The following is a 41,164-nucleotide window of genomic DNA, read 5'->3' as shown; positions in this document are numbered from 1 at the left end:
ATCTACTTCTCAGATCACGCGGCACCGAAGCTCGGTATCCTCTTCGGCAGTCTCAGAAGCGGTGTTTGAAGGAATTCTTTTCTCCGAAATTTGAGCGCCGTTGCGTTTTCACACAGCCAAGACCGAATGCCGCTGGCAGATCACGCCGTGGCGCCCCGGATCGCAAAACCCAGAAGATACTATTGAGGACGCGACGGTCATTCACCCGTGGTACGCCGCGCGGCTTGTTTGGCAGCATCGGCCTGATGGCAGTCCATTCCTCGTCGGAGAGTTCGTAGCGCATGGTTCGGCCCCCTTCGGTGAAGGATTTGAATCATGGCCGGCAGTTAGGCTCAATGAGCCCGTGCCGACGGGGGGGCGCGATGTGCCCGAAAGCGGACGCATTATGCTCACATTGAGTTTTGCCGAGTTTGACCCTGAGCGGTCATCGTCGGCGTGGAGCCAGCGCTTCCGAAAACCGACCCTGTCCCTCATTATCCAGTGGTTTCCAATGTGCTAGTTTGAAACTGGCGATCGGTTGTTTCTAGGCTTTGCGCGGGGGCGCGGGACATGAGACGAGGCGAGTTCATTGCGGCACTCTGCGGCGCAGTCTGGCGGGCGAAATTGTTGAGTGAAAGCAAGGTAGAAAGCGCATGAAAGACTTGGCTGGACAGACCGCATTCGTGACAGGCGCTGCCTCGGGGATCGGACTGGGGATCGCGACCGCGCTGTCACAGGCGGGGGTGAAGGTCATGCTCTGCGATATCGAGGAAGAGGCGCTGAAAAAAGCGGTCGCGGACCTGAAGACACGGACCAACGTCGATGTCGATGGCGTGAAAGCTGACGTCTCGCTCAAAGGCGAACTTCAGGCGGCAGCGGACGCGACCGTCGCGCGGTATGGCAGACTCCACATATTGGTCAACAATGCGGGCGTGGGCGGCGGCGGCACCTATGGTGAGTGGACTGATGCAGGCTGGAACTGGGTCCTCGGCGTCAACCTGATGTCGGTGATCTGGGGCTTCGAGATTTTCGGTCCGCTGATCGAAGCGCACGGCGAAGGAGGGCAGATTGTTTCCACAGCGTCCGTCGCCGGACTGATTGCGGGACCAAGTCTGGCGTACGATGTGAGCAAATATGGTGTGGTGGCGCTGTCCGAGGGGATGCGTAACGTGCTCGCGCCGAGGAAGATTGGGGTATCCGTTCTGTGTCCGGGCGTCATCCGCACGCAGATCATGAACTCTCGGCGCAACGTGCCGCAGCGATTTGCTGGGGCTGTCGGCAACCCTCCGCCGACAGAAGGACCCCGCGCCGAGTTCATCAAGGCATTGCAGGAACGGATCAACAACGGCATTGATCCGCTGTATGTGGGCGAACTGGTTCGCGAGGCCATCGAAAACGACTGGCCCTACATTTTCACCGATACAGAGCACGAGCCGTTCATCGATGAGCGCTTCGCAGCGATCAAGCAGGGCTTCGACCGTATACGCGGACGAACGCCGCGACGCTAGCTCTCGCATCTGCTCGCAGCCGCTTGTGGCCCCCTGCCGACCTGAGCGCAGAGCGCCGTGGAAGTCTGTTTCCGGAAGATGAGGCGACGAAGATCATGCCAGCTGTCGAGGTCAGCCTTTGACCCACCCGACATTGCATTGGACACACAGAGGCCACACCATATGCCAAGCTAGATGGAGCGATTGGAGGCCGGGGATGAGGTGCCTGCGTTTATATGCAACGCCTGAATCCGCGTCACCTTTCAACCCGCCAGCAATGCTGCAATCGTCGTGAATAGCATTCGTGTCAGATACGGGCCAATCTAGGCATAGACATCACCAGGCGAATACTTGCACAAGCAACGCCGACTGCGTCTGGTGTTACCGTCGACGATGCCGAGCTTCCCCGGGATCGCCATAGAGTTAGGATCCAGATCGCCGACAATTTTGGGCCGGGTCGGTGCAAAATCGCTCGAGTTCACCGTGACCTGAGGGACTTATCGCTGTCTCGGCAACGCGCTCTTCGCACGAGCGCATTCAGACGCTCGGTGCGCTCTGACCCCGATGATATGTTGCGTGCTACGACAACTATGTCTGCTCGGCTTCCGCAAAGCGTCAAAATGGGACGAACTCAGGGTGAGCAATTCTAGTCCACTAGTCCCCGCTCCTCAATCAGAGGTGTCACCACTACGCTGATGGGCTATCGCTGGAAGTCGGCAACCTTATTTCGATCACCTGGTCGGCGTAGCCGAGCAACCCCGCGGGGATATCGATGCCAGCTGGAACTGCCTTAGGATTAAACCGACGTCTCGTTGACTTATACCGATTCACTAGCCCGAGCGTACCTCAGTACGATCACTTCATACCCGCGCGCAATGGCGTCAATCAGGTGCTCAGTGCTACCTGATGAATGCAGTGAAAAGCAACGGAACCGGCCCGCGAGCAGGCAGTTGCAGGACAAGGTCGGCGGCGTAGCGCCCGCTGCCCTTCCCCCTGATCGAGCCATCCGTTGCCGCTCCGGTGTCTACCGCCATAGTTAGCTGCGGAGAGTATGCTATGAAAAACATCGTCGATCTCCTAGTGCGGTTTTGGCAAGGGAGCCAGCCCGCGTCCAACACCCAGGTTGCGGCTATGGCCGAAAATCGGGACCGGTCCAGCATGGCCGATTTTGTCCGCATCCTGCGGGCCTACGATCAAGATCAGTACGGCGGGAGTTAGTGGCGACCGCATCGGACCGCACCAAGGTCCAGTTTTTTTCTAGATCCGCGGCGTCCCTTCAGGAGCACACTCGGTCCTGGCTTGGCGAGTTGGGTCCGGTGTTCCTTCGACAGCCAACTTGAATGCCGAGCAAGCCGATCAGCAGCCTCGGGCCAAAGGCGACGCAACTCGTCCGGGTCGGCTCCGGTCAAGTGGTGGGTCGGGGGACTTGGCTTCGTGCCACCACCAGACCTGAGTGTGCTTAATCGTTACCCACGTAACGCAATTCCGTATTTCAGAACCTTTTCTGTAAACATCCTGCCCCATCTGCAAAATGGCGATGTCTTTCCCTCTCTTACTCGGTCCGGCACCCGGTCGACGCCGTGCGCCCGCCAAATCCACCGTGGGAGCGGCGTCATGGTCAAGGACGGCGGCGCGCCGGCACGCGCAACCTCGATTGGTCCAAGGGCGGCAACGGGGATCTCTGCAGCTGCGGCTGGTGGCAATCTCCGAGACGGCGTCAAGCGACGGGGCGGCAATAACGACCGTCTATCGACTCTATGGCGAGAGGCGATTTCCCTCGCCGGCGTTGCAAGGTCATTCTCCAAAGCATCGTCGTAGCGTCGCCACTTACCGGCCATCAGGTCGTTAATGCCACTGACCCTGCCGAACACATCATCACCATGCTGCGCGGGCTAAGTGGCAAGGCGATCAACGGCCAGGAGTACAAGGTCGAGATGCCGCCGTTCGCTGACTCTCTGATCAGCAGATCGCCGATATCATCGATCACGAGCGCACTTCATGGAGCAACCACGGGCCGTTGGTAACGCCTGCCGACATTGCGAAGTTCCGCGCCAAGAAATAGGAGGCGACGATGACCGACACGATGACCGCCTGGATTCTCTCGGCGCTTGGCTATCTCTGCACTGCGCCCGCGACGGCTAATGGCGCCGGCGATCATGGTCTTGCCGGACCAATACTCGGCAACGTGCTGGTGGTGAGCGGGGCTGGGCTCGTGACCCTCAGCTGCATCGTGGCGGCGCTGTGGATGCTCATCGACCCCGGTGAACGGGACCCCGATCGTCCTAAATATCGCGTCCTGGACGCCGACCGTTAGAGGAGCGCAACACGTGCCCGATCCGCGCATCCGCATCTACCTCGACGGCGCGCCCGATCCGGTCACCGATCAGCGGCCGCCGACCGAGATAGCGCTCGACACCAAGAGCCTTGCCGACGGCGAGCACGGCTTGCGCATCGAAGCCCAAGACGCCACCGGCCAGGTCGGCGTCCGACGCCTTCGATTCCGGGTCCGCAACGGCCCCGGGATCACGGTCACCGGGCTTGGTGACGGGGCCGTCGTTCACGGTACGGTGCGCTTGATGGTCAACGCGTTTGGAGCGGAAGAGCCGTTCGAGCCGCACCGGGCGGAATCGCCCTCGCCGTTCCCGGTTTGGGTGTCGGTGCTGAGCCTGCTGATCGTTGCTTGGACCGCCTGGTATGTCGCAACCCTTTGGAACGTTCCGGGGGATTCCGCGAAAACAACAACTTATTTCACGTCAATGAATCCATTCAAATAGCGCGCCCTCCTATATCGTTCCGTTATGAACACAGCTGATGGCAGCTCACGCAGTCCCAGCTCGACCCCTACGACTTGAAAGGATGCGTGGACGCATTCGGCGCACTTGTACTCGAAGGCGCAAACTCCATTCTCGTCGAACCGGCACTCTTCGTTCTCGACTTGGCCCAGCCTTGGTCCAGCCGCTTTCGAAAGTGCGACCTATTTGGCTGCTTCTCCGTTTCGGGCGAGTGTGAATTGATGAAATCCGGTCCGAGGGAAGATGCTCATGCAAAGAACACCGCACCAGAGTTCTGCTGTGCGGCTAAACGAGCAGGCGCCGATTTTATCGCTACTTACGCAGCACTAAGAAGTCGTTCAAGTACTCAAGAAGCAAGAGGCTTTATCGTGAAAATTCGGCTTGGTACCAGGCGAAGTGATTTGGCCCGCTGGCAAGCCAATCACGTCGCCGATCTTATTCGTAGCGTCGAGCCGGCCGCCGAGGTACAAATGGTCTTCGTTAGTTCCGTTGGCGATAAAGACCGACGGTCGGGGTTTCAGCAGATTGGCGGCATCGGAGCATTCACGAAGGAGAGCGAAGACACGCTTCTGCGCAACGAAGTTGACCTGGTCGTTCATTCCCTCAAAGATCTTCCGACAAAATTGCAGCCCGGCCTGGTATTGGCGGCCGTTCCCAAAAGAGAGGATCCTCGTGACGCGATTTGTGGCGCTACACTAGATCAGCTACGACCGGGGCTGCGCGTCGCCACTGGATCAATTCGTCGCATAGCTCAACTTCTCGCTCTATGCAGTGGCCTGGATATTCGACCTATCCGAGGGAACGTTTCTCCAAGGCTGCGTAAGGCAAAAACCCGAGAGGGAATAGACGCGACTCTATTGGCAGCGGCGGGGTTGTCCCGGCTAGGATTGCTACATGAGGCCTCACAGATTTTAGACCCCCATGTTTTCCCGTATGCAGTCGGCCAAGGTGCTCTCGCGGCCGAAGCTCGCGAAGAGGATACGGCACTCATTGCGCTGCTTCAAAAGATTGAAGACCGGCAATCGCGCACCGAAGTGGATGCAGAGCGCGCATTGATGAGAAGTCTCGATGCGGGCTGCAGCCTACCGGTCGGGGTCTCTGCCACATGGCTCGCCGGGACCTTAACACTTCGCGGACAGGTGACTCATCCGGATGGCCAAACGAAGATTGCCGATGAAAGCGTGGGTCTGGCCGATCAAGCCGACGCAATAGGCAGGAGTCTCGGGCATAAACTTCTTCAGCAAGGTGCAGAGGAGTTGTTGAAGGCTGCGCTCCGTGCCGTGGAAGAGCAAAGGCCAACCTGAATTCGCTACCTCGAATGACGACTTGATGTTCTTGGGAAGCCAGCATAGCTGGCAAACCGCCAGAACGCCGCATGCGACTTCAGCGAAACCAGTTGTAAAGCTCGAAACCTGCCCCAACCGGCCGAAACGCAAAAGGCTGTCGGGCGCGTTTGCTGCCCAGCGCGCGAGCACCCGCGTCGGGCGCCTCAAGCTGCATCTCGGCTTAAGCGCACGGCAAACCCCTCGCCGCGCAAAGCTGGACGGGTCAAGGCCGCACAGCGCCCGCAGGGCTTGGCCTTGATACGGTCGGGTTGGTGTGGCCTGGAATCAAAGCGCAATCCTTGAACACCCGGCCGGAGCTACCCGCGGAGGCCGGCAAGAAGTGCGCCCCGGATGGCGCGTCAGTGATAGCGATGCCGCAGGCAGAAGGCACCCTTCATACTGCAGGCGTTCGGCCTCAGTGAGCAGCTTGGGATCGATTGCTGTCGCGCCAATTGCGCTGCGATCTGGCGCATCGATTTGCGGACGGCGTCGAGGAAGGCCCGGTTGGCGTTCTTCATCAGATGCCAAAGATCTGCAAGGAGGACCAGATGACTTTGCCCATCTTTTTTCGCAGAAGCTTGTTTTCCCCTACTCTCAGGACTGCAATTTTTGTCGCGATGAATATGCCCCGGGGACCGTTCCAACCGTTGCACGCCAAAGGCATCCGCAGCGGAGGCTTTGGCGCCGTGCGGTCGATGGCGGCCTACATGCGATCGATATCCGGTAGCTCGGCCCTAGCGATCCCGGGACCTGCCGGCTTTCAAGGATTGGGGCTGCGATGGTCGGCAGATATGACCTGCCAGCCGCAATCTCGAATCGCAACCTTTTTACATAAGCGCGATGCCGAGCAAATACACGCCGACTAGCAGCGTGAGATCGCTAACAGTAATCGCGAGGTAGATCTAGCGCTCGGCTGCAAACTTCCGGTCTACCCCTCTGAACCGACATGTGGCGGCACCGCTTTAACGGCAGCGAAGGGCCACAAGCCGAAGCGAAACCGGGCCAAAGTGAAGGAAAATCAGAGCGAATGTGTAGAATGGACATCTAGAATGACGATGTACGGGCGAACGGATGGCGCGTTGTAGCGTCAGATTGCAACGACGAATGGTGTGGACTACGACCAGTGACGGTTCGATCGTCGATCAAAACGGCAAGGTCATCTTTTTCAGCACCCGACGTTTCATCGACGACATCTGCATCGGGAACTGCTGCTTATGCGGAGCAAAGCCCGAGGAAAGGCCGTTCAACGACGAGCATGTTTTCCCGGAATGGCCACTCCGGCCTGCTTGGAAACCACACTGGCTCCGATGTGCGTCATCGGCGATGACAACGATGTTCCGCCTATTAGACAGCACCGGGTAGGCAATCTCGCCGGCCGCGGGGAGAATTTCTGAATGGTAGTGAAGATCACGCCGCCGAACGAACGGATGCCGTGGCTTGGCCGTTGATCGGCAAAGTGAATTGCATGGTGATGCCTTGCCCAGCGTTGGGGGTGGCCCATATGCGTCCCCCGTGAGCTTCGACAATCGAACGGCAGATCGATAGCCCCATGCCCATGCCGTCGGGCTTGGTGGTGTAGAATGAGTCGAACAGGCGTTCAAAACTCTCCGGTTTCAGTCCCGGGCCAGAATCCTGCACGGCGACGATCACTCTGTCCGATGCATCTTTCCCAGTGCTGATCAGCAACCCGCGCGACCCTTCGCTGACACCGCTCATCGCTTGGACGGCGTTGATGATCAAGTTAAGGATCACTTGCTGCAGTTGGACTCGATCTCCTTGAATGAGCGGCAAGCCCTCCGCGAGTTGCGTCTGCACCGAGACATTGTTTTTCAACACTTCGCCACGGGTCAGGGCAATGACCTCAACGATCGCTTCGTTGACCTCCAAGGCATCCTTCCGCGGGGGCTGCTTCTTCATGAGGGTACGGATGCGGCCGATGATCTCGGCCGCACGCATTCCGTCATCGATGGCACGATCAAGTGCCTGCCGGGCCTTGTCCAGATTTGGCGGCTGGGCACCCAGCCAGCGCGAGGCCGCCCCGGCATTGTTCATTCCCGCCCCGAGCGGCTGCATGACTTCATGCGTAATCGAGGCCGCCAGCTCTCCCATGGCGGTGACCCGTTGGATGTGGGCAAGATCCGCCTGCGTCTGACGCAAGGCCTCGTCGGCGCGCTTGCGCTTGAGCGCGGAGGCGAACAGGGCGGCCAGATCGACGAGCACGAAACCGGCGATCGCCACCGCCAGGGGGGTCCGATCGAGGGTCGCGACCGCGTGGGCCTCCTCCGTCGTGGCCTGAGCGGTACAGATTGCCGCCCGCATCCCGGTGTAGTGCATGCCGGAAATGGCGACGCCCATGACGATGGCGGCGGCGAGCTTCTGCCCAGGGTCCCTGGTTCCGAACGCCAGCCACAGCGCCGCCGTCGCCGCGCCGATCGCGACGATCACGGAAAGCCCGAACCACAGGGGGTCGTAGCTCAATTCGACGGGCCCCCGCATGGCCGCCATGCCGGTGTAGTGCATGGCGAGGATGGCGAACCCCATGAAGACGCCGCTGAGGACGAGGCGGGGGCGCCATGCGCCGGGGCGACTGATGACGTAGAAGCTGCCGCTTGTGCCAATGATCGCCAGCACGAGGGAAAGGACAGTCAAGCCGACATCGTAGGACACCGGCATCGGCAGCTCGAACGCGATCATGGCGACGAAGTGCATCGACCATATGCCGGCTCCCATGGTGAGCGCGGCCGCCGCCAGCCAGATGCGGCGCGTGGGTCCTTGGGCCAGCGTAGGTCCTTGGGCCAGCGCTACGCGTCCGCCGAGATCCAGGGCCGTGTAAGACGCGAAGCCAGCGACCAGGATGGACAGGGCAACGAGATACGGATCGTATGTTGCGGTAATTACCATCGGGATCGTCTCCATTTCGGAGCAGCCCCGATGCGAGCTTATACGGTGCGCCGCGCAAGGGCAATTGTCAGTACGATGCGGCAAGGACTCGTTGCCTTAAGGGCGACGATAGTTCGGCAGCGAGGCTGTCTTAAGCCACGGCGCGCCATCTGCACGGGCGGCGGCGGCACCGGTTCGATGGGCCACCACCGGCCGCTAGAACCCCGCGCAGGTGCTCTGCTATACTTCGAGCATGATCTGGCGAACGGCAGCATCGAAGACCGGCGTGGGGATCGTCATTTGGTTCGACTCCAAGCATGGCTACGGCTTCATTAAACCAGACGACGGTGGCTCTGATGTGTTCGTGCGCCCCTTTGTTAGAGCAGCAGCTTTCGACACGGGAGAGCGTGTTGAATACACGCTCGTGACATCAGGCGAACCGGCTAAGACTGAGGCTTTTATCCGAACCAAGCGATAGATAGTGAATCCAAGCTCGCGTGATCAGGGATGGAAATCCAGGCAAACGGATCGGCAAACCTCCGAACGTTTCCCGCGCAGATGCCCGATCGAATGTCGGTTGAGGGCCCAAGAGGCGACGTCACGCGTCCGGGGCAGCGCGGATCGAGTGGCGGGTCGAGGAAGTTGGCTTCCTGCCACCACCAGACTTGAGTGTGCAAGAACAGCTTGATCGTCACCACGTAACGCGATGGTGATGTCTTTCACTCTCTTCGGTCCGGCATCCGGTCGGCGACGTGGCGCATGACAAATCCACCTAGGAGTGGCGTCATGGTCAAGGACGGCAGCAACCACGATTGGTCCGAGGGCGGCAACGGGAGTCTCTGCAGACGCGGCTGGTGGCATTCCTCGCTACGGCATCACGCGGCGCGGCGGCAATAACGATCGTCTATCGACTCTATGGCGAGAGGTGATTTCCCTCGCCTAGCGTTGCAAGGTCAACTGCGCGTGTTTTACCCACAACAACGGACATCAGCGGTGGCGGATGCGATGTCCGTTACGTGCCATGGACAGAAGTCCTCTTCATTCGATGACAAACGCGAAAACTTCGTCAGGCGCACCGGTGAAAAAGACGCTTTTGCGCCCTGAAAATTTGGCCAAACTATTTGCCGAATTTCTTGCCGTGATGTTTGCTGGAGGAATTGGCCTTGCTGCCGATACCACGGGAATATCGTTGATTCTATTTCCAGAAATTGCGGCGTTAGCGTTCGATGTATTTTCCCGTCCTAGAGGAAAATGGGCAACTCAACCTCTCAGGCTAATCATTACCCCGACCACAACCGCGGCGCTAGGTGTGATCGTCACTCGTCATTGGGAATATGGCGCAATCGCTATAACAGCTATTACTCTTCTTAGTCTTGTTACCCTCAAATTGCTGCGGTCGAATATTGGGGCAGCGATCTCTGCAGGCGTGCTCCCAATGGTTCTCGGGACGACAAGTTGGGTCTATCCCATCGCCATTTTCTCAGGACTTGTTGTGCTTGCCGCTACACTGACCCTTTGGAAGCAATTCGATCCTCATATTTACTTGTCTGAAGGAAACAAGGAGAGTCAAATTATTGACGCTGCCGAAACGCCACCCAAAGATAGATTTTGGATCTTCGCGTTGACGGGATTTGTATTGGTCTCTGGGGCGGCGGCACAAGCAACTGATTTACGATTTCTCTTGTTTCCTCCCCTTATTGTCGTGGCCTACGAATTGTTTGGCCACCCGGAACTTCCGGGCTGGATGTCGCGGCCGGTACTGTTTCCTCTCGTATGCTTCCTGACAGCCTCGGTTGGCATGTTTGCCAACTCTACACTTCACGCAGGTTTTTTGGGAGTTTCGTTCACGATGGTTTGTTCGATTGCGATTTTCAGGGCGTTTAAAGTCCATATGCCACCTGCGTTGGCAGTCGGCTTGATACCGTTTGTGATTGTCCATCCCACCTTCTGGTATCCAATATCGGTGTCTCTAGGCGCTTCCGCCTTGATCGCGTCCGCTAGCGTATACACGTCCATCAAACGCACGCAGCGGGTGAGATAAAGCCGCAAACCACGAGCGCGAAGGACGAAGAGGACCGAAAGCAAACCGTTGAGCCGCAGGGCAGCTACCAGTCCGGCTGGCGCTGAGCCCCGGTGAGGCTCACGACGTTCGACTTGCCGAAAAACTGCTGTCTCGTTTGAAATCCGGGTCAATGTTGCTTGCCGACCGTGGCTATGACGCCGACTGGATCAGAGAGCTTGCAATGAAGAAGGGTGCGTGGGCAAACACCCCGCCGAAGAGCAATCGCAGCGATCCGATTTGCTTCAGCCCGTATCTCTACCGCGCTCGCAACCAGGTCGAGCGGTTCTTCAACCGGATCAAACAATGCCGTCGGGTGGCGACGCGCTACGACAAGCTGGCAGCGAACTACCTTGCCTTCGCACCGATGGTCTCCATCGACATCAGCGAGGTTGCTCTTTCGTAATGGCTCTCCGCTCTTGCTTTGACGACTCGGTGTCTCTCTTGGGCGACAACTCTTAACTACCGAGGGGCGCACCAATCGTCAGCAGCGTTTGCTAACCCGAGCGCTTCTCTCCGACGCTGCCATGCGCTGACAACCTACTTCTCTGCACGCTCGCGATATCGTAGCGGCAGACCAAGGCGCCCCCACACTTCCTTCAGTGCTTGAGCGAGCCCATCGATCAGCGCGTCATCGTGATAGGGCGTCGGCGTGATACGCAACCGCTCGGTGCCGCACGGGACCGTCGGATAGTTGATCGGCTGGATATAGATGCTGTGCTCGGCGAGCAGGAGTTCGCTCGCTTCCCTGCATTTCTCCGGATCCCCCACAATCACCGGCACAATGTGTGTGTCGGTTGCCATCAGCGGCAGGCCGGCAGCATTCAGTACGGCCTTTACCCGCGATGCGCGGTCCTGATGGCGGTCGCGCTCCCACTGCGAGGCCTTGAGGTGTCTAATCGCCGCTGTGGCAGCCGCGCAGACTGCTGGCGGCAATGCCGTCGTGAAAATGAATCCCGGAGCGTAAGAGCGCACCGCATCGATGACGTCGGCACTCGCCGCGATGTAACCGCCGATGCAGCCAAACGCCTTTGCCAGCGTGCCCTCGATCACGTCGATGCGGTCCAAGGCCCCTTCCCGCGCCGCGATGCCCGCGCCCGCCGGTCCGTACATGCCGGCCGAATGGACCTCGTCGATATAGGTCATGGCGCCGTAGCGCTCCGCCAAGTCGCAGATGCGGTTCACAGGCGCAATGTCGCCGTCCATCGAGTATAGCGCCTCGAACACGATCAACTTCGGCCGGTCTGGCGCCTCCGCCGCCAGCAATTCCTCGAGGTGGCCAACGTCGTTGTGACGCCAGATCTTCTTTTCCACGCCGGCGCGCCGCACGCCCTCGATCATCGAATTGTGGTTCAAGGCGTCCGAGAGAATCACGCAGTTTGGAAGCAGCCCGGCGATGGTCGCGATGCCGGTCTCGTTGGAGACGTACCCCGAGGTGAAAACCAGCGCCGCTTCCTTGCCGTGCAAGTCGGCGAGCTCGCGCTCCAATTCGACCAGCGGATGGTTGGTGCCGGAAATGTTGCGAGTGCCGCCCGCCCCAGCCCCCATGCGGATGGCAGTTCCGACCATGGCGCCGATCACCCTCGGGTGTTGCCCCATGCCGAGATAATCGTTCGAGCACCAGATCACGACCGGGCGCGGACCGTCCGGCGAATGCAATGTTGCGTGCGGGAAATGCCCGGCCATGCGCTCGAGATCGGCAAATACCCGGTAGCGTCGTTCGGCGAGCAGGCGAGCAAGCGCCGCAGAAAAGAAATGATCATAGATCATAGAGAAAAATCTCCGTCCGGTTATGCTCAACGATTGCGACTTCGCCGATCCAACTAGCCCATCCGACTCAACGCCGTCGCCTACAAGACCTGCGATGGGGCGGGCGGCCTCGGGACGAAAAACACCGATCGCAAAGATACTGCGAAGAGATCGGAGTGCTAGGCGCCAGGCATTAGGAGTGTCGTCTGTCTCCGATAAGAGCAAATTGATATGCGACAAGGAGCAGAGTGCGAGCGAAGCATCCAAATCTCAGCAAAACGCGGCGAATGCTTATGCCAGTGCATCGACGACATCCGCCGCGAGAAGTGATCCGCTTTCACCTACGCTCCCTCGCGATCCTGATTGCCGATCATGCAGCGCCATGCCGCGAGACGCTCCGCAGGATGCTGCTTCATCCATTCGGCAAGTTGTGGCGCGCCGACCAAACAGGACTGCATCGAGATGTCAGCGAAGACGGAGGTGGTGACGGTCTGCTCGTGGCAATTCGCCGGAGAAGACAGACTACAGAGCACGGCAATGATCTTGATCACGAGAAAGCCTCGCTGCTTTGAGCATTCGCCCCACTGGGCCCCATGAGTTGCGGCCCCCCCGTGCCGCTGCTCGATGACGGGATCGGCCGGCGGGAACAAGCTGTCATATATATCGCGCGCGCTTCCCGAATGATTCGGATGCGCTCGCGCTCGGATTTTGAGACAAACCGGATAATCTCGTCCATAATCGCTCCTATTGAATTTGCGCTCGTCATTCCTCGCACTGACGTAGGATTGTTGACGACGAGTTTGAGCTCCCGCAGGTGGTCACGAAGGAGTAAAAGCGCGTGACGGTCCGCATGTTGGAGGGGCCCTCACCTGGGTCGGCCGAGATCTCCTGAAGAATTCTAACCTGCACCGCTGCCCAGCCGTCTCCTGTACACTGCCAACCCGGTTTCTGCCGATCAGGGTGCGCGCTTTCAGCTCAAGATAGTCTCGAGGCTCCAGCCGCGCCTGCTTTCTAGGTGGAACATGTGCGCCTTAGCCCAAAAGGATCGCCAGGAGCACGGCGATCTTCAATGCGATTTGCCAAGCACGAGAGTGAAGGGGACAACGAAGAGCTCATCGCCTTGGTCGTCGCTGACATGCAAGACCCAGTCACGCCAATCCTCGGGACTGCGCCCATGGATGAGGGATTGCACGACACGTGTCGCATGATCGCGGGCCTCAGCAAGATCGTCCACCACGGCGCCGCGGCGATCGACGAAAACCTTCTTCGTGTTCGAGCAGTGGAAATATAACTGGGTCACGTTCAACCTCCTCAAATGCGACGGTTCGCCACGATATCTCAGCGTTGCTGGTGTCCTCGCCGTCAGCGACTGCTACTGTCGTACTGGTAAGTAGGATCATCGCTAGACCTCCTCCTCACCGTCCGGCACAAACACCGGCTGGCTATGATGCTTGCATGTGCGCCCTGCGGCGCCTCTTCGAAAAGCTCCTGACGCGAAGCAGTCCAGAGTACAGCAGTCCCGACGGTGGCCGAGAGAATCGACGCGGCGAACACGGCGATCTTGGCGGCCGCGAAGTCGGTGGCGGCCAGAAAGGCCTGTCCGGCGATGAAGAGCGACATCGTGAAGCCGATGCCAGCGAGGGCTCCCACCCCGGCCAACTGCCGCCAAGTGTACGCTGTTGGCTTGACGGCCATGCCTGCGCGAACGGCTGCTGCGGCCGCGAGGAAGACGCCGACCGGCTTTCCTATGGCGAGGCCGGCGACGATTGCGGCCATGAGCCAGCCATGCCCAACGAAGGCGCCGGGGTTGATCGTCACGCCCGCATTAGCCAGTGCGAAAAGCGGAAGGACAGCGTAGCTCGACCTCGCGCCGGCGTGCCGTAGAAGCCGGTCGGCGGGCGATTCAATTCTGTCGTAGATCGCGTCGAGCGCGTGCAGTGCCGGCGTGGAGGGGCCGTGCCTGAGCACCTCACCCTCGTGCCGGGCCTCGGAGGCTATTATGATGCTCGCCTGCGTCATCAAGGCTGCCAAGTCGGCGGGCGGCCGCGTCGGAATGAACAGCGCGAGTACCACGCCGGCCAGCGTAGCATGGAGGCCGCTCGCGTAGACGAACGCCCACAACGTGACGCCCAACAGGATGTACGGCGACAGCAGGTAAACCCTCCATCGGCTTAGTAGCGCCAGCGCAACCACCACCGCCGCGGCCGCGGCAAGGTAGGCCGGATGGATCTCGCGTGAGTAGAACACAGCGACGACCGCGATCGCACCGATATCGTCGACGATGGCCGCCGCGGTGAGATAGATGCGCAGCTCCACGGGGACGCGCGGCCCCATCACCGCGATCAAGGCGATCGCGAACGCCGTGTCGGTCGCCATCGGGACGCCCCAACCAAGCAACCACGGCCCCGCAGGGATGACCAGCGCATACAGAACTGCCGGCACGATCATGCCGCCGAGCGCGGACGCAATCGGAAGCGCGGCGGAGCGGCGGCTTGCGAGGTGGCCGACTGTCATCTCGCGCTTCACTTCCAATCCCACGACAAGGAAGAACACCGTCAGCAGGCCGTCGTTGACCCAATGGAGGATGGACATCCGGAAGGCCGCCTCGCCGAAGCTCACGCCGAGCTCCTGGCGCCAGAACGCGTCGAACGCCGGTCCGATCGGAGAGTTCGTCACGACGATCGCCACCACGGTCGCCAGGACCAGCAAAATGCCGGCGGATGGGCCCCAGCTCGCGAAGTCGAGGGCTACCGTGCGGACGCGGTGGCCGAGTGTGCCAAGCATCGCGTCGACGAGAGAACTCTCGTCCCAGGGTCCGTCGTAGCGCCGGCGGTTGATATAGAAGGTCGGCGTGAACCTTACGCCACTTGCGCGGGAGCTTGTGACATCCGCCTCGACCCTCGCTCTCGCGAGGCGCGCGGCGTCGCTGTCGCCGAGCGCGAAGTCGGCGTTCACGCCGAGGTCTTTGGCCACCGCCACGAGGTCATCCTCTGTGAGCTCCATCGACCTCGTCATCAAATTGATGTGCGCGGACCAGAACGCTTCGGGCGTCTGGGCAAGCTCAGCGAGTTCGGCGGCCCGAAACGCAAGAGGGTTGTCCTTGAGCGGATTGTGCCGGAAGGCGTAGCAGACGCGGTCGCCGAGCTGGTCGCGGGCTTGTGCGATGCGCTCGTTGGCAGCCCTGCAATGCGGACACGCGTAGCTGCCGTACTCGACGAGCGTGATCTCGGCATCGGCGGGGCCGAGCACGTGGTCCGTCTCGTGGTCGACCGGACGGTCGAGGCGGCCGGATGGGATCATGAGCTCCATCGTTGAACCGGTCTCCAGGTGTTCGCGCCGGCTACGCCGTCGGCGCAGCCGCCGTTGGGCGGACGACGTGGAATAGCTCCCCGTCGTCGTCGATGATCTCGACGAATCCCCGGACCGCGGCAGAGGAAGGTTCGACGTTCCGCGCGGCGACGATGATCACGGCGCCGCCCGGCATAGCATCGTCCGAGTTTCGGCAGAGGTTCAGTAAAGCGAAGTGCAGTTCTACCGGGTCGGCATTGAAGGCCCATAAGTCAGGGGCGATCTCGGCGCGAACCGTGATGTCCGGACGCAACGCGCGGTCAAGCGTGCCCGCTATCGCTGCGAGGCAAATGCTTGCGACAAACCCGTCGATCGGCGTGGCGCGCGATCGCGCAGCGTCGAGGAGCTGCCGCCGAAGCAACGCGCCTCGCGTGTCGGACCGCGGGCTGGTGTGGCACAAAATCCCCGAGACCTCGCCGTCGGCCCCGGCGAGCGGGATCTCCAGGCACCTGGACGCGACGAGGCCGCTACCGCCATCGCGCACGCCACTCACCCTTGCCCTGAACGCACGCTGCACTCCAAGCGCGACGCCGGCGCCGTCCACGAGCACGACGACATCTTCGGGCAGCGCGCGTTCGACAGAGCCGAGGAATGAAACACCGATTGTGTCTTTGATCTGCATGTCGGACCTCCTGGCCTGTGATCATTCAACGGGACACTGGCTTCTGCCCGTACACGAGGGCGGGCGACGATGGCTCGAAGATTGAGTGCATGACGGTCAAAAGGAAAATCACCTCTCGCCATGGAGTCGATAGCCGACCGTTATCAGAACATCTGAGAGACGCTCGGCGGGCTGCGGCAGGAGTGCGGCCCTTCCCGCTGCGCCGCCTCGCCGGAGCGAACTCCCGGCTACCGCGAACAGATGTTCACGTGCCTCTCCTTCAAGCAGACGCGGATCAGTTGATTCCACAGCAATAACGCTGATGCCGCGAGCGCGGTCGTGAGGCTGACGCGCCGGCGTACACGTCGTCGCAATCAGAACTACGAGTATAGCCATGCCGCAGAAGACTGCAGGACAGCTTGCCCCTGAACTCGCGGTCCCCTGCTGGGTTGAAAGGAACGCCTCTCACTCTGAAGGAGCTTGGCGTACGGCACCGGCTTCACTCTTTCTACAAGCATTGGTGCGGTGGCTGCCGCTCGCATGGATTTCCAACTTTGCAGGCATTGCTTCAAAATCCCCGCACCCCGAATGTCGTACGCGCAACCTCGATCGGTCCAAGGGGGCAACGGGAGCCTCTACAGGTGCGACTGTTGGCGTTCCTCGCCGCGGCGTCACGCGGGCGGCGGCAATAATGATCGTCTATCGACTCTATGGCCGGAGGTGATTTCCCTCTTCGGCGTTGCAAGGTCATTCTCGCTGGGTGGTTTAAAACGAACAGGAGCTACCATGACGATTCAAGTCCGCAGCCTCGCGATTGCGCTCGCAATTGCTGTTCCTATCGCGGTGACCGCCACGGCCGAATCGTCTGCTGCGCCGATCAATGGCACGTCGATCAAGGCAGCGGTACCAGCCGTGACTACGCACGTGCGCTATCACGTGCGGCGAGGTCATCCCTACCCTTCGTACTATCCCACCTATAATTCGTACTGGGGCTATCCCGCCTATAGTTCGTATTGGGGCGATCCGACCTATAATTATGGAGCCTACGGCTACGGACATTACAGCTCAGCTTGCGCGCCCGGACCGCGTGTCGGCGCCTTTGCGACAGCGCCCTGGACCGACGCACCGACGTGTCCGCCGTATCGGTAAAATCCTCTGCGCTCCCGAAGGCTGGCGCGTGCATCTAAGGAAGTCGGCGCCGGCCTCCGGGTGATCCGCGATCAGATCACCACCTTCGACGACATCCAATGGATTGACGATGATATTGGAGCTGTCCGACCTATTACTATCCCGGCTTCTCTTATGGCCGGTGGTGACTACGGCGCGTGGTGTCGCCAAAACTTGGCAGCGTGCGGCTCCCTCAAGCCGCCGCTAACCAGCATGTATTTGAGATGTTTTAGCGTTCCTCGGCCATGCGCACGTCACTCTTGGGGCATTCTCGGCGGATTCGGCAGAAGCTGTCACCCGGTTGATGTCCGCCTATATCAAGGAGAACTATCATGACAAGACGTTCCCTTCTGATTGCAGCGGCGAGCTGCTTTCTTGTCTTTGCACCGGCAGCATACGGGCGTTCGGCGTTCGACGGCTCCTGGGACCTTGTCTTCGTGACGCAAAGAGGAGCCTGCGATTCCATTTTCACCTTTACTGTCGATGTGACCAACGGAATTGTCACGCATCCCAATCTCGTGAGATTCCGAGGTAACGTCACAAAATCCGGCGCGGTTCGCGCCTCGGTGACGGTCCAAGACAAATATGCCACGGGTGCGGGCAAACTACTCGCAACGTCCGGTCGGGGGACTTGGAGCGGCCACTCAGGAACGGCGCGATGCTCAGGTTACTGGACAGCGCAACGCAATTGAGGGACGCGACCGGGTACGACTTTGGCTCGAACTCCGGCGGCGCCAAGCCATCTTACGGAGAGGAGCGTATCGTCGGCGCTTGGAGAGCATAATAGAATGACAGTTCCCAGAATGCTGGTCGGCATTGCATTCCTGCTCGGCTTGCTCTCAACCGGCCCCGACAGGACTACGCGGTTGGAGACGCCTCGGACCATGAGCGCTCCTATCTGGTCGGATGTATCCGCACCCCTCGATACTCATCGGCTGGCTCTGGTGATTGGCAATTCAACCTACCCCGATGCCGACTCTCCTCTTTCCCAAATGACACGAGACGCGGAGGCTTTGACAAATGCTTTTCGCAAAGGCGGTTTTCTGGTCGACACCATTGACAATGCGACGCGCCCCGACATGATCCGCGCGATCGACCATTTCAGGGCGAGAGTACGTTTGGACTCAATTGTGTTGGTCTATTTCGGAGGTTACGGGGTCCAATCTGACGGGCGAAATTATTTAATCCCAGTCGATGCGAAGATCTGGAGTGAAGAAGATGTCCGTCGACAAGGCGTAAGCATCGACCTTCTCCTTTCGCAACTCAAGACTTCCGGAGCACGCGTCAGGCTCGTAGTCATTGATGCCTCACGCCGCAACCCTTATGAGCGACGCTTCAGGACGTACTCACACGGACTTGCCCCCATTCACACGAGTGAGAACGCGCTCATCCTGAGCTCAGCAGCGCCTGACCAGGTCGTCGAAGACGCGAATGAACTACATAGTCAGCTGATGACCGCCCTTCTTGCGCAGATGGATCCCTCGAAGGGGATCGAGGAGGTCTTCAACAACACCCGAAACGCAGTGATGACTGCTACCCAGGGCCAACAGATTCCAGCTGTATCATCTATGCTAACCGAGAGCGTTAATCTTTGGCCGGAACGGAGCGGCGCTCCCGTGTCCTCCGTCGGCTCTGCAGCCAGCGGGCGCCGCGAGTGATCAAACAGATTTCTGCTGACCTCCAAGATCAAAGGTCAAGGCTGACTTCAGATGGAGGGTGCCTCTCGCCATCCCCGCCTTGTTTGGAACCTCCAATGCGTCATGGCGCCGTCCCATATCGATGACCCATCACTGAAGGTCTTTTTCGCGTTTCATGATCGTCTGTTCCTGCAATGTCCTCAGCGACCACGATGTTCGTCACGCCGTGAGCACGGCGGACGACGCGCTGCGCAATGCCAAGCAGATCTATAACTGCCTTGGCTGCAGCGCCGAATGCGGCCGCTGCGCGCGCACCATCCAGACGATCATCGACGAGGCCAAGAGGGAATGTGCACTAGCCTGTCGGGCCGGCTGCCAGCATCGCCGGATCATCGATGACGCGCAGGCTGAGGCCAAATTCGCGCCCACAGCGTCTTAACTTCCCTGGATTGGCTGGATAAGTGCCTCCCGGTTTGTGCCCCGGGGATGCCTGCCTGCTTGTTCTTCCCCAGAATGGTTCTAAGCTAACTAAGGCCAAGATCCGGCCTCAAGCCTTGGAGTTCATCATGCACGGCGACCCCAAAGTCATCGAGTATCTTAACAAGGGATTGCGTCACGAGCTCACTGCCATCAACCAGTATTGGTTGCATTACCGGCTGATGGCCAATTGGGGCATCTCGGACATGGCCAAAGTCTGGCGCAAAGACTCGATCGAGGAGATGCAGCACGCCGACCGCATCACCGACCGGATAATCTTCCTCGAAGGCTTTCCTAACATGCAGATACTCGACCCCTTGCGGATCGGCCAGAACGTCAAGGAAATCGTTGATTGCGACCTTGCCGCCGAGATGAGCGCGCGTGCGCTTTATCAAGAGGCGGCGAAACATTGTCATTCCGTGAAGGACTATGTCACGCGCGACCTGTTCGAGGACCTGATGGTGGACGAGGAACACCACATCGATTTCCTCGAGACGCAGCTTGATTTGATCAACCGGATCGGACTCGAGCTTTACACCCAGAAACATGTCGGCGGGCTCGAGACAGGAGAGCACTGAACTTTCGCTCCGTCCATAGCAGCGGAGAACCGCGGCGGACGTCTTCGCAAATACGGGCCGCTGTAATGATTGGTGCCGCTCACGCTTCCAGACAGTTGTGCTCGATCGTAGGCGAGCGTGACAGCAAGCTTTGCAAGCTACCCTATCGCCGGCGTGTCAACCCGGATTCCAGACATTTTACGCGCCATCTACGAAACGGCGAAGCGGCCGTTGTTGAGCGGATGCGCGCAAACAGCTTCGCTCACTATCGTAGGCACCGCCGAGCCCCCTGCTGCTCAAGGACAACTCCGGCCAGCACGTCGCCGCGACAGCGCGGCATTCCCGGCAGTTATTGATACAATACCTTTACCCGTCTCTGGCGAAAGCTAACGCTAGCAAAACACGCATCCCCAACCGTCCGCCCCTCGCGTGCGGGAGCGAAGCGAAACACCCGAAGACGTGTAAACGGTCCCGCGTCGACATGATGGAAGGCTCCCATGGCCGAAGTACTAGTGCTCTACTACTCTTTCCACGAACACGTCGAGAAGCTCCGACACGAAAATCGCCGCGGCACGCGGGAGGCAGGGCGTCCGCCGACGTGAAGCGCGTGACTGAACTTGCATCTACCGAGGCCGCCAGGTCAGCCAACCATAAGCTCGGCCAGACCGCCCCAGGCGCGGGCATCAACGACCTCGCCGAGTACGACGCAATCGTTGCCGGCAGAGCGCGCTTTGGCAGAGTGTCGTCCCCAATCGCAAGCTTCCTCGGCCGGGCTGGCGGCCAATGGGCGAAGGGAGCCCTCCATGGCAAGGTCGGCGGCGCCTTCGCGTCGTCGGCAACGCGGCACGACGGCCATGAGACGACGCTGTTCACCATCTTCACCAACCTGGTTGGCGCTCGGTACCAGGGATGCGCCATCGCGGAGACTGCCGCGATTCTTCACAGCTAACCGCGATCAGAGCGCGGCAGGCTGGCCGTGTCGGCGTGGCAATCGAGCGGAACGCGTGCTGGCAGCGTGGAAGAGAAGGTGGGAGAGCCTGGAACCATGGAGGCGACCGAACACGACCTGCTCGTCGAACTCAGAAGAGCGCACCGCTCACTTCGGCTTCAGGACATGGATGGAGCCCTCGGCGGTTGCGCGCCTGACGCCGGGGCATAGGATAGCGGACGCGGTCGCCACCGTCATGGGATCGTGGAGCTTCATCATCGTCCAGAGCGCGATCTTGTTTGTCTGGATAACGGCCAACCTGGTGGGCACGATCAGGGGCGGGGACCCTTACCCGTTCATTTTTCTCAATCTCGCTCTTTCGTTCCAGTCGGCCTACGCCGCGCCAGTCATTAGGATGAGCCAGAACCGGCAACAAGACATTGATCGCAGGGCTGCGGAGAATGACTACCGGATCAACGTAAAGGCGGAGCTTGAGATAGAGTTGCTGCATCAGAAGATCGACCAACTGCGCGAGCGCGAAATCCTCAAGCTAACGGAGGCCGTCAGGATGCTGACCGAGCTGCTGGAGCAGTCGGCGTCGGGTGCACGCAAGTCCGATACAGAAAGCGGACGGCCGTCATAACGTAGGATTATCGACTTCATGGCATGACGTTATTTTCCATACGCCGCGCGGAATAGCATCTTTGACGGTGCCTTGCTCATCCGGCGCAGAACCGCTCAAGCATGTTGCGCGGGACGACACTCCTTTCACCCGCCGACGAAGGAATGATAGTTCTGATCCGGATTGGCGGCCTGCGAAACCGCGAGCGACCATGGCGGCACGTCGGCGTCGGGCCGGCGGCAAGCTATTACGACGACCTGAGCAAGCTTCCGATCCTGAACATCGACCCGGATCAGTACCGCATGGACATTTCCATCACTGAAATGCGCAAAAGGAAGGCCAGCGCCTGGTTTGAGTCCCTGCGCGACGACATTTGCGCGGCGTTCGAGCGGCTGGAGGACGAGGCGCCCGCCTCGCTTTACCCCGGTAGCGCTGGCCGCTTTGTGCGCACGCCCTGGCAGCGCACCGACCATGCCGGGGCCGCCGGTGGCGGCGGGGTGATGTCGATGATGCGCGGAAGGCTGTTCGAGAAGGTCGGAGTGCATTGTTCGACGGTGCATGGCGCGCTCTCGCCTGAATTCCGCGCGCAGATAGAGGGCACGGCCGAAGACCCGCGCTTCTGGATCTCCGGTAGTTCGCTGATCGCACACATGCGCAGTCCGCATGTGCCAGCGGTGCATATGAACACCCGCTTCGTCGTCACGACAAAATCCTGGTTCGGCGGCGGCTCTGATCTGACGCCGGTGCTGGATCGCCGCCGCACCCAGGTCGATCCGGATACGATCGCCTTTCACGCGGCAATGAAATCGGCCTGCGACGCGCACGCGGAGGTTGCGCCCTACGACTACTACAAGAAATGGTGCGACGACTATTTCTGCCTGCCGCACCGGAAGGAAGCACGCGGCATCGGCGGCATCTTCTACGACCATCACGATTCCGGCGATTGGGACGCCGACTTCGCCTTCACGCAGGACGTCGGCCGTGCGTTCCTGAAGATCTATCCCGAACTTGTCCGGCGCAACCTTGCGACCCCTTGGACGGCGGCGGACCGGGAGGAGCAACTGATCCGGCGCGGGCGCTATGTCGAGTTCAATCTACTGCATGACCGCGGCACACTGTTCGGGCTAAAAACCGGCGGCAATATCGATTCGATTCTATCGTCGATGCCGCCCGAGGTGAAATGGCCCTGAACCCGATGACCAGACTGCCGCACGCGACACTGATCGATCTGGATGACGCCGAGATGGCATAGGGTCGCAATCGAATTTGCGCCCGGGTTGGCACCGTTTTCGCCGCGAGAGGTCGCGACCGCAATTCTCGCGTTTGCGCGAAACTTTTGGTCGACGGCCGAGTCTGTGTGGCGGCCAAGGTTGGCGAGGCGCGCGTCTCTCCGTCAAAGGCGGCTTCGCCGCGCTCGCGGCAAGCGGCCACGCCGCACTGTCCGACGATCTCGTGATTGTGCACGGCGATGACGATACGGCTGCTGGCGTGAAGGCGGAAATTCGCGCTTTCCCACGTCGCCGTAGCCGCGTTGTACCACCATGGCGGGGATGGCGGCCGCGACTCCTTCGAGCGCTCCATCAGGCTCGAAGGAAACCTTGGCGACGAGGACCGCGCCCAAATGCAGGCCGCGAACACGTGCCCGTCGGGCCGACGCTCTTCCTCAACCGACATCCGCACGAACGATAACGTCGGCGTCGGGCCCCCGGCAAGCTATGCGATGACCTGAGCGAGCTTCCGATCCCGAACATCGAGCCCGACTAGTGAGCCGCGAGATAGTCCGCGAGCGCCAAGGCGTTGTTGCGCTCGGTGTCGTGCGCGCCGAAGAGCAGCGTGACTTTGCGCGCCGATACAAGATCCGTCAGGTGATCGACCGCGGTGTGATTGGAGCGGAGCTCCTCGAAGTATCGTTTCTGAAACTCAGGCCAGCGGTTCGGCAAATGGCCAAACCAGGTCCTGAGGCCTGCGCTCGGTGCGATGTCCTTCAGCCACACATCGACGCTGGCTTGCTCCTTCGTGAGCCCGCGTGGCCAGATGCGGTCGACAAGCACCCTCGTGCCGTCCGAGGCCTGGGGCGGCTCGTAGACGCGCTTGACACCAAGCCGCGGGGACCGTCGATTCATTGGATTCTCCAGCCGGCCCCTCACCAAAGAAAGGAGGGGACCTTGCTTTAGCGTGCCTTCGCGGGACTGACCTCGGGAAAATCGATCGGGGTCTGCACCGCATTGTTCATGAAGTTGGTCAATAGGAACTGGGCAGTCAACGCGATCATCTCGACGATGTTTGCGTCTGTCCACCCCGCATCCCTGACCGCCGCAAACTGGGCGTCGGAAACATTGCCGCGCGTCTCGATGAGCGCTTTCGCGAAGGCGACTGCAGCCTGGCGCTTGGGATCGCTCGAGCGGCCCTCTCTGTTCAGCTCGATTTCGTCCACTGAGACTTTTGCCAGGTTGACCGCGGTGAAGCTGTGCGCGGCCAGGCAGTAGTCGCAACCGTCCGCCTCCGACACCGCCAGCGCGATCCCGTCTCTCGTTTTGAGGTCCAGCGTCTTCGCAAGCGATCCCATTAGGGTGGCCCAGCCTGAGATCGCGTTCGGGCTGATCGACATGAGGCGATGCAGGTTGGGCACGAAGCCCAGCATCTTATCGACGTTGTCGAGAATCGGCTTGGACTCCGCTGGAGCGTCCTCGCGCTTTGGAATGGCAATACGGGGCACTTGATCCTCCTGCTGCTGCAGTTCGCAAATGTTTAGAGGGTCCGTGACGATGCAGGCCGTCACTGACGCCGATCATCTCAGCCAATGGTGGCCACTGGCCTGCCGCGAAGACTAGGGCGCTTCGCGCCGCGGCGATCATGTTTCTTGATCATGCAATCGATAACAGCAGGTCATCGTTTGAGTACCGACCGGCGCACCGAGGTCTCGTGTCCCGCACTTCGTCCCCAACTGCGCCCGACTTGCCCCGCTGACCGACGGGGTGACTGCGGCTCTGGCGCCCTCATCTCGCTTTCCAGATCTAAGATGCGCTACCTGTGCGGCTCGAACACTTGCTCCATCTCGGGCTCGGCGAAGCGCTGCGTGAAGTGCTGCGGGCAATTCAAGCCGGAGCAAGACAGCGCGCTCGACCTTGGCTTTGTAGCCGGGCGACGCGAGGCGCTGCGCCAGATTGGCGTCGTCCTTCAAGGCACTCAATTCTGCGACCGCGAAGAGCCTGATGATGGACTAACCGAACCGCCGGCGTCTCGGCCCCGGCAGATTGAAACCCCTCCAGCATCGATCCTCATGACATCGTTCCAAGAACAAAAGAGGAGCACGCACGAGGCGGGGCACAAGAAAGCGGTGTTCCACCGCATGCCGCACGCAAAGGTCTGAGCCGACATCGAGAGGAAAAGGCCTCCGCGTGGAAGCTGGATCAATTACACGCGATGACGGTGGTCGCCGACCCGGGCGATCTTGGCGCGGTCGCGCGTCTCAAGCCGGTCGACTGCACGACGAATCCCATGATCGCCTGAAAGCTGTCGACACTTCCGAGTACAGGGATGTTGTGGACGAAGCATTGGCATGGGGAGAGGGCAGAGCGGCGACGCTACACGCGTCGCTGCCGCGACTTCCAATCGAATCGCAGTCTCCGTTGGAGTCGAGCTGTTGCCGCTTGCGCCAGGTTACTGACCGAGGTGGACGGCGACCTGTCCTTCAACGTCGCAGCATCGGTCGCCAGGACCCACCAGTTCATCGACGCTCACAAACAGTGAGGCGTCGGGCCCGAGCGTGCTCATCAAACTTGCCTCGACCGGGAGGGAAGCGTCGGCGGCTCAGAGACCGATTGCGCCCCCCCCCCGCATGAACAGGGGAAGCGCAGTTATGCGGCCAGGAATTATTCATTGGTGAAGCCCACGACCGGACAATTCACCAGATTCCCCGTCGTCTTCACCGCCCCCCCCGCGGGGCTCACCAGTAAGCCTGAGGCACTTTTGGCTTCGAGATCGTCGCCGTCAGTGATCAGTTTCCGTTGATCCTTCGAGATAGCGTCCTTGGTCCACTCGGCCAGACGCACGTCCCACATCGGAGAGTATCCCGCGCTGATCTCCGTGAAGTGCGCGAGGACGTCGAGCGAGGGCCCCTCTCCGTTGAGAGCGCTGTCGAGCCCCTGCCGATTCGGATCTTTCGCGCCCATTTTGCCGTTCACAATCGTATAGATCACCTCAGTCGCGCCACTCTGAAGAATATCGCTTTCCGCCGGCGCAAAGGTGGAGGACTCGAGGGTCGCCGTCTCCTCGGAATTTGCGTCAAAACTAAGATAACGTAGGTGTCTGCCGTTCGCGAAGCCAAACCGGAGCTTCAAGTCAACGGTGCCCTTATCAGGACAGATGCTCGCCACGGAGTCCGTCACGACCGAGTAATCGGGACTACCGTTGCAAAACGAGATTTTCTCGGGTCCGACATTGAACGCGATGACCGGAGCATTAAAGACAATGTCCTTATTGTTAGTCACCCGAACCAAAGGGCTGTAGTGCGCATCCCCGACAGACCCGGCTCGGGCCGTTTTAGGAGGAAAAAAATTGGGCGCCTCGCCAGCCACTAACGTCTGGGGCGGTGAGAAATCGATCCGGCCCGATTTGAACGTGAAGTTACTCGAGTCGTCCATTTCCGCAACCCTTGTGCTCGTCAGGTCTTGGGCCTTAGCGAGACTCGGCGCCCATGTGAGCCCCATCTTTTTCGAAGTGGCAAAATCACTTACGTCGGTGAGCACGAACCAAACAGTTTCTCCCGAAGAAAGACGCCCGCGATGGAGCGGCAGCGTCACCACCTCTCGTACGAGGTCCACTTGGCCCGACGTAAGGAATTGCTTTGTGATCTTTTTTTCGGCAGCCGGATTGGCCGCTAGACTCCCTTGAGGTGCCGAAAACGACGCCCCAAGGATTATCATCGATCCACAAATACATCTGCTGAACGTTTTGCTAGGCTTCATGACCCTACCTTTTCTCCGCATCTGACCTGGTTTCACCCATGCAACATTCAAGCCTGGGTTGCCTACAGTCGTCATTTCTTCAAACCGGGATAGCCTTGCACATAGATCCAATCAGTCGCCTTGGCAGGGATGTGGCAGCCTAGGCAATCCGAGCGAAAGTTCGTTGAGGTCGTTTTCACCGGGTCACGCGCGTCGAACCAAGACCAACCCCAACCATTGCCCCACAACTTATTATCGGGGTGGCTGTTCTTGCTGTCCTTCACCATCATGAACCAGCCTTTGAGAGTGTCTTGATGGCTGACCGTCCCAGTCGTCATCTCCGAAGTGGCCGTGCCGTAAACCTCCTTCACCAGGATCGAACCTTCGGGGAATTTGCCCATCGCGCGATAGGCCGCCGCAGTTCCGGGCGAAGCGTAGACGACGTGAAGCTCCTTAGCACCGTTGTCACCTGCGACAGACCAGCTCCCAAGGAATTCGTAGGTGGTTCGGTAGTCCTTCGGGATATGCATGTTGCCTGCCGCATCAACGAGTTGGTCCTGCGCTGGGGCGGGCTGGCTATTTACGGGCTGCGAAACAAGGCACCCGACGGTCACGACGATGAAGGACGCGGACGCCACGGCTGTACTTCTGAGGAATTTCATCACGATTCCTCCTACTGTTTTACAGTCTGGCCGGCCGGCACAGGCACCTTGTCGAGCAACGCGTAGAACTGCGTCCATACGTCATCCCGTTTCGCACTTGCAATGTGGCAGTAGGCGCATTCCTCGATCGGCCGGACTTTGGCGCTGGCCGCCTTGGGTTCAAAGTGGTTGAAGTTGTAATAGCCCCAGCCATCGGTAGCCTTATATCTCACGGTGTCCTTGACAGTCACATCCGCCCCGTTGAAGGCGCCCGGGAAGAATCCCTTCCCCGAAGGTGCGGTTCTTGAGCCGTCCGGATGAGTGGCGGGCTGCATGAGCTGCAGTTCTTTCACGAAGATTGTTCCTTCCGGGAAGACGCCCGTATTCTTGTAGATCTCGTAAGAACCAGGCTCGATATATACGTTGTGAAATTCAGGGAAGTTTGCTTGAGGCGGATTCAAAAAATTAGGCGTCAGTGGCGAACCGACATAAACCCATTCGTGAAAGTTCTTTGGCAGAATGAGGTCGCCATCTTTCGTGTATTCAGGAAGATAGCGGCCGGTGGCGTGCCAATCGTCGGGCGGTGGAAGCTGTGGTTGCTGTGCGAAGACTGCGGTTGCCATAGCGCCAACGCCGAGGATGGCGGTAAGTGCTAATACTGTGCGTCTCATGATCTCTCTCCTCTGACCACTGTATGTCACCGAATGATGCGCAGGTGGTCTCGTTAACTACGCAGATCAGATTAAGCGTGGGTCCCTAGATGCGGAAGCAACAAAGGGGCATGCAATTGATACCCGTCGGGAATAACGTTCTCTCGAACTATCGATGTTTGGTCATAGGAAGGTTCTGGCCCCTCGCAACTATGCCCATTGACTAGGGATTGGCGGCGTCAGTTTTCCGGCCGCCGTCGTCACGGGTAGGCAACACCAATGTCGAAAGCCGCTCTCCGATCGACACTGCCTCGTGCGTGGCTTCAATAGCTGCTTCCCTTGCTGCCTTAAATGCTTCGCTTCTGTAACGACCCTCGATCTGTCATCCCTTTTTTGCGTTGTCCACTCATCGGGTATCGCTTCTGTGCGGGATCGGCGCAAAGCCGCCACCCGTTGGGATTGGAAGAGTATGAAGCTGGCCAATCTAATCCGCACGATCGTCATGTCACCGCGAAGCGTACGGCCTAGTGCGATCCATCGTCCCGGCGAAGGCACTTCGCTTCGAGAGGGCCTGATGTCGTGCCCTGCCCGAACTGTTGCACGCCCCCTGTCAAACTGCGTTGAAGAGGACTCCCTCGCAAGCTTGCGATGCATGATCATCTTCAGTCGGCGGGCGAGCCCCACCTTGGCCCTTTGTGCCGGCGCGGCTGCAGCTCTTCAGTTGTGAGCAGCCCTTGGACGGCTTGGACAGTATGATATGGGCGGCATCGTAGAGTGCCGTGCGCAACGAACCGTCGCCAATCTTACTGATCCGGCCCGTGTAGTCGATCTCGCCGGACCGATGCCTCTTCGGCCTCCAGGACAATCTCGCAACCGCGATGGCGTTTGCATCTAGGCGCCTTGCCACAATGCCAGCCTTCGAAGCCGAGGCCGTGACACAGAAGGATTCGCTCGAAACGATTTTTGAAGCGACCCACTTCGCAGCGACGGCCCGCTAAGGCTCGATCTTTCAATCTCAGGCCGCGGTTCACCTTCGCGCCTCAGGATCTGGTTATCCTCTTCGGTAGCATCGCCGAGAACATTCGCTTTGTTCGGCGGCAGGCCGCGCTCGAACAGGTACGCAGGCCGCGACCAAAGCGGCGGCTGATTGCTTCACAGCGCGCCGCCGCCAGAAAATACGACGCATTGGTCGGCGAGCGCGGAGCGACCTCTCAGTCGGCCAACGCCAGCGCCTCGCTATGCGCGCGCGATCGTGAAGAAGGCACTGGCGCTGATGTTTGGTAGAGCGACTTCCGCGCTCGACGCCGAGAGCGGACGACTGGGCTGTCGTCGCTCGATCGCATGGCGGACCGACACACCACCATCGTGATTGCTCATCGGCTCGCCACCGCGCAAAAAGTCGGACCGTATCGTTACATGGAAAACAGCCGTAGCGTCGACAGGTTTGCATTCGGACCTCACGCAAGGCACCTCTATGCCCGGTTAGCAGCCCTGCAATTCAGCCAGCGTCATGGAGAGGACGGCAAAGCCGCCTCGCGGATAGTTGCATCGGAACGGGGCTTGGTTTGCGGAAAGGGACCCAGACGCAGACAAATTTTACCTCAGGCGGCGCCCGACCATAACCGGGGGTCATGCAAATTATAGCTAAGACGAGTGCGAAGTTCTCTGCATGATGAGCTACGGTCGAGCGACGGTCAGGAGAGATTGAGATGGACGCGCAAGCAAGGCATCCGGGGCTCGGAAGCGTCGGTAATAGACATTTGTGTGTGGATGTAGTGCCGGGACAAGGTGCGTTGACATCGCCCAACCGGACGTTCGCTACGGACGATAACAATTGTAGGGCTGAAGCATACGAACGTCATTTCCAAGACTCTCTTGAGCGCCTGCACGGGGAACAGCGTTATCGCGTCTTCGCCGACATCGAGCGCATCTCCGGCAGCTTCCCAGCCGCAAAATGGCGCCGGTCTGACGGAACCGTTACGGAGATCACGGTTTGGTGCTCGAATGACTATCTCGGCATGGGACAGCATCCGGAGGTCGTGAGCGCTCTGACCGCAACGGCTCACCGCTGCGGCGCAGGAGCGGGTGGAACGCGCAACATCGCCGGAAATAATTCGCCCTTGGTTGATTTAGAGGGTGAGCTTGCTGATCTGCATGGCAAGGAAGCGAGCCTAGTCTTCACCTCCGGCTACGTATCGAACCAGGCCAGCATCTCGACGATCGGTAAGCTGATCCCGGACTGCGTGATCTTGTCTGATGCATTCAACCACAATTCGATTATCGAAGGCATCCGTCAATCAAGTTGCGCAAAGCGGATTTTCCGCCACAACGACCTCGGTCACCTTGAGGCGCTGCTGCGCGAGGCAGGAGACCGCCCCAAGCTTGTCGTGTTCGAGTCCGTGTACTCGATGGATGGCGATGTGGCGCCGATCGGCGCCATTTGCGACCTTGCGGACCGGTATGGCGCGATGACCTACCTCGATGAGGTTCACGCTGTGGGCCTCTACGGCGCTCACGGGGGCGGGATCAGCGAGCGTGATGGCGTGATGCACCGCGTGACCGTGATCGAGGGTACCCTCGCCAAGGGATTCGGCTGCATTGGCGGCTATATCTCGGCGTCGCGATCGATCTGCGACGCGGTGCGCAGCTTCGCGCCCGGATTCATCTTCACGACGGCACTCCCTCCACCAATTGCCGCCGCAGCCCGTGCGTCCGTTCGTTACCTGAAGCACTCGTCTGCCGAGCGCGAAGCACACCAACGGCAAGCCGCTGCAACGAAACAGGCGCTCCAAGCCGCCGGGCTTCCCGTCCTCCCGACCGAAACCCACATCGTGCCTGTGATTGTCGGCGATGCGGAATTGTGTAAGGCGGCCGCCGATCACCTTCTAGAGCGCCACGCCATCTATATCCAGCCGATCAACTATCCGACCGTTCCCCGCGGGACAGAGCGTCTTCGCATCACGCCGTCGCCATATCACGGGGATACCCACATAGCGGAACTCGCTGCTGCGCTCGCTGAGACCTGGGACACCCTCTCTCTTGCCTGAGAGCCGTGCTTGGGCCCCTTCGCAACCGCCTCCGCCGGATTGTGCATCGAAAGGCGCCTCGGCTACCCGGCGGGCGCAGACCAAGCCGGCAAGGCGTCGCGTGTCCCAGGTTGCGGCCGAGGCAGCCAAGTTGGGACGATGGACCATCCAACGAAGGTCGTTTGAGGGCATACCCGCCGCCCTTTTCGACACGCCTTCGGATAAAAGATGTGATGCGCCCCAATCCAGTTCTTCTATCACGCGGCTAGTTTGCATGGGTCATCGCATGGCACATCTTGCTGACGACGATCACAATCGGGCTCGCATCCTTCAAGTAGGCAATCCCGAAGAACTGAACTGCCTCATCCTCTTGGGCGGTTCTGCCCAACGGCGCCGCCTTTCGCTCGAACAGGCTGATCCAGAATCGTTCATTTCGATAAGCACTCCAACCGGGCGTTCGAAAACGATCCGAACGAGACAATGGGCAACCGAAAATGAAAATGGATATCACGCAGCGGTGCCATCTCCTGATCGAGGATCTTTCCGTCGCGCGCGGCGAGCGCGTGGTGTTCGGCGGGGTATCTTTGCGAGTGGGCTCGGGCGAAATCGCCGAAGTGACGGGTCCCAATGGCGTGGGCAAATCCACACTTTTGCGTGCGATCGCCGGTTTCTTGCCGCTTGGATCCGGCCGCATATCATGGGTGGAGTCCGAAGCCACGGATACGGCGCTCCTGGCAGAGCGCCTCCACTACGTGGGCCATCTCGACGGGCTGAAATCGGCGTTGACAGCCCGCGAAAACCTCGACATCGGCCGGGGACTTTTAGGGCGAGGTCGGCTAACCCCGTTAGAGGCGCTGGGCCGTATGGAGTTAGCCCACGTTCTCGATCTGCCTGTCGGCTATCTCTCCGCGGGACAGCGCCGCCGCGTCGCATTGGCCCGGCTCCTGATTACCGATCGCCCTCTTTGGCTGCTCGACGAGCCGCTAACCGCACTCGACCGGCATGCACGCGCCTTGCTGAAGGCTGTTGCCGCCGACCATCTCGCAAGCGGAGGATTGATGCTCGCCGCAACCCACGAACAACTCGGTCTACCCGGGACAATCCAAGTCAGGCTCGAAGCGAGGTGAAGGTCGCCTCGTTGGGGTCCGGCCCGCACCTCCGTAGCCGCCTGTCTCAAAGTCGGAAGAGAAGAGATCACGCCGCTCTTTCGATTTCCCAGGAGCTGTCGCGACGCGATGGCGACGCTGGATGGGGGCCATGACCCGTATTCTCCTCCTCGTTTTTCTTCGCGACCTCATGCTGGCGCGCCGCATCGGTGGAGGCGGGGTTCTCGGCCTGGTCTTCTTCCTCAGTCTCGTGACGGTCGTACCTTTCGCGATCGGACCTGACCTACACTTGCTGTCGCGCATCGGTCCAGCCATTCTCTGGATAGCGGCGCTCCTCGCGACTCTATTGGGCCTTGACCGTCTGTTCCAGGCGGATCACGAGGACGGTTCGTTGGACCAGATGTTGCTGTCGCCGGCGCCCCTAGAACTCATTGTTCTGTTTAAGTGCGTGGCCCACTGGTCTGTCACGGGGCTGCCGCTCGCTTTGCTCTCGCCTTTGTTTGGCCTGATGTTGGACTTGGACGGCCAGGCGCTCTGGGCCGTGCCAGCGACGTTGTTGGTTGGTACGCCGACTTTCACCTTTCTGGGAGCAATCGGTGCAGCCCTTACCGTCACGCTGCGGCGCGGCGGTCTTTTGCTGTCGATCCTCGTCGTGCCACTGGCCGTACCGGTGCTGATCTTCGGTGTCTCCGCGGCGCAGAGTGGCACAGTGCCCTTTCTGACGCCCTTCTTGATCCTCTGCGCACTCGGACTCGCATCCGTCGCCCTCGCCCCAATCGCCGCAGCCGCAGCACTTCGCGGCGCGGGAGAATGACGAGCGATGCAGAGGAAAGAGTTTGTTTTCGGGGGGCGCCGCCGTGGAACGACTCCGCACGCCTCCGAAGCTAAGACCGCTTGACCATCAGGAAATGCCTATAGCGGAGTATCGGCGTCTAACACAGCCGCGAGCCGATCCCGATCGGCTTGGCTTAAGGGCGCCGCCGGCGTGGACTGCGGGCGGCGCAAACCGAACAGGAGAGCGATCCCGCCCGCTGCGAGCATCAAAGGCGGCATTCCCCAGAGGAAGGCGGTATCCAAATCGAGCGGTGGTTTCAGCAGGATAAAATTCCCGTAACGCTTCACCAGAAAGGCGCGGACATGCTCGTCGCTCTCGCCGAGATTAAGGCGTTCGCGCACTAGCAGTCGGAGATCCCGCGCGAGCTCTGCGTTCGAATCGTCAATCGACTGATTTTGGCAGACTAGGCAGCGCAGCCCGGCGGAAATAGCGCGCGCGCGCGCCTCAAGTTTCGGGTCGGGCAGGACCTCGTCTGGCTGTACCGCCCTTGCCAAGCTGGGCGCGAAGCCTGCGAGTACGATCGAAAGCAGGAGAATGCGACGAAGCGAAGTCATTCGGCGGGCTCCGGCGCTGCGGGGTTGGCGATGGCGCGGACGCGAGCCGCGCGGCGCGTGAAGCCGATTCTGAAGCGTCTATCGGACAACGACACGATCCCCCCGAACGCCATAATGACGGCGCCGATCCAGATGGCTGTCACAAGCGGCTTCCAGAACATGCGCGCGTCGATCGAACCATCCGCGTGCTGGTCCCCGACCGAAATGTAGATCTGGCCAAAACCCAGCGTCACGATGCCTGCCTCGGTGACGGTGGTCTCTCGCGCGGGAAAGCTGCGTTTGGCGGGCTCGACGGTGGCCACGGCGGCGCCGCCCCGGCTGATGACCGTATAGGCTAGGACTTCGGAATAGTTCGGCCCCTGTCGCGATCGAAGATTCTCGATGGTGGCTTGATAGGGGCCGAGATCGATCCCCTGGCCTAGCTTGACGGTCGCGATCCGCTCCACGCCCCAACCGGTCGCCGCCAAGCCCATGAGTGTCACGCCAAAGCCGGCGTGAACGATCGCCGCCCCCCCAGGCGGAGCGCGGTAGCCCGACCGCGCGGGCTAGCATCACTCGAGCGGGCTGCCCACGTGTCCAGATACGCGCCGCCACATCGGCGAACGAACCGACGATGAGGTAGACGGCGAGACCGAGACAGACCGCTGCGAGGACAGGGCCGCCTTGGATGATAGCAACGAGCACAAGGGCGACCACAAGGCCGGCCAAGGCCGCGACCGTCACCCGTTGCGCCGCACCGAGCAGATCGCCACGCTTCCAGGCGAGCGACTGACCGAGCGGTATCAGGAGAACGATCAGCGCCACTAGCGGACCGAGCGTCAAATTAAAAAATGGTGCGCCGACCGAGATCTTGTCCCCGGTCAGAGCCTCAAGCGCGAGCGGATAGAGCGTGCCGGTCAGGACCGTAGCGCAGCAGGTGGTGAGCAGCAGGTTGTTGACGGCGAGCGCGCTCTCGCGTGACACAGGAGCGAACAGACTACGCTGGCTCAGGGAAGGCGCTCGCCAGGCATAAAGCGCGAGGGAACCGCCGATGAACACAGTCAGGATGACCAGGATGAAGACGCCGCGCGCCGGGTCGCTGGCGAAGGAATGAACGGAGGTCAGCACCCCTGAGCGCACGAGGAATGTGCCGAGCAGCGATAGCGAGAATGTAAGTATCGCCAGGAACAGCGTCCAGATCTTGAGGGCTTCGCGCTTCTCCATGACGGCAGCCGAATGCAGGAGCGCTGTACCCGCAAGCCAGGGCATGAGCGACGCGTTCTCGACTGGATCCCAGAACCAGAACCCGCCCCAGCCTAAGGTATAGTAGGCCCAGTACGAGCCCATGGCGATGCCAAGCGTCAGAAAGATCCAGGCAATCAGTACCCAAGGCCGAACGTAGCGAGCCCAAGCGGCGTCTAGTCGGCCGCTGACCAGCGCCGCCACCGCGAACGAGAACACGATCGAGAAACCGACATAACCGAGGTAGAGGAGCGGCGGGTGTATCGCGAGGCCCAGGTCTTGAAGCAGCGGATTGAGGTCCTGGCCTTCAAAAGGCGCCGGAAACCGTCGTAGGAAGGGATCGGAGGTGAACAGGATGAAGCAGAGGAACGCAAGGGAGATCCAGCCTTGGACTGCTAGCGTATTGGCTCGCAATTCGTTCGCCATGCCGCGCCCGAGAATCGCCACTGTCGCTCCGAAGGCCGCGAGGATCAGAACCCAAAGCAGCATGGATCCCTCATGATTGCCCCAGACGCCCGCGATTTTGTATACAAGTGGTTTGGTGGTGAGCGAGTTCTCGGCGACTGTCACGAGACTGAAGTCGGACACCACATGGGCGTAAGTCAGTGCCGCGAAGGCATAGCCCAACAAAAGGAACTGGGTGATTGCGGCCGGGACCGCAATGGAAGCGATTCCAGAATCACCACTGCGGGTCCCCCAGAGCGGCAGAACTGACTGAAGCAGCGCGACTGCGAGAGCCAGAGCGAGCGCGTAATGTCCGGTTTCGACGATCATCCCTTTGGTCCCATCGGCAGCGATGTTTCGTGGAGCGCGGCGCTATTCCGCTCGCGCGGATCTTTCGTTGCGCCAAGCGCCTTGTTGCTTGAGTTTGTCGGCTACGTCCTTGGGCATGTATCGCTCGTCGTGTTTGGCGAGCACGGTATCGGCGTGAAAAAGACCCGGTCCCTCCACCGTGCCCTCGGCCACGACGCCTTGTCCTTCGCGGAAGAGATCCGGCAGCAATCCAGTGTAGCTGACCTTGACGTCGTGCTTCAGGTCGGTCACCGCGAAGACGACAGTCGGCGATCCATCGCGGGTAAGTGAGCCACGTTTCACCAGGCCGCCGATACGCAGATGTGTTCCTCGCGGCGGCGCCCTTTCGGCCATCTCGGTCGGCCCGTAGAAGAAGACAATACTGTCGCGCAACGCAAACAGGATGAGCCCTATCGCGATGGCCAAAGTGAAGCCTGCTGCGTTGATGATAGCGAGCCGCCCGCCTTTTCTGGTCAAGGTCTATCCCTTCAAACCGAGCTGCCTGACGAGTTCGTCGATGCGTGCCGGCGCTTGCGCATCGCCTGCTAACTGGGCACGTGCGCTTGCGACGGCCGCCTCGGCCTTTTGGCGTTCACCCAATACGGCGTAAGACTTAATCAGTTGCAGCCATCCCTGAAGGTCATGGCCGTTCTTCGAGAGCTTCTCGGCGAGCCCTTCTACCATCCCGCGGATCGCGTCGCTCCGCTGCTCTGGAGGAAGCGCTGCGATGTCAGACCGGGTTTGGCCGGCGTGGATGTCAGGAACGGCGGCAGCGAGGGTGACGTCCCCACCCCTGCGCCTCGAGGCGATCGGCATGTCAGGCTGGCTGGGAGCGCCGACCATGAGGTACGACGCGAGCCCGACGAGTGGCAGCACTAGGACGATCGCCAAGGCTGCAACAGTGCGTCTCGGCTGCCAGCGCCACGACAAACGCGGCCGACCCTCCGACGCCGAGTTGAGCGACGCGAGCAGCCGACGCCCGATCTCGGCACGCGTCGCCACGGCATCCTCGGGTGCTACCAGTCCACAGCGGACGTCATCATCCGCCTCGGCCAGAAGGCCTCGATAGAAGGTGACATCGGAATCGTGAGCACCAAGGCCCTCGCACCGCTCAGAGAGCGACCGGGCCAGCGCCAGCACGACCGCGGACGTCATCATTGCAAAGACCGCCCAGAGCATGTTTCAAGGCCTCCGTTCGTTTTTGCCACTGCGTAACGCACCACGTCGTCGGCCATTCGCCGCCCTTGACAATCGGACTGCTTCTGAGTGTTCCGCTTCCATGGTCTGATCGCTCACTCCTGAATTATTTAAGTGGATGGAATTCCATGCCGCCGAGGCAAGAAAATGCCTTCTTGCATCCGTCGCGCGGGGATGGGGAGCTTGCAAGGCAGTCGTCATGGACGCTCTGCCTCGGCAATTGCGGCCATCAAAGCAGGTCGACTTGCTTCCGAGATGCCACCAACCAGCTTGTAGGCGATTGTGCCATCGCCCTTGATCACATAGGTCTCGGGGACGCCATAGACGCCGAAATCGATCCCCGTTCGGCCGGACCGGTCAGTGCCAACCTGTGCGAAGGGGTTCCGGTTGGCGGTGAGATAGGCTAGCGCGTTTCTGGGATCGTCCTTGTAAACGATGCCAGTAAGCTTCACCCCCCTGTCGCTGCAGCGTCCGGTCGCTCGCCAACGCCATCAGAGCCCCTTGTTCTTCCCGGCACTCAACACACCATGACGCGAACACGTTCACGATGGTCACGTGCCCCCTCCGCAGATCGGCGCTCGACAAGCCAGGTGGACCGGACGTCGAAAGCCCATCGAGGGGCTCCAGCGCAAACTGCGGTGCTGGCTTGCCGATCAGAGCCGAGGGCACGAGCGATGGGTCTCCGGAGCCGAGCCGCACCAGGAGTAATGCCGCAATTCCGAAGAAGACCAGAAGCGGGATAATCACTCGCAGGCGCGCCAGTGCGCGTCGAGGGGCCGCGACGCTCGCTGGGAGGTGAATCGAGGCTGGCATTTTGCTCATACGCATCCGCGCCGATCCGAGTGTTCAGGTAGCAGACGACGCAAGGTACGGAGCTGAGCGCGATGGTCGATGAGGACCGCCGCGATCATTCCGGTCAGAACCGCGCCCGTCACCAGAAACGCCGCCATGATGACTCCCCCATGCTGCACCATGATCTGCTCAGGACGCCGCTTCGGCAGGCGGCATGCGAGCCATCGCGGGTTCGCCCACGGCCGCCAGCGTGATTGCAAGCCGCCGGGCTCGGCGTCGCATGATCTCATTACGGACCGCCATTACGTGGAGGGTTGCGAACAAAAGCGTGTACGCGAGCGCCATAACGATTAGCGGCCACAACATCGAGCCAGCGATCGCCGAGCCTTCCATCCGGAACACCGAAGCCGGCTGGTGGAGAGTGTTCCACCAATCAACCGAGAACTTCACGATCGGAATGTTAATGAAGCCCACCAAGGTCATGATCGAGACTGCTCGTGCCGCCCTACTCGGGTCCTCGATCGTTTGCCAGAGCGCGATCAGACCGAGATAGATGAGAAACAGAACCAACACAGAGGTGAGACGAGCGTCCCAGACCCAGTATGTGCCCCACATCGGTTTGCCCCAGAGGGCGCCCGTGACGAGGCAGATGAAGGTGAAAGCTGCGCCAAGCGGCGCAGCCGCCTTTTGTGTTGCATCGGCAAGTGGATGACGCCAAACTAAGGATCCGAGCGCAGACGTAGCCATGAGCGTGTAGGCAAGCATCGCTGTCCAGGCGGCGGGGACGTGGATGTACATGATGCGCGCCGTCTCGCCTTGCTGGTAGTCGGCTGGCGCGCCGAATGTTCCAAATAGACCAAGCGCGAAGGCGAAGGCTGTCGACCCCCAAAGCCAAGGCAGCAGCTTTGCGGCGATACGCAAGAAATTACCAGGATTGCTGTAGGCGGTGAAGCTCAGCTTCAACTTTCCGATCTCCTCGAAGCCAACCCGCAGGCCGGGAATTCGCTCGCTTCCGACTGCGGCTCGCGACGAAGGACTGTGCCATTGGAGCGTCTGCAAGCCGATGAGTATTGCATCACACCGGAGACGATCTCGCAAATACCGTCGGTTATCGTTTCGATGTCCAGTAGGCGCCCAGAGTTTCGACATCTCCATCGCGTGGTGAGGCAGATGACAACACAATCATCGCGGCCGGTGCTCTCGACGACAGCTCGCCTGCAATCTCCCGGAAGGTCGTCGGCAAGGCTTTCTCTCGTTGCGTCGGGGCGAGCAGTCTAGCGTCGCCCACCCTGATCTGCAGGCTTTCTGCGTGAGCCCCCCCTTCGCACGCGATGCGTACAATCCCGTGGTCCACCGAAAGAATGCATGTCCAAAGGGAATTTCTAATTTCGTCGGCTACGTCCGATCCTGAGGTTCATTTGGCCGCCCGAGCACGCGCGGCCGCCTCGACAAGGATTGAAGCTATTGCGCCGAGCCGCCGTGCCGCGCGCGGGCAGCAGAGGAAGCACAGCAGCCTTAAACGCATACTGCGAATTAGTCGGAGGATGCCGTCGCCGCCGGATAGAGGGAAATGCCTCGTAACTATCTATCCGACGACTATCTATCATAGACCTGAATTCAGACGCGATCGCATCGCGGCGGCCTTGCCTGCTGCGGCTGCCGTCACCATGCGCCGTATCTTCAATCGGAGTTCTGTCCATCACCCTCAGATTCTGCTGGGCAGTATCCATGCACTTGGCGAAAGGCTCGGAGAAAGCTGCTGCGGCTCCTATAACCGACCCCCCGCGCAATCTGCTCAACAGAAAATGTCTTCGCGGCGAGCATATCGGCTGCACGCTTCATCCGAATTTGCCGGAGCGCGACCATTGGCGAACATCCTATCGCGCGCACAAAGCGCGCCATGAACGCGGATCGGCTCAAGCCGGCCTTCTGCGCCAAGGCCATGACGGAGTGATCGGCCGATGGTCGCGCCAACATATCGGCAAACGCAACAGCGATTTGACGGTCACTCAGGATAGAAAAGCGTTCGAGCCAAACGCTCGTCGACTTTAGACTCCGACGGACCAGCGTGACGAGCACCTGCTTCAGGATGGCGGTCGTCATCGCCTGCATTCCAACCTGCCGGCCGCTGATTTCTGCCAACGCAGCCTGCAACTTTGACCCCAGTTCATCTTCGGGTTCGAAGCGCTCGACAATCGGCGTGGAAAGGCCCGCAAAGAGGTCGATCGACGAACCGAAGGTAGCGCGAAAGTACCCGCAGATCAGCATGACCATTGGGTCGACGTCCCCGGCGACGAATCGCTGAATACGCTCGCCGAAGCGCGGATCCCATTGCGCTTCGACCACATTCACTGTCGTGGCCGCTGTGCGGTCATCGACCTCGATGTGAAACGGCTTCTTGGCCGGTGTGATGACAAGTGTGTGAGGTACCAGAGGAAATGCGGAGAAGCCCCCCACAACCATTCGTCCGGTCCCGGAAAGATTGTAGTGGATAGCAGGCGCGTCCGCGCTCCCGAATGACAGGCGCCAACCTGGACTGATCAAACACTCGATGAGCCCAATGACGTCGACATCCAAGGTTGTCATCAGCACATCGAGATCGGATCGAGGCAATGCAAGATTTGGACGATCGGACATGTGTTTCGGACCCTCGGATTGAGCTGATGTCCTAGTCTTGGGACAGGACAATTGCAAATCTTGGTACTGCTTTATGGCTAGGACCGTGGGCATCTGCTCGCCATGACTCGCGGCCTGGGCGGAAGCTGGGAATCTCTTTGACAAGCGTGAGAGTGCCGCGCTTCCCACGGGTCCAGAACCGAGACCTTAGGAGATCCCTAAATGAGCAAAAACACTTGATGAAAAGATGGCAGAGCCGATCCCGATGCGAACCCTGACATTTAACTGTCTCGCCTACGCAACCGCGACGTTAATAGCAAACACCATCGGTGAGAACACTTGCCGCAAGACGCGAGTCGACAATTCCGAGCCGAGGCACAATATCTGTTTCCGCGGAAGCTCCGCGACAAACCGCTTGGCCATCGACCCAGCCTATTATGGCAACGAACTGGAACGCGCCGAACCGCGGCAAATCTTTCGAGTATGAGTATGCAGCTCCAGCTTTATCAGGTGCGATATTTTCTAGCCCTAGCAAGGACGCTCAATTTTACGCGGGCCGCGGAGCAATGCAATGTGACCCAGCCGGCGCTGACAAAGGCGATACAAAAGCTCGAGCAAGAACTCGGTGGCGCGTTGATTCACCGTGAACGTCACCTCACCCAGCTCACCGACCTGGGCAAGATGATTTTGCCAACGCTGGAGAAAATATTTGCCGCCGCGGAGGCCGTACGGCTTCAGGCGCGAGGCTATCAAAAGAAGACAATCGCCCCGCTCAAGATCGGGCTGGTGCCGTCAGTCTCCGCCGCGCTCATTACGGAATTGCTCCTGGAGCTCGCCAGGATCATCCCCGACCTTCGGGTCGATCTGCGCGAGGCGGATGCCAACGGGCTCGTTGCGATGCTTTTGGATGGCGAGATCAACGCCGCACTCGTCGGTGACGCCGTGGAGCTACCTGAACGTATCGACCGCTGGCCGCTCTTCGAGGAGCGGTGTGTGCTCGTCCTGTCTCGGAAACATCCGATGGCAGGGCGAACCGTTATCTCGCTCCAGGACTTGCATGAGGTGGTATTTCTCGAAAGACTCGGATGCGACGTGGCAGGCCGATTCAAGCAGGCTTGTTTTGCCGACCATCCAGGCCCTAAAGTTGTGCACAGGAGCGATCAGGAAGGGCATCTTCAGC

At 60.2% G+C, this 41,164-nt stretch carries 40 protein-coding genes and 7 pseudogenes; 23 read left to right on the top strand and 24 right to left on the bottom strand.

Annotation, left to right across the window (positions count from 1 at the left end):
- Nucleotides 1-121: 121 nt before the first annotated feature.
- A pseudogene (locus tag AC630_RS06385) lies at nt 122-283 on the bottom strand (transposase); the annotation flags it as partial.
- Between the two features lie 349 nt (nt 284-632).
- Here AC630_RS06385 and AC630_RS06380 point away from each other — a divergent pair.
- Entirely contained in the window at nt 633-1,487 is an 855-nt protein-coding gene (locus AC630_RS06380; protein ID WP_074117658.1) for an SDR family NAD(P)-dependent oxidoreductase, read from the top strand.
- Nucleotides 1,488-2,522: 1,035 nt separating this feature from the next.
- Nucleotides 2,523-2,684: a hypothetical protein gene (locus AC630_RS45250; RefSeq protein WP_167561143.1), complete on the top strand. Its 162-nt coding sequence runs from the start codon at nt 2,523-2,525 to the stop codon at nt 2,682-2,684.
- Between the two features lie 619 nt (nt 2,685-3,303).
- Here the strand turns inward: AC630_RS45250 and AC630_RS45245 are convergent.
- Entirely contained in the window at nt 3,304-3,453 is a 150-nt protein-coding gene (locus tag AC630_RS45245; protein WP_167561142.1) for a hypothetical protein, read from the bottom strand.
- Nucleotides 3,454-3,537: 84 nt separating this feature from the next.
- Between AC630_RS45245 and AC630_RS06370 the strand changes: the two genes are divergently transcribed.
- From AC630_RS06370 to hemC, 4 genes and pseudogenes are all read left to right on the top strand, one after another.
- Entirely contained in the window at nt 3,538-3,780 is a 243-nt protein-coding gene (locus AC630_RS06370) for a hypothetical protein (protein WP_074117656.1), read from the top strand.
- A 13-nt stretch (nt 3,781-3,793) separates the two neighbouring features.
- On the top strand, nt 3,794-4,240 hold the full coding sequence (locus AC630_RS06365) for a cytochrome C (protein ID WP_074117655.1): 447 nt from the start codon (nt 3,794-3,796) through the stop codon (nt 4,238-4,240).
- Nucleotides 4,241-4,308: 68 nt separating this feature from the next.
- Nucleotides 4,309-4,575, top strand: a pseudogene (locus AC630_RS47745) (porphobilinogen synthase); the annotation flags it as partial.
- A 51-nt stretch (nt 4,576-4,626) separates the two neighbouring features.
- The gene (hemC, locus tag AC630_RS06355; RefSeq protein WP_074117669.1) at nt 4,627-5,562 is read left to right on the top strand and encodes a hydroxymethylbilane synthase; all 936 of its coding nucleotides are present in this window, start codon (nt 4,627-4,629) and stop codon (nt 5,560-5,562) included.
- Nucleotides 5,563-5,973: 411 nt separating this feature from the next.
- On the opposite strand, the pseudogene AC630_RS46750 reads toward hemC, so the two are convergent.
- A pseudogene (locus AC630_RS46750) lies at nt 5,974-6,128 on the bottom strand (ISL3 family transposase); the annotation flags it as partial.
- Nucleotides 6,129-6,131: 3 nt separating this feature from the next.
- On the opposite strand from AC630_RS46750, the gene AC630_RS45240 reads away from it, so the two are divergent.
- Nucleotides 6,132-6,449, top strand: coding sequence for a hypothetical protein (locus tag AC630_RS45240; RefSeq protein WP_167561140.1), 318 nt, complete (start codon nt 6,132-6,134; stop codon nt 6,447-6,449).
- Between the two features lie 541 nt (nt 6,450-6,990).
- On the opposite strand, the gene AC630_RS06345 is transcribed toward AC630_RS45240, so the two are convergent.
- Nucleotides 6,991-8,499 (bottom strand): MHYT domain-containing protein, encoded by a 1,509-nt coding sequence (locus AC630_RS06345; RefSeq protein WP_074117653.1) that lies wholly within the window; start codon nt 8,497-8,499, stop codon nt 6,991-6,993.
- A gap of 217 nt (nt 8,500-8,716) precedes the next feature.
- Here AC630_RS06345 and AC630_RS06340 point away from each other — a divergent pair, with 217 nt between their 5' ends.
- The 3 genes and pseudogenes from AC630_RS06340 to AC630_RS06330 all read left to right on the top strand — a co-directional run.
- Nucleotides 8,717-8,941 (top strand): cold-shock protein, encoded by a 225-nt coding sequence (locus tag AC630_RS06340; protein ID WP_074117652.1) that lies wholly within the window; start codon nt 8,717-8,719, stop codon nt 8,939-8,941.
- Between the two features lie 600 nt (nt 8,942-9,541).
- Nucleotides 9,542-10,504, top strand: a complete 963-nt coding sequence (locus AC630_RS43490) for a hypothetical protein (RefSeq protein ID WP_143197857.1) — start codon at nt 9,542-9,544, stop codon at nt 10,502-10,504.
- A gap of 64 nt (nt 10,505-10,568) precedes the next feature.
- Nucleotides 10,569-10,928, top strand: a pseudogene (locus AC630_RS06330) (IS5 family transposase); the annotation flags it as partial.
- Between the two features lie 134 nt (nt 10,929-11,062).
- Here the strand turns inward: AC630_RS06330 and hemA (AC630_RS06325) are convergent.
- From hemA (AC630_RS06325) to AC630_RS42780, 5 genes are all read right to left on the bottom strand, one after another.
- Nucleotides 11,063-12,292, bottom strand: a complete 1,230-nt coding sequence (gene hemA / locus AC630_RS06325) for a 5-aminolevulinate synthase (RefSeq protein WP_074117649.1) — start codon at nt 12,290-12,292, stop codon at nt 11,063-11,065.
- Between the two features lie 320 nt (nt 12,293-12,612).
- Nucleotides 12,613-12,822, bottom strand: coding sequence for a hypothetical protein (locus AC630_RS06320; RefSeq protein ID WP_074117668.1), 210 nt, complete (start codon nt 12,820-12,822; stop codon nt 12,613-12,615).
- Between the two features lie 515 nt (nt 12,823-13,337).
- Nucleotides 13,338-13,571, bottom strand: a complete 234-nt coding sequence (locus tag AC630_RS06315) for a DUF6894 family protein (RefSeq protein ID WP_074117667.1) — start codon at nt 13,569-13,571, stop codon at nt 13,338-13,340.
- 62 nt (nt 13,572-13,633) lie between these two features.
- A complete protein-coding gene (nhaA, locus tag AC630_RS06310; RefSeq protein WP_083636126.1) occupies nt 13,634-15,580 on the bottom strand; it encodes a Na+/H+ antiporter NhaA in 1,947 nt (648 codons plus the stop codon).
- A 31-nt stretch (nt 15,581-15,611) separates the two neighbouring features.
- The gene (locus AC630_RS42780) at nt 15,612-16,241 is read right to left on the bottom strand and encodes a hypothetical protein (RefSeq protein WP_245330279.1); all 630 of its coding nucleotides are present in this window, start codon (nt 16,239-16,241) and stop codon (nt 15,612-15,614) included.
- A 765-nt stretch (nt 16,242-17,006) separates the two neighbouring features.
- Between AC630_RS42780 and AC630_RS06300 the strand changes: the two genes are divergently transcribed.
- The 8 genes and pseudogenes from AC630_RS06300 to hemF all read left to right on the top strand — a co-directional run bounded on the left by AC630_RS06300 (nt 17,007) and on the right by hemF (nt 22,798).
- On the top strand, nt 17,007-17,369 hold the full coding sequence (locus tag AC630_RS06300; RefSeq protein ID WP_074117648.1) for a hypothetical protein: 363 nt from the start codon (nt 17,007-17,009) through the stop codon (nt 17,367-17,369).
- A 350-nt stretch (nt 17,370-17,719) separates the two neighbouring features.
- Nucleotides 17,720-18,079, top strand: coding sequence for a hypothetical protein (locus AC630_RS06295; protein ID WP_074117647.1), 360 nt, complete (start codon nt 17,720-17,722; stop codon nt 18,077-18,079).
- A gap of 192 nt (nt 18,080-18,271) precedes the next feature.
- Nucleotides 18,272-19,045 (top strand): caspase family protein, encoded by a 774-nt coding sequence (locus AC630_RS06290; protein ID WP_208866961.1) that lies wholly within the window; start codon nt 18,272-18,274, stop codon nt 19,043-19,045.
- Between the two features lie 154 nt (nt 19,046-19,199).
- A complete protein-coding gene (locus AC630_RS06285) occupies nt 19,200-19,463 on the top strand; it encodes a (2Fe-2S)-binding protein (protein WP_074117645.1) in 264 nt (87 codons plus the stop codon).
- Nucleotides 19,464-19,590: 127 nt separating this feature from the next.
- The gene (gene bfr / locus AC630_RS06280; RefSeq protein ID WP_074117666.1) at nt 19,591-20,079 is read left to right on the top strand and encodes a bacterioferritin; all 489 of its coding nucleotides are present in this window, start codon (nt 19,591-19,593) and stop codon (nt 20,077-20,079) included.
- 476 nt (nt 20,080-20,555) lie between these two features.
- Nucleotides 20,556-21,007: pseudogene (locus tag AC630_RS06275) on the top strand (NADPH-dependent FMN reductase family protein).
- A gap of 169 nt (nt 21,008-21,176) precedes the next feature.
- The gene (locus AC630_RS06270; protein WP_245330277.1) at nt 21,177-21,629 is read left to right on the top strand and encodes a DUF1003 domain-containing protein; all 453 of its coding nucleotides are present in this window, start codon (nt 21,177-21,179) and stop codon (nt 21,627-21,629) included.
- Between the two features lie 281 nt (nt 21,630-21,910).
- Nucleotides 21,911-22,798: an oxygen-dependent coproporphyrinogen oxidase gene (gene hemF, locus AC630_RS06265; RefSeq protein WP_074117665.1), complete on the top strand. Its 888-nt coding sequence runs from the start codon at nt 21,911-21,913 to the stop codon at nt 22,796-22,798.
- Nucleotides 22,799-23,368: 570 nt separating this feature from the next.
- On the opposite strand, the gene AC630_RS06255 is transcribed toward hemF, so the two are convergent.
- Both AC630_RS06255 and AC630_RS06250 read right to left on the bottom strand, forming a co-directional pair.
- Nucleotides 23,369-23,731 carry a DUF488 domain-containing protein gene (locus AC630_RS06255; protein WP_074117643.1) on the bottom strand — a complete coding sequence of 121 codons (363 nt, stop codon included), beginning with the start codon at nt 23,729-23,731 and terminating at the stop codon, nt 23,369-23,371.
- Nucleotides 23,732-23,778: 47 nt separating this feature from the next.
- Nucleotides 23,779-24,324 (bottom strand): carboxymuconolactone decarboxylase family protein, encoded by a 546-nt coding sequence (locus AC630_RS06250; RefSeq protein WP_074117664.1) that lies wholly within the window; start codon nt 24,322-24,324, stop codon nt 23,779-23,781.
- A 303-nt stretch (nt 24,325-24,627) separates the two neighbouring features.
- Here AC630_RS06250 and AC630_RS06245 point away from each other — a divergent pair, with 303 nt between their 5' ends.
- A complete protein-coding gene (locus tag AC630_RS06245; protein ID WP_074117642.1) occupies nt 24,628-24,978 on the top strand; it encodes a hypothetical protein in 351 nt (116 codons plus the stop codon).
- A 502-nt stretch (nt 24,979-25,480) separates the two neighbouring features.
- On the opposite strand, the gene AC630_RS06235 is transcribed toward AC630_RS06245, so the two are convergent.
- From AC630_RS06235 to AC630_RS06220, 4 genes are all read right to left on the bottom strand, one after another.
- Nucleotides 25,481-26,410: a DUF7482 domain-containing protein gene (locus AC630_RS06235; RefSeq protein WP_245330276.1), complete on the bottom strand. Its 930-nt coding sequence runs from the start codon at nt 26,408-26,410 to the stop codon at nt 25,481-25,483.
- Between the two features lie 236 nt (nt 26,411-26,646).
- Nucleotides 26,647-27,216 (bottom strand): cytochrome P460 family protein, encoded by a 570-nt coding sequence (locus tag AC630_RS06230; protein WP_074117640.1) that lies wholly within the window; start codon nt 27,214-27,216, stop codon nt 26,647-26,649.
- 11 nt (nt 27,217-27,227) lie between these two features.
- A complete protein-coding gene (locus AC630_RS06225; RefSeq protein ID WP_074117662.1) occupies nt 27,228-27,866 on the bottom strand; it encodes a cytochrome P460 family protein in 639 nt (212 codons plus the stop codon).
- A gap of 589 nt (nt 27,867-28,455) precedes the next feature.
- Entirely contained in the window at nt 28,456-28,752 is a 297-nt protein-coding gene (locus tag AC630_RS06220; protein WP_074117639.1) for a transposase, read from the bottom strand.
- Nucleotides 28,753-29,554: 802 nt separating this feature from the next.
- Here AC630_RS06220 and hemA (AC630_RS06215) point away from each other — a divergent pair.
- A complete protein-coding gene (gene hemA, locus AC630_RS06215; protein WP_245330275.1) occupies nt 29,555-30,892 on the top strand; it encodes a 5-aminolevulinate synthase in 1,338 nt (445 codons plus the stop codon).
- A 244-nt stretch (nt 30,893-31,136) separates the two neighbouring features.
- On the opposite strand, the gene AC630_RS43485 is transcribed toward hemA (AC630_RS06215), so the two are convergent.
- A complete protein-coding gene (locus AC630_RS43485) occupies nt 31,137-31,382 on the bottom strand; it encodes a hypothetical protein (RefSeq protein WP_143197856.1) in 246 nt (81 codons plus the stop codon).
- On the opposite strand from AC630_RS43485, the gene ccmA reads away from it, so the two are divergent.
- Nucleotides 31,372-31,998, top strand: coding sequence for a heme ABC exporter ATP-binding protein CcmA (gene ccmA / locus AC630_RS06210; protein ID WP_074117661.1), 627 nt, complete (start codon nt 31,372-31,374; stop codon nt 31,996-31,998). The genes AC630_RS43485 and ccmA overlap by 11 nt on opposite strands.
- Nucleotides 31,999-32,128: 130 nt before the next feature.
- Nucleotides 32,129-32,791 carry a heme exporter protein CcmB gene (gene ccmB / locus AC630_RS06205; protein ID WP_074117660.1) on the top strand — a complete coding sequence of 221 codons (663 nt, stop codon included), beginning with the start codon at nt 32,129-32,131 and terminating at the stop codon, nt 32,789-32,791.
- A gap of 98 nt (nt 32,792-32,889) precedes the next feature.
- Here ccmB and AC630_RS06200 read toward each other — a convergent pair whose 3' ends face one another.
- From AC630_RS06200 to AC630_RS06165, 8 genes and pseudogenes are all read right to left on the bottom strand, one after another.
- Nucleotides 32,890-33,366, bottom strand: a complete 477-nt coding sequence (locus AC630_RS06200) for a cytochrome c-type biogenesis protein (RefSeq protein WP_074117637.1) — start codon at nt 33,364-33,366, stop codon at nt 32,890-32,892.
- A pseudogene (locus AC630_RS06195) lies at nt 33,363-35,361 on the bottom strand (heme lyase CcmF/NrfE family subunit). The gene AC630_RS06200 and the pseudogene AC630_RS06195 overlap by 4 nt, the downstream one beginning before the upstream one ends.
- Nucleotides 35,362-35,403: 42 nt before the next feature.
- Entirely contained in the window at nt 35,404-35,856 is a 453-nt protein-coding gene (gene ccmE / locus AC630_RS06190; protein WP_074117636.1) for a cytochrome c maturation protein CcmE, read from the bottom strand.
- 3 nt (nt 35,857-35,859) lie between these two features.
- Nucleotides 35,860-36,558 (bottom strand): c-type cytochrome biogenesis protein CcmI, encoded by a 699-nt coding sequence (ccmI, locus tag AC630_RS06185; protein ID WP_074117635.1) that lies wholly within the window; start codon nt 36,556-36,558, stop codon nt 35,860-35,862.
- A 215-nt stretch (nt 36,559-36,773) separates the two neighbouring features.
- Nucleotides 36,774-37,398 (bottom strand): annotated as a pseudogene (locus AC630_RS48210) (DsbE family thiol:disulfide interchange protein).
- Complete coding sequence (ccmD, locus tag AC630_RS06175) at nt 37,395-37,550, bottom strand: heme exporter protein CcmD (RefSeq protein ID WP_074117634.1); 156 nt, start codon at nt 37,548-37,550, stop codon at nt 37,395-37,397. Before ccmD ends, AC630_RS48210 begins: the two are co-directional and overlap by 4 nt.
- 7 nt (nt 37,551-37,557) lie before the next feature.
- Nucleotides 37,558-38,331, bottom strand: coding sequence for a heme ABC transporter permease (locus tag AC630_RS06170; protein ID WP_074117659.1), 774 nt, complete (start codon nt 38,329-38,331; stop codon nt 37,558-37,560).
- Nucleotides 38,332-39,048: 717 nt separating this feature from the next.
- Entirely contained in the window at nt 39,049-40,005 is a 957-nt protein-coding gene (locus AC630_RS06165; protein ID WP_074117633.1) for a helix-turn-helix domain-containing protein, read from the bottom strand.
- 468 nt (nt 40,006-40,473) lie between these two features.
- Between AC630_RS06165 and AC630_RS06160 the strand changes: the two genes are divergently transcribed.
- Nucleotides 40,474-41,164: LysR family transcriptional regulator (locus AC630_RS06160; protein ID WP_074117632.1), on the top strand; the 691-nt coding region annotated here is incomplete at its 3' end.

It is taken from the genome of Bradyrhizobium sp. AS23.2 (genome assembly GCF_001908185.1).
Lineage (GTDB): Bacteria > Pseudomonadota > Alphaproteobacteria > Rhizobiales > Xanthobacteraceae > Bradyrhizobium.
This window is presented reverse-complemented; position numbering and strand designations above follow the sequence as displayed.

Coding starts and splice junctions, on each gene's coding strand:
- AC630_RS06380 (WP_074117658.1), top strand. CDS start 633: ATGAAAGACTTGGCTGGACAGACCGCATTCGTGACAGGCGCTGCCTCG.
- AC630_RS45250 (WP_167561143.1), top strand. CDS start 2,523: ATGAAAAACATCGTCGATCTCCTAGTGCGGTTTTGGCAAGGGAGCCAG.
- AC630_RS06370 (WP_074117656.1), top strand. CDS start 3,538: ATGACCGACACGATGACCGCCTGGATTCTCTCGGCGCTTGGCTATCTC.
- AC630_RS45240 (WP_167561140.1), top strand. CDS start 6,132: ATGACTTTGCCCATCTTTTTTCGCAGAAGCTTGTTTTCCCCTACTCTC.
- AC630_RS06345 (WP_074117653.1), bottom strand. CDS start 8,499: ATGGAGACGATCCCGATGGTAATTACCGCAACATACGATCCGTATCTC.
- AC630_RS06340 (WP_074117652.1), top strand. CDS start 8,717: ATGATCTGGCGAACGGCAGCATCGAAGACCGGCGTGGGGATCGTCATT.
- hemA (WP_074117649.1), bottom strand. CDS start 12,292: ATGATCTATGATCATTTCTTTTCTGCGGCGCTTGCTCGCCTGCTCGCC.
- nhaA (WP_083636126.1), bottom strand. CDS start 15,580: ATGGAGCTCATGATCCCATCCGGCCGCCTCGACCGTCCGGTCGACCAC.
- AC630_RS42780 (WP_245330279.1), bottom strand. CDS start 16,241: ATGCAGATCAAAGACACAATCGGTGTTTCATTCCTCGGCTCTGTCGAA.
- AC630_RS06300 (WP_074117648.1), top strand. CDS start 17,007: ATGACGATTCAAGTCCGCAGCCTCGCGATTGCGCTCGCAATTGCTGTT.
- AC630_RS06295 (WP_074117647.1), top strand. CDS start 17,720: ATGACAAGACGTTCCCTTCTGATTGCAGCGGCGAGCTGCTTTCTTGTC.
- AC630_RS06290 (WP_208866961.1), top strand. CDS start 18,272: ATGAGCGCTCCTATCTGGTCGGATGTATCCGCACCCCTCGATACTCAT.
- AC630_RS06285 (WP_074117645.1), top strand. CDS start 19,200: ATGATCGTCTGTTCCTGCAATGTCCTCAGCGACCACGATGTTCGTCAC.
- bfr (WP_074117666.1), top strand. CDS start 19,591: ATGCACGGCGACCCCAAAGTCATCGAGTATCTTAACAAGGGATTGCGT.
- AC630_RS06270 (WP_245330277.1), top strand. CDS start 21,177: ATGGAGCCCTCGGCGGTTGCGCGCCTGACGCCGGGGCATAGGATAGCG.
- hemF (WP_074117665.1), top strand. CDS start 21,911: ATGGACATTTCCATCACTGAAATGCGCAAAAGGAAGGCCAGCGCCTGG.
- AC630_RS06255 (WP_074117643.1), bottom strand. CDS start 23,731: ATGAATCGACGGTCCCCGCGGCTTGGTGTCAAGCGCGTCTACGAGCCG.
- AC630_RS06245 (WP_074117642.1), top strand. CDS start 24,628: ATGCGCTACCTGTGCGGCTCGAACACTTGCTCCATCTCGGGCTCGGCG.
- AC630_RS06230 (WP_074117640.1), bottom strand. CDS start 27,216: ATGAAATTCCTCAGAAGTACAGCCGTGGCGTCCGCGTCCTTCATCGTC.
- AC630_RS06225 (WP_074117662.1), bottom strand. CDS start 27,866: ATGAGACGCACAGTATTAGCACTTACCGCCATCCTCGGCGTTGGCGCT.
- hemA (WP_245330275.1), top strand. CDS start 29,555: ATGGACGCGCAAGCAAGGCATCCGGGGCTCGGAAGCGTCGGTAATAGA.
- ccmA (WP_074117661.1), top strand. CDS start 31,372: ATGGATATCACGCAGCGGTGCCATCTCCTGATCGAGGATCTTTCCGTC.
- ccmB (WP_074117660.1), top strand. CDS start 32,129: ATGACCCGTATTCTCCTCCTCGTTTTTCTTCGCGACCTCATGCTGGCG.
- AC630_RS06200 (WP_074117637.1), bottom strand. CDS start 33,366: ATGACTTCGCTTCGTCGCATTCTCCTGCTTTCGATCGTACTCGCAGGC.
- ccmI (WP_074117635.1), bottom strand. CDS start 36,558: ATGCTCTGGGCGGTCTTTGCAATGATGACGTCCGCGGTCGTGCTGGCG.
- ccmD (WP_074117634.1), bottom strand. CDS start 37,550: ATGGTGCAGCATGGGGGAGTCATCATGGCGGCGTTTCTGGTGACGGGC.
- AC630_RS06165 (WP_074117633.1), bottom strand. CDS start 40,005: ATGTCCGATCGTCCAAATCTTGCATTGCCTCGATCCGATCTCGATGTG.